We start from the raw sequence: 55269 nt of genomic DNA, 5'->3' as shown, positions 1-55269 counted from the left end.
CCCCGGTCGGCCTGGCGTTGCGCGGCCTGGACGCCACCGCCGTCGACGAGCTGGTCGAGGACTGGGCGCTCACCCCCGTCGACCGCCGCACCCGCGCCGCGATCACCGTCCGCGCCGACGGGAACCCGTTCTACGTCCGGGAGCTGCTCCGGCTGGTCGACTCCGGCGCCGACGTCGACGCCGTCCCCGGCACGGTCCGCGACGTCGTCCGCCACCGGCTGGCCGGCCTGCCCGCGCGCACCGGCACCCTGCTGCGGCTGGCCGCCGTCCTGGGCCGCGAGGTCGACGCCGAGGTGCTGCTCGCCGCCGCCGTCCCGGCCGGCGGCGGCACCGACGAGGACGAGGAGGCCCTGGTCGAGGCGCTGGAGACGGCGCTGGTCAGCGGCCTGCTGGTCGAGCCGGGTCCGGGGCGGCTGCGGTTCGTGCACGCGCTGGTGCGCGACACCCTCTACGAGGACCTGTCCTCGCTGCGCCGCACGCGGCTGCACGGCCGGGTGACCGCCGTCCTCGAGCGGCTGCGCCCGGACGACGTCACCGCGCTCGCCCACCACGCCGCCGCGGCGGGACCCGGCTCCGCCGCCGTGGCCGCGCGCTGGGCGCAGTCGGCCGCCGAGCTCGCCGAGCGGCGGTTCGCGTACGCCGACGCCGCGGTCATGTGGGGCCGGGCGGCCGAGGCGGCGACGACGGCGCAGCCGGGCGACGCGGTCGGTCTGGCGCGGCTGCTCGCCGCGCAGGCGCACGCCACGGCGCTGGCCGGCGCCGTCGGCGACGCCCGCGCGCTGCGCACCCGCGCGCTGGCGGTCCTGCCCGACGACGCCCCGGCGGAGCTGACCGCGGCGGTGCTCCTGTCCTCGGACGTCCCGACCTTCTGGAACTCCTGGGTGGACCCGGTGGACGACCGGTTCGTGGCCCGCACCCGGCGCGTGGTCGCCGCCCTGCCGCCCGGCGACCCGCAGCGCGCCCGGCTGCTGGCGATGCTGGCCGTCGAGCTCGAGGAGCGGAACGACCCGCAGGCGGTCGAGGCCTCCGCCCGGGCGCTCGCCGAGGCCCGCCTCGCCGGGGACCCGCTCGCGCTGGCCCACGCGCTGACGGTCCGGCAGTTCCACGCCACGCGCGGGCCGGACCGCAGCGAGGCCACGGCCCTGGGCACCGAGCTGCTCACCCTCGCCCAGCAGGAGGGCTTCGGCCTCTTCGAGGCGGTGGCGCGGCTGGTGCTGCTCCAGTCGACCTGCACCGTGCTCGACCTCGAGGCCGCCGACCGGCACGCCGCGGAGGCCGAGCGCCTGTCCGCGGCCTACGGGCTGCCGCTGCTGCACGGCATCGCCCGCTGCTACGCCGGCCTGCGCGCCGCCGTCGCGGGGCGGGTCGCCGAGGCCCAGGCGGCGTACGACGTGGCCGAGCAGGCCCTGCTCGACGCCGGCTACTACCCCGCGGTGGCGCGGGCGCTCCGGCTGACCACCCAGCTCTCCCTGCGGCTCGCCGACCCCGGCGCCCGGCCGGTGGACCCCGAGGAGATGGCCGCCCTGGCGCCGATCTCCCCCGAGCTGGCGACCGAGACCCGCGCCCTGGCCCTGGTGCTGGCCGGGCGGGCGGAGGAGGCGCGGTCCGTGGGCCCGCCGCGGCTCCAGGCGGTCCGGGACCTGTTCACGCCGTTCCTCCAGTACTGCCGGGGCCTCGTGGGGCTGGCCCTCGGGGACCGCGGGCGGATGGCGGAGGCCGAGGCGGAGCTGCTCCCCTACCGCGACACGGTGTGCGGGACGCACACCGCGCAGCTGGCCTTCGGCCCGACGGCGACGCTGCTCGCCCGGCTGGCCGCCGCGCGCGGCGACCGGGAGGCGGCCGAGGCGCACCGCGCGGTCGCGATCGCCGTCGCCGAGCGGACCGGCCACCCCGGGTGGATCGCGGAGGCCCGCGCGGCGCTGGACTAGCGGCCGGCGACCACGTCGCGGCGGCGGCGCCAGCCCGGCTCGGCCGCACGCAGCAGCAGCCGCAGCAGCAGCGACGTCGCGCCGAGCAGCCCGGCCCGCTCGTCCGGGGTGCGGCAGGCGTCGGCGACCCACGGCAGCGCGAACGCCGCGGACCGGGGCCCCGAGCCGCGCGCGCAGACGCCCTCGTAGCGGGCCAGGTCGCGCACCGACACGCACCGGCGGATCACCGGGAACACCTCCCGCTCCTCCTCCTCGACGTGCTCGTCCAGCGCGTCCGCCAGCTCCGCGAGGACGGCGGCCAGCGGCGCCGCGGCGCCGGGACCGGCGGCGGCGGCGGCGGCGAAGGCGGTCAGCGCCGCGTCGGCCCGGCCGAGCACCGCCCACAGGACGGCGTGGTCCTCGACCAGCGGCTCGAGGTCGGCGGCGTGCGTCCCGGCGGAGGCGGCCACCACCGGCCACAGGACGGCGTCCTCCCGGGCGGTGTGCGCGCGCACCTCCCGCAGCACGCACCGGCCGAAGGCGACCACCGCCCGCCGCCGCTCCACCGGCCACACGGCACCGGCGGCGGCCTCCGCGGCGACGCCGGCCAGCAGCCGGCAGCCGCCGCACAGCGCGCGGTGCGCCAGCGCCAGGCGGGTCACGTCGGCCTCCGGGTCGCCGGGCCGGCGGGGCGTGACGGGGAACGGCAGCGGTGCGGTCGCGGTCACGGTGCCACGGTCGCCCGGCCCGGTTGCCGGTGACTTGCGTCCGACTACCGCCGCGGCGGAAGCCCCCGGGACCGCCCGGTGTTGCAGCGGGCAACGAACCTCGTCGTCCCAGGAGCTGTCCCATGCGCATCCCGCTGTCCGTGCTCGACCTCGCCCCCGTCGCCCCCGGGGAGACCTACGGCAGCAGCATCGCCGCGAGCGTCGCACTGGCGCAGCGGGCGGAGGAGGCCGGCTACCGCCGGGTCTGGTACGCCGAGCACCACAACATGCCGACGATCGCGTCGTCGGCCACCAGCGTGCTGATCGCCCACGTCGGCGCGCACACCTCCACCATCCGGCTCGGCGCCGGCGGCGTCATGCTGCCCAACCACTCGCCGCTCACGATCGCCGAGCAGTTCGGCACGCTCGAGGCGATGTACCCCGGGCGCATCGACCTCGGCCTGGGCCGCGCGCCCGGCTCGGACCAGAACACGACCTACGCCCTGCGCCGCGACCCCGCCTCCGCCGAGCGCTTCCCCCAGGACGTGCTCGAGCTGCAGGGCTACCTGACCGGCGAGTCGCGGGTGCCCGGCGTGCAGGCCGTCCCCGGCCGCGGGTCGGACGTGCCGCTGTACGTCCTGGGCTCGTCGATGTTCGGCGCCGGCCTGGCCGCCGCGCTCGGGCTGCCCTACGCCTTCGCCTCGCACTTCGCGCCGCAGCTGCTGGAGCCCGCGGTGGCCGCCTACCGGCGCGACTTCCGCCCGTCCGCGCAGCTCGACGCCCCGTACGTCATCGCCGGCGTCAACGCGATCGCCGCCGACACCACCGAGGCGGCCCGGGAGATGCTGCGGGCCACCCGCCGCCGGCTCGCCGTCGGGCTGTTCGGCCAGGGCCGCGAGCTCGACGACGACGCCGCGGAGCTGCTGCTGTCCTCGGGCGCGGGCCGGCACGTGGACTCGATGCTCACCCACACCGCCGCCGGCACCCCGGCCGAGGTCCGCGAGCGGCTCACGGAGTTCGCGCGGCTGGCCGACGCCGACGAGCTGATCGTCGCCCACCAGGCGCCCGGCACCGAGGCCCGGCTGCGCTCGGTCACGCTGACCGCCGAGGCCATGGAGTCCGTCGCCGCGTAGGACGGGGTGGCGGGGACGGCCGTTCCCGCCACCCCGGGCGCCCGGGGCGTCGGGGTGAGCCGGGGACGGCGCTCGGCGAGGATGACCCGGTGCACGCCGAGACCGTCCTCCTGCTCGTCCTGGCCGCGATCGCGGTGATCGTGGCGGCCCGCTGGCTGGCCGGCCGCACCGGCGTCCCGGCGGCCGCGCTGCTCACCGTGACCGGACTGGTCTACGCGCTGCTGCCCGGTCCGAACCTCACGCTCGACCCCGAGATCGTCCTCACCGTCCTGCTCCCGCCGCTGCTCTACAGCGCCGCGCTGGACTCCTCGCTGATCGCCATCCGCGCCAACATGCGGACCGTCGTCGGCCTGTCGGTGCTGCTCGTCCTGGTCACCGCCCTGGTCATCGGCGCCGGGTTCGCGCTGTGGGTCCCCGGGGCGACGCTCGCCGCCGGCATCGCCCTGGGCGCCGCCGTCGCCCCGCCGGACCCGGTGGCCGCGCTCGCCGTCGGCCGCCGGGTCGGGCTGCCCCCGCGGCTGGTCACGCTCATCCAGGGCGAGGGGCTGCTCAACGACGCGACCGCGCTGACCCTGCTCAGCGTCGCCGTCGCGGCCGCGGTGGGCGACGGCTTCTCCACCTGGTCGGCGCTGGGCCAGTTCGCGCTCGCCGCCGCCGGGGGCGTCGCCGCCGGGCTGGTCGTCGCCCACGGCGTCCGGCCGCTGCGCCGGCTGCGCCGCGACCCGCTGGCGTCCAACGCGATCTCCCTGGCGACGCCGTTCGTCGCCTACCTGCTGGCCGAGTCGGTGCACGTGTCCGGCGTGCTGGCCGTCGTCGTCGCCGGGCTGGTGATCGCGCACAACGCGCCGTACTGGCAGTCGGGGGCCACGCGGCTGCAGACCGACGCGGTGTGGAGGCTGGTCGACTTCCTGCTCGAGGGCGTCGTCTTCCTGCTCATCGGCCAGCAGCTGCCCGCCGTCATCCGCGGCCTGGGCCAGTACGCGCCCTCGACCGTCGTCGTCGCCTCGCTGATCACCGTGGGCGCGGTGCTGCTGGTCCGGCCGCTGTGGCTGTGGCTCACCGAGCACGCGCCGCAGGCGCTGCACATGCGGCTCAGCGGCGCGCCCGCCGCCGACGAGGACGACGACCCCACGACCCCGCCGCGGCAGCTGTCCGGCCGGGAGATCGCCGTGCTGAGCTGGGCCGGCACCCGCGGCGTCATCAGCCTCGCCGCCGTCTTCACCATCCCGCTGACCACCGACGCCGGCGACCCGTTCCCCGACCGCGACCTGCTGCTGTTCTGCGCCTTCCTCGCCGTGCTGGTCACGCTCGTCGGCCAGGGCGCGACCTTCGCGCCCCTGGTGCGCCGGCTGCGCCTGCGCGCCGACGCCGCCGACGCCGCCCGGCTGCGCAACCAGGCGCGGGTCGCCGCGGTCGACGCGGGGCTCGCCCGGCTCGACGAGCTGCAGGCCGAGCAGCACGACCACCTCGACGACGCCGCGATCGAGTCGATCCGCGCCGCGCTGCGCACCCGGCGGACCCGGTACGAGCGGCGGCTGGAGGTCCTCGTGGACGCCGAGGGCGAGGTGCCGATGTCGCCGGAGTACGAGGCGGCGCTGCGGGTGCGCCGGGCGGTCATCGACGCCGAGCGCGAGGAGCTGCTGCGCTGGCGGGACCTCGGCCGGCTGCCCGACGAGGGGCTGCGCACGCTGGAGCGGGAGCTGGACCACCAGGAGCACCTGCTCCCGGCCCGCCCCGCCTGAGCGCTCCCGCTAGGGGCGCCCGGCGCGGGGCACGTCGACCCGGGCGGCCTCCACCCGGCCGGCGCGCGGGCCGCCCTCGGTCCAGGTGGGCGCGGTGCAGACGAACAGCGTCCGCCCGTCGTCGCCGCCGAGCGTGCAGGCGTAGGACAGCGAGCCCGACCCGACGGGCACCCGGCCGGTCACCTCGCCGCCCTCCCGCACGCGCAGCACCTCCGCGGTGCGGGCGGTGGCGAACCAGACGTGCCCCTCGGCGTCGAGGCAGATGCCGTCGGGCGCCAGGCCCGGCGTCTCCGCGAACACCCGGCGGCCGGACAGCGAGCCGTCGTCCGCGACGTCGAAGGCGGTGAGCCGGGCGCCGTACGTCTCGGCGACCACCAGCGTCCGGCCGTCGCCGGTGAGCGCCATGCCGTTGGGGAAGCGCAGGTCCTCGGCGACGACGGACGCGGCGCCGTCGGGGTCCACCCGCACCAGCCCGGTCGGCTCCACCGGCGCGCCCCCGACCAGGTCGAACCCGAAGCTGCTGACGTAGGCCCGTCCGGCGGCGTCGACGACCAGGTCGTTGGCGCGGGAGCGGGTCAGGCCGGTGAGGTCGGCGCGCACGACCGGGCGCCCGCCGGCGACCTCCAGCAGCGCCCGCCGGGTCATCGCGACGACGAGCAGCGTCCCCTCCGGCGTCCAGCCCAGCCCCGACGGCGCGTCGTCCAGGTCGAGGACCGTCGTCAGGACGCCGTCCGGGGTGAGCGTGCGCACCCGCCGGTCGTGGAAGTCGGAGAACCACAGCCGGCCGTCGTGCCAGCGCGGGCCCTCGGGGAAGCCGAGGTCGCCGGCCAGCGTCGTCGTCGCGTCCACGGCGGGCAGCGTAGGAGTGCGGCGCCCCGGCCGTGGCGGCTCAGGGGCGGTACCGGGTCTGGCCGTGCGGCCCGCCGAACAGCAGCACCTTGTCCGGCGGGACGCGGTAGACCCGCGCGCCGCCCCCGGTGGCCCCGCCGGAGGAGCTCAGCTCGACGAACTCGTCCCCGCGCACCGCGAAGTGCCAGTCCTCGCCGTACTTCGCGTACCAGGCGTCGGCCAGCACCTGCAGCTCCCCGGGGTCGGTGACGCGCACCGCGACGCCCTCGACGACGACGTCGCGCCCGCTGTCCCAGCCGTGCGCGCCGGTGCTGCCGGTGGTCACCGCCACGTGCGGGTTGCCGTCGAGGTTGCGCGCCTTCTGCTCGTCGGCGCCGGTGCAGAAGGCGAACGCGCCGTCGTGCCAGACGCCGACGAGCGGGACGGCGTGCGGCCGGCCGTCCGCGCGGACGGTGGTGATCCAGTAGAGCTGGGCGTCGGTGAGCAGCCGCTCGACGTCGGCCCAGGGCGGTGCGGTCGCCGTGGCGTCGCCGTACCGGGGGTCGATCTGTCCGGTCGTCATGCCCTGTGAGACCGCCGCGGGGCCGGCGGCTCATCGCCGCCGGATCGGTCCCTGGCGCCGGTGCAGGCGAAGAGGAACGCGGGCGGCACGTTCCACGGCGTCACCCGCGTGCGGACGTCGGCGAACCGGCGGCGCAGCTCGCCGAGCACCAGCGGCGAGTACTGGATCACGACCGCGGTGCCGCCCGGGCGCAGCGCACGGGGCAACTGGTCGAGCAGCCGGCGGCGCAGGCCCGCCTCGAGCGAGGTGAACGGCAGCATGGAGACGACGACGTCGGCGCGCTCGCCGTCGAGGAGGCCGTCGAGGTCCTCCGCGGAGCCGCACACGACCTGCAGCCGGGGGTCGTCGAGGCGCTCGGAGAGCCTGCGGGCCAGCTGCGGGTCGATCTCCAGCGCGACCAGCCGGGCGCCCGCGCCGAGCCGGGCGAGGATCTCCCGGGTGGCCACCCCCGTGCCGGCCCCGAGCTCGACGACCAGGCCGGCGGCCGGGACGTCGGCGAGGTCGAGCATGGCGCGCACCGCCGTCCGGGACGTCGGGAGCACCGCCCCCACCCGGCGCGGGTTGGTGACGAAGGCACGCAGCAGCCGCACGCCGTCGCCGAGGGTCTGCGGCACGGCTCCCCCCTCCGCCGCCCCGGGCGGCGCGGCTGCCCGGACCCTGTCACGGATCGCGGCGCCGGACGACCGCTCAGCCGGCCCGGCGGGCGTCGAGCCAGGCGACGACGTCGTCGAGGACCTGCTCCTTCTCCGGCTCGTTGTGCGGCTCGTGGAACAGCCCGTCGTAGACGCGGTGGGTGAGGTCGGGCGAGCCCGCGTGCTCGCGGACCACCTCGCCGGCCGCCGGCGCCACCAGCCGGTCGGCGCTGCCGTGGACCACCAGCAGCGGGAGCCGGAGCCCGCGCAGCCGGCCGGGCATCGCCGCGGCGGTCCGCATGAGCTCGGCGCCGGTGCGGGCGACCATCCTGCCGTTGTGGTTGAGCGGGTCGGCCCGGTAGGCGGCCACCACCTCGGGGTCGCGGCTGACCGCCTCGACGTCGAGGGTGAGCACGCCCAGACCCGGGGCCAGCCGGGCCAGCAGCGGCGCCACCGCCCGCTGCACCGGGGTGGCGGCGCTGGTGTCGAGCGCGGGCGCCGAGATCACGGCGCCGACGACGCGCGCGTCCGGGTCGCCGGTCAGGTACTGCAGCGCGATGAGCCCGCCGAGGCTGTGGCCGTAGACGAACACCGGGACGCCGGGGTGCCGGTCGGCGGCGGCGCGGACGGTCTGCGCCACGCCCTCGACGGTGCCCGCCATGCTCACGACGTCGCCGCGCCGGCCGGGCGACCGGCCGTGGCCCGGGTGGTCGGGCGCGTAGGAGGCGTAGCCGGCGCGGCCGAGCCGCTCGGCCACGTGCGCGTACCGGCCGCCGGGGGGGGGGGGGGCGGGGCCGCCCCCCCCCCCCCGCCCCCCCCCCCCCCGCCCCCCCCCCCCCCCCCCCCCCCCCCCCCCCCCCCCCCCCCCCCCCCCCCCCCCCCCCCCCACGACACCGACCGGGTCGGGGACGCTCCAGCCCTGCCAGAACTGCCCCGAGGGCAGCGTGCCCTCCCCGTGCCGCACCGCTGTCGTCACGCGTCCTCCCGGTCCGTCGACGTCCGTCCTCAGCACCGTCGCGCACCGTAGCCCCCGCGGCCGCGAGGGGGTCGACCGCTAGCGTCCGCCCGGTGACCGCCCGCTCCCGCCGCCTGCCGCGCCTCGCCGCGCTCGGCCTCGCCGCCGCCCTCGCCCGCCGCGCCCGCACGGTCGCCGCCGTGCCTCCCGAGCTGCGCCGCCCGGACCTGTGGCTGCCGCTGTCGATCGGGTCCCGGCTCGAGCTGCGGATCGGCCGCCGGCTGTTCGGGTCCCGGGTCACCGAGCCGGTGGCAGGGGTGACCGTCACGCGGCACGACGTCCCCGGCGGGCAGGACGGGTTCGTGTACGAGCCGGCGCGCCGCACCGGCGGCGCGCTGCTGTGGGTGCACGGCGGCGGCACGGTCATCGGGCAGCCCGAGGGCGACCACGACCTGTGCAGCCGGATGGCCCGCGACCTCGGCGTCGTCGTGGTCGGCGCCCGCTACCGGCTGGCGCCCGAGCACCCGTTCCCCGCGGCGCTCGACGACCTGCTGGCCGCGCTGTGCGACCTGCACCGGCGGGCCGGGGAGCTCGGCGTGGACCCGGCGCGCGTCGCCGTCGGCGGGGCCAGCGCGGGCGGCGGGCTGGCCGCCGCGCTGGCGCAGCGGGCGCACGACGAGGGCGTGCCGGTCGCCTTCCAGCTGCTGGTCTACCCCATGCTCGACGACCGCACCGTGCTGCGCCGGAGCACCGCCGGCCGCGGGAGGCTGGTCTGGACGCCGCGGTCCAACCGGTGGGCCTGGACCGCCTACCTGGGACACGCGCCGCGCGCCGACGAGCCGCGTCCCTACGCCGCGCCGGCCCGCCGGCTGGACCTCTCCGGCCTGCCGCCGGCGTGGATCGGCGTGGGGGCCCTCGACCTGTTCCACGACGAGGACGTCGCCTACGCCCGGCGCCTGGAGGCGGCCGGCGTGCCGGTGCGGCTGCACGTCGAGCCGGGGATGTACCACGCGGCGGAGCTGGAGCTGCAGACGACGGTCGCGACGATGCGGGACTTCCAGCAGGCCGCGTTCGACGCCCTCGGCGCCGCGGTCGGCGCCGCGTGACGCAGCAGGACACGGCACCGCGCTTCGCGGCACCCGCGGGGACGGTCACCGCCCGGCGGTCCGACGGCGTCGTGCGGGCCACCGGCATCCGGTACGCCCGGGCGGAGCGGTTCCGCCCGCCGGTGCCCGAGCCCCCCGCGGCCGGCGTCGTCGACGCGACGGCGTGGTCACCGGCGTGCCCGCAGCCGCCGGCGCCGGAGCTCGAGCTCATGGTCACCGACCCCATGGGTGAGCTCGTCGCCGACGAGGACTGCCTGCGGCTGTCGGTGACCGTGCCGGAGGACTCCTCCCCCGGCGACCGGCTGCCGGTGATGGTGTGGGTGCACGGCGGCTCCTACGTCAGCGGCGCCGGCGACGCCCCCGCCTACGACCCGGCCGCGCTGGTGCGCGAGCAGCGGGTGGTCGTCGTCGGCGTCACCTACCGGCTCGGGCTGCTCGGCTTCCTCGGCGACGGGGACGGCCGGCCGGCCAACCTCGGCCTGCTCGACCTCGTCGAGGCGCTGCGCTGGGTGCGCGGGAACGTCGCGGCCTTCGGCGGCGACCCGGACGCGGTGACGCTGTTCGGCGAGTCCGCCGGCGGCGACGCCGTCGCCCACCTGCTGGCGGCCGACGGCGCCCGCGGCCTGTTCCGCCGCGCGGTCGTGTCCAGCGCCCCGCTGGGGCTGTCCCGCGGCCGGGCGCGGATGAGCGCCGCGATGGCCGCCGAGGCGCGGTCACTGTCCGCCGCCGCGCCGGTCGCGGAGGTCGTGGCCGCGCAGGCGCGGGTGGCGGCGCGCGCCCGCCGGTACGGGCTGGTCGCCGCCATGCCGTTCGGCACCCAGTACGGCCTCCCGCCGCTGCCGGCCGAGGAGGCGGTCGAGGACGCGTGGGCGGAGGCGGCGCCGGAGGTCGACCTGCTCGTGGGCACCAACAGCCGCGAGGTGGCGCTATTCGCCGCGCTGCTGCCGCCGGCCGCACGGCTGGCCCGCGTCCCCGTCGTCGGCCGGCCGCTGGTGGAGGCGGTCGTGCGGGTGCTCACCCGCCGCATCTACGCCCGCGACGCCGCACGGGCCGCCCGCAGGCACCGCGCGGCCGGCGGGCGCGCGGTGCACTACACGCTCTCCTACGGCACCGGCGCGCTCACCGGGGCGCACGCGATCGACCTGCCGCTGCTGTTCCCGCACCGGCACACGTGGGAGGCCTCGCCGCTGCTGGCCGGCCTCCCGTGGGCGGACGTCGTCGCGGCCGGCCGGGAGGTCCGCCGGGTGTGGGCGCACTTCGCCCGCACCGGGGACGTGCCCGCCGACCCGCCGCCGTTCCTGCGGGTCGACCGCGGCTGAGGCCTCAGGGGACGACGGGGTCGACGTCGCGCGTGCAGAACATGCACACCGACGCGTCGACCGGGATGAAGCTCCTGCAGTGGTCGCACTCGCGGTTGCCCTGGGCGCCCGCGGTCTCCCGGCCGGTGGCCCGGCGGATCGCCTGGACGAGGAACATGATCGTCAGCGCGAGCAGCAGGAACGACACCAGCGAGGTCAGGAACGACCCGTAGCGGATCCGCGCGCCGTTCACCGTGAGCACGAGGCCGGTGAAGTCGGGCTGGCCGAAGACCGCGGCCACCAGCGGCAGGATCACGTCGCCGACCAGCGACTCGACCACCGTGGCGAAGGCGGCCCCGATGGCCACGCCCACGGCCAGGTCCACGAGGCTGCCCGAGAAGGCGAAGTTCCTGAAGTTCGTCAGCAGCGTGCGCACGGTGTCCCTCCCCGTCAGGTCCCGACGGCCGGAGGGTAGGGCCCGCGGCGCCTCAGCGCGGCTCGGACGACGGGCCGTCGTCGCCGGGACCGGGGCCCAGGTCGCGCTGCAGCCAGGCGACGTCGTGCCAGGCACCGTCCTTCCAGCCCACCCGCCGGTAGGTCCCCACCGGCTCGAAGCCCAGCGCCCGGTGCAGGCCGAGGCTCGCGTCGTTCGGCAGCGTGACGCCGGCCAGTGCCCGCCGGTACCCGCGGGCGGCCAGCCGGTCGAGCAGCGCCGTGCACAGCAGCCGGCCCGCGCCGGTGCGCCGCCGGCCGGGCTCGAGGTAGACGCTCACCGCGCACGACCAGCGGTAGGCCTCGCGGGCCATGAACGGCCCGCCGTAGGCGTAGCCGCGCACCGCGCCGTCCGCCTCGAGCACCAGCCACGCGTGCCGCTCCTGGGCGGCGGCGATCCGGCGGGCCATCTCCCCCGCCGTCGGGGGATCGGTCTCGAAGGAGATCGCGGTGCCGGTGACGTAGGGGGCGTAGACGTCCCGGCAGGCGGCGGCGTCGTCCGGGCCGGCGTCGCGGACGGAGGTCACGCCGCGACGCTACGGCTGCCGGCCCTCAGGCCGGGGCCGGGACCGGCTCCTCCCGCCACAGCACCGGCTCGCCGCGGCGGTCCTGCTTGGACAGGTACATCGCCTGGTCGGCACGCTTGGTCAGCGCCGCGGCGTCGAGCCCGGGCTCCCCGCAGGCCACGCCCAGGCTGGCCCGCAGCGGCACGGTGCCCGCGGTGATCTCGGCCGGCACCGCCAGCGCCGCCTGGATCCGGGCACCGAGCGAGGCGGCCGCCGCCGGGCCGTCGACCCGGCGGCTGACGACGAGGAACTCGTCCCCGCCGATCCGCCCGACGACGTCGTCGCGGCGCAGCACGCCGGCCAGCCGCGCGGCCGTGGTCACCAGCAGCTCGTCGCCGGCGTCGTGGCCGAGGGTGTCGTTGACCGGCTTGAAGTCGTCGAGGTCGACGAAGACCACCGCCGTCGACGCCGCGTCCGGCCCGGCCAGCGCGGCCTCCAGGACGGCGATGGTGGAGGCGCGGTTGTGGCAGCCGGTCAGGGCGTCGAAGGTCGCCCGGGCGGTGAGCTCCTCGCGCATGCGGGCGCTGTCGGTGACGTCGGAGACGCACACCAGCGCGCCGGGGGCGCCCTCGCGGTCGCCGAGCGCGACCAGGCTCACCGCGCACACCCGGGCCTCCCCGGCCGGCGTGCGGATGCCGACCTCCACCACGGCGTCCACGCCGTCGCCGAGGACCCGCGCGAGCGCCGCCTCCAGCGCCGCCCGGCCGGCCCCGTCGGCCCGCGCCGCGACGTCGTCCCAGCCGGTCACCGCGGGCACGCCCAGCAGCACCGGCAGGCGGGAGTTGGTGTGCACGACCTCCCGCTCGCGGGTCAGCTGCGCGATGCCCTGCGGCAGCGCCTCGGTCAGCCGGCGCAGCAGCCGCTCCTGCTGCTGCAGGGCCTCGTGCGCGGCCATCTCGTCGGAGACGTCGCTCATCTGCGTCACGACGACGGCGTCGGCGGGGTCGTCGGCCGCGACGTACTGGTTCTCCAGCTCCAGCCACGCCCACGTGCCGTCGGCGCGGCGGTGCCGCAGCCGCACCCGCTGGGCCTCCTGGCGGGACAGCAGCTCCAGCCAGTTGGCGATCGCCCGCTCCTGGTCGTCGGGGTGGACGAACTCCGAGGAGCGCTGGCCGACCATCTGCGCCGGCGTCCAGCCGAGCATCCGGGTGGTGCGCTCGTCGATGTCGGTGATCACCGCCAGCGACGTCTTGCGGACCGTCGCCGTGCGCGGCCGCCGCGACACCTCCAGCCCCGCCAGCGGCGCGGGCCCGCGGTCGCCGGCGGCCGCGTCGAGCACGTCGAGGGCGCCGAGCAGGACGCCGTGCTCCTCGCGGAGGTCGACGAAGGTGAGCGACAGCGGGACACCGGGCTCGCGCCGGCCGTGGACCGTGGCCAGGCCGACGCCGTGGGTTCGGGCCCGCTCGAAGGCAGTGACGACGAACATCGCGTCGGCGGGGACGATCGCGTCGAGGAACGTGGCGCGCTCGGCCGGCGGGGTCATCACCCGCTCCGGCGGGACGCCGAGCGAGGCCGGCACCGGGACGAACACGCCGTCGGAGGCGATCGCGGCCAGCACGGCGCCGGGCAGCCGGAGCAGCGAGGACAGGACGTCCGCGCGCTCGGCCGGCGTCCTCGGGGTGGTGGTCACGCCGTCGGCATCGGCGGGCCGCGGCCGGTCCTTGAGCGGCCGGTGTGGCCCGCCTCACCCTCCGGGGTCGGCCCTCGGCGTGTCACCGGACCGGGTGGCAGGATGACGGGACGGAGACGTCCGCTCCAACTGCCGGGCGAGACGTCACGCCCACCCCGGGTCACCCGGCTGGAGGTGTCGCGGTGCAGTCTGCGGCCATCCCGACGACCATGCTCACCACCTCGCCCCCGCACCCCGCCCCGGGCGGCACGGGGTGGCTGCTCGGCGCTGCTCGCGGCTGGCACGCCCGCGACGACGCCGACGCGGCGGCGCGCGCCGTCGCCCACGACCCGGCCGCCGTCCTGCCCGAGCGGTGCGGCGTCGCGGTCACCGCCCGGGTGCAGCGGGCCACCTGCCTGCCGCTGGACACCGGCAGCGAGGTCGTCGGAGCGCTCTCGGTGTACGTGGCCGGCCCCGGGCCGGGGCCCGACCGCGCGACCCCCACCGCGGTGGCCGGGCACGCCGCCCTGGCGCTGCTCTCCGCGCCGCGGACCGCGCACCTGGGCGTCGCGCCGGACAGCCGGGACGTCATCGGCCAGGCCGAGGGCGTGCTCATGGAGCGCCACCGGATCACCGCCGACACCGCGTTCGGCATCCTCGTCCGCGCCTCGCAGGACACCGGCCGCGAGGTGCGCGACGTCGCGCGGCTGGTCACCGAGACCGGGGAGGCCCCGGCCGGCACGCCCGCGGACGGCCCGCGGTGACCGGCGGCGCGCACGACTTCGTCCTCCTCGACAGCGAGGAGGCGCACGCGCAGGTGGTCGGCGACTTCGTCGCGGAGGGTGTGACGCGCGGCGAGTGCGTCCTGGTCACCGCCCTCGGCGACCGGGAGGAGCGGCTGTGGGCCCGGCTGCGCCGCGCGGGCGTCGTCGACGAGGCCTGGGAGCCGGCCGCCACGACGGCGGTCCGCGTCGTGCCGCCGGACCCGGCGGAGTTGCCCGCGGCGGTCACCGGGGCGCTGTCCGAGGGGTGGCCCGCCGTCCGGTTCACCGGCGCGATCACCACCCCGGGCGTCAACGCGTTCGAGGCCGTCGTCGGCGAGCTGACCGCCGGGCACCCGCTCACCGTGCTGTGCCCCTACTTCCGCGACCTGCTGGTGCCCGGCCAGCACGCGGACCTCACCGCGCTGCACCGCGCGCAGGTGGACGCGACCGCGGAGTACGACGACGGCGTCTTCCGGCTGACCCGGCGCGGGGACCGGCTGCACCTCGCGGGCGAGCTGGACTCGGGCAACGCGGACGCGCTGCGCGCGGTGCTGCAGGCGACGCTGGCCGGGAGCAGCGCCTGGGACCTCAGCGACCTGCGCTTCCTCGACGTCGGCGCGGCCGACTCCCTGGTCGCGGCGGCCGCCGGGCCGCCCGGGCTGACCGTCGTCGGCGCCTCGCGGCTGACCGCCCGGCTGGTCCGCCTGCTGACCGACCGCTACCCCGACCGCGCGGTGGAGCTGGTGGACGCCGCCTCCGAGGGTGCCCCTCCGTGACGGAGCCGGACGCCGCCCCGGTGCACCGGGGCGCGTCCCACGCGGGACGGGCGTAGGCCGCGCGATCGCCGCGGACCTGTGCCGCCGCGCGCCGGCGGCCGGGCGGCCCGTGGTCGCCCACGTCGACGACGACCTCCGGCGGGAGGTGGAGGCGCGGCTGCCCGCCGCCACGGTCGTGGTCGCGCCGGATTCCGACGCCGCCCGACGCCGTCCCGGCGTGTCGCGCACCCCGCCCACCGGGGCCTCGTTGGTCAGCGGGGTGGTGGACCGATGACCGACAGCGGGGTGGACGAGGGTGCGGTGGACCCGCGCCGGCCGGAGCAGGCGCGCGCGTGGGTGCGCGCGGCGGCCGCGGCGCGCGGCTGGCCGCCGGACGTCGTCGACGAGGTCCTGCTCCTCCTGTCGGAGGTGCTGGCCGCCGACGCAGCGGTCCCCGGCCGGCGGCCGGTGCGCCTGCTCGACGGCGGACCGGGCCTGGAGGTGCGCGTGGCCGGCCGGCCGCCCGGGCACGCCGGCCGGCTCGCCCTCGCGGCGTCCGCGGTCACCGCGGTGCGCGTCGAGGCCGGCGACGGCGGCTGGGTGCGCCTGACGGCGGGACCGGCGCGGTCTCAGCGCGGGAGCAGCCGCCCGAGGACGCCCCGGACCGTGGCGCCCACCCGGTAGGACTGCACCAGCCAGGCGTTGCAGGTGATCACCGCGCCGGCCAGGGTCGGGACGGCCGCCTGCGCGACCCGCTGCCGGGCCTGCCACTTCCGGATCTCCGGCGGCGTCCCGGCCGACGGCAGCGTGGCGTCCTTGACCTCGAGGCCGCCGTCGGAGGCGGCCTGCTCGGCGAGCCGGCCGATCTTCTGGCCGGTGTACGCCGCGTAGGCGGTGGCGCCGGCGCCCGCGACGGTGAGCGCGGCCTTGAGCGTCCCCACCGTCCCGTAGCCCTGCTGCAGGGCCAGCCGCTGGCTGTTCGACCGGGTCAGCTGCAGCCCGGTCACGAGGGTGGCCGCGATGCCGCCCCACTGTGCCGGCGCGAACCGGCCCCAGGCCGAGCTCGCCACCCGGACCTTGTCGATGCCCGCGGTCAGGTCGGCGCCGGACTTGTTCACGCCGGCGATGCCCATCACCGAGCCGCCGAACCACAGGGCGGTGCCGAGGTCGTGCACCGCCTGGGTGAGGAAGCGGTTGTCCGGGCTGGTGGTCGTCGTCACGAGTGCTCCCGTCCGGGTGCCGCGCACCCGTGTGGACCGTCCACCCGGGTCCCCGCTGCTGAGGGGGCGGACGTCCGGGCGGCTACCCGCGCCACGCCGGGGTCACTCCGACGCGCTGGCCGTGTCCCCCTGCGCCTGCTCGCTGCTGGGCGGGCCGATCCACACCGTCTTGGCGTTGGTGAACTCGTACATGCCGAGCTCGGTGAGCTCGCGGCCGTAGCCGCTCTGCTTGACCCCGCCGAAGGGCAGCTCGGGGTAGCTGGTGACCATCCCGTTGACGAACGCCATGCCGCTCTCGACGTCGCGGATGAAGGTGGCCCGCTCCTGCTCGTCCTCGCTCCACAGGTTGGCGCCGAGTCCGTAGGGGTGGCTGTTGGCGATCTCGATGGCCTCCTCGAGGCCGTCGACGGTCCACAGCGCGGCGACCGGGCCGAAGACCTCCTCGGCGTAGAGGTCCATCTCCGGCGTGATGCCGGTGAGCAGCGTCGGCTCGTAGAACCAGCCGGGGCGGTCGGGCCGCTTCCCGCCGACGACGACGGTCGCGCCCTTGTCGACGGCGTCCTGCACGTACCGCTCGACGTCCTCGCGGCCGGACTCGGTGGCCAGCGGGCCGACCTGGGTGCCGTCGTCCATCGGGTCGCCGACGACGAGGGCGGCCATCTTCTCGCCGAACAGCCGGGTGAACTCCTCGGCGACGTCGGCGTGCACGAAGAACCGCTTGGCCGCGATGCAGCTCTGCCCGTTGTTCTGGCAGCGCGCGGTGACCGCCACCTCGGCGGCGCGGTCGAGGTCGGCCGAGGGCATGACGATGAACGGGTCGCTGCCTCCGAGCTCGAGCACCGTCTTCTTCAGGACGTCCCCGGCGATCGAGGCCACCGACTGCCCGGCGGGGGCGCTGCCGGTGAGGGTCGCGGCGGCGACGCGGTCGTCGCGCAGGACCCGCTCGATGGTCGAGGAGCCGATCAGCAGGGTCTGGAAGACGTCGGCGGGGAAGCCCGCCTTGCGGAACAGCTCCTCCATGTACAGCGCGGTCTGCGGCACGTTGCTGGCGTGCTTGAGCAGCCCGACGTTGCCGGCCATGAGCGCCGGGGCGGCGAAGCGCATCGCCTGCCAGAGCGGGAAGTTCCACGGCATGATCGCGAGCACGACGCCGATCGGCTGGTGGACCAGGTAGGCCTGCTCGGCCCCGACGGCGCCGGCGTCGGCGGGCTTCGGCTCGAGCATCGCCGGGCCGTTCTGGGCGTAGTACCGCAGCGCCTTGGCACACTTGGCGACCTCGGCCTTGGCCGCGGCCAGGGTCTTGCCCATCTCGGTGACCATGAGCTCGGCGACCTGGTCGGCGTCGCCGTCGAGGACGTCGGCGGCCGCGCGCAGCCAGCCGGCCCGCTCCTCGGGACTCGTCAGCCGGTAGCTGCGGAAGGCGGCCGCGGCGCGGCCGATCCTCTCGTCGAGGGCCTCGTCCGACAGCGGCTCGTAGGTCTTGAGCGTCTCGCCGGTGGCCGGGTTGGTGGTGGCGATGGCCATGTCGGTCCCTCCCTCGTCGGCGCGCGGGGCTGCACGCCGTCCCGGGGAGAGCCCCTACCCGTCCCCGCCCCGCTCACGCTCACCCGACCGGCAGCCCGGCCAGCCCCGCGACCAGACCGAGCACGGCGCACAGGCCGAGGGTGCGCAGCACCGACCACCGCACGCGGAAGAGCAGCACCGCCGCGACGACGGCGATCGCCAGCGGCACCCACCGCAGGGTCGTGGGGTTGGGCAGCTCGAGCGCCAGCGGCCCGGCGTCGACCCCGGAGGTCCCCGAGAACAGCGTGTGGACGGCGAAGTAGACCCCGAGGTTCGCGATGACCCCCACGACGGCGGCGGTGATGCCGGTGAGCGCCGCCGACAGCGACCGGTTGCCGCGCAGCCGCTCCATGTAGGGGGCGCCGAGCAGCACGAACAGGAAGCTGGGTACGAAGGTGACCCAGGTGACCAGCAGCGAGGCGAGGACGGCCGCCACCCACGGGTCCAGGTCCCCGGACGCCCGGTACGCGCCGAGGAACGCGACGAACTGGACCACCATGATCAGCGGCCCGGGCGTGGTCTCGGCCAGCGCCAGCCCGCGCACCATCTCGCGCGGCGTCAGCCAGCCGTAGACCTCGACCGCCTGCTGGGCGACGTAGGCCAGGACCGCGTAGGCGCCGCCGAAGGTGACCACCGCGGCGCCGGAGAAGAACAGGCCCTGCTGGGTGAGGACGCTGCTCCCGCCGGTCAGCACGGCGACCGCCGCGACGGGTAGCCCCCACACGAGCAGCCCGGCCAGCAGCACCCGCACGGTGCGCCGCGCGCTGGGCGCCTCGTGGTGCAGGACGTCGTCGGAGACGACCGGCGGCGGCCCGGCGTCGGGCCCCTCGGCCGCCTTCCTCCGCGGCAGCGCCGACGGCCGCCAGCGGCCCAGGGCCCAGCCGGCGAGCCCGGCGAGGGCGACGACGACCGGGAACGGCACGCCGAAGAGGGCGAGCGCGAGGAACGCCGCGACCGCCAGGACGACGAGGGCGCGGCTGTCCAGCGCCTTCTTCCCGACGCGGATGACCGCCTGGACCACGATCGCCAGCACCGCGGCGGCCAGACCGGTGAAGACGGCGGTGATCGCGGTGGTGCTGCCGAAGGCGACGTAGACCGCCGAGAGCACCAGCAGCGCGAGCACGCCGGGCAGCACGAACAGGCCGCCGGCGACCAGGCCGCCGCGGGTGCCGTGCAGCAGCCAGCCGACGTAGGTGGCCAGCTGCTGGGCCTCGGGGCCGGGCAGCAGGGTGCAGTAGTTCAGCGCGTGCAGGAACCGGCGCTGGCCGATCCACCGGCGCTCGTCGACCAGCTCCCGCTGCATGACCGCGATCTGGCCGGCCGGGCCGCCGAAGGTCTGCAGCGAGACGAGGAACCAGGCGCGCACCGCCTCGCGGAAGGACGGGTACGCCGTGGCGGGGGCCGCCGTCGGCCCGGCGGGGGTCGGCTCGGTCATCGCGGGCTCCGTCGGGTCAGGCCGGTTCACGGCCGAGCAGCAGGCGGCGTCGGGTGTACTCGTAGAGGCCGTCGAACAGCGGGCCGGAGACGGCGAGGGTCCGCTGGTCGTCGCCGGTCATCGACAGCCCGCGCAGCAGGACGTCGAGGCCCGGCGCCTCGGGGGCGTCGAAGCGGCCGTCGTCCAGGTCGGCCTCGTGCACGATCTCGCCGATCCGCTCCAGCACGGGGTCGTCGAGCCCGTGGACGCGCAGGATCGTCTCGAACGAGCAGTCGCCGCCGACGTGACCCAGCGCGACCCCGCGCATGTCGAACGGGGTGGCGTCGGCCGGGACGTCGGCGGGGTCGGCGACGAAGACGAACTCGGCGTCCGGGTCGACGAACCGGCGGATGAGCCAGGCGCAGGCGGCGCGGTCGACGTGGATCCCGGCGCGGGTCGCCCACCTCACGAGCGGCCCCCTCGCCCGGCGGCGACCGGTTCGCCGGCCGCGGTCGCCAGGGCGCGCAGCGCGGCGCCGGCGACGTCCCGCTCGGGCGGGGGGAAGAAGTCCCGTCTCCCGACGGCCCGCCACTCCCCCCGAAGCCGCCGCAGCGCGCGGGTGCGCTCGGCCGGCGGTTCCCCGAGCGCCGCGGTGCACTGCGCGGCCAGCTCGCGGTACTCCTCCGCGCGGGCGGCGGCCATGCCCGCGGCCAGCTCGCGCTCCTGCGCGGCGGTCGCCGGGTGCGCGGTCCAGATGCCGGCGCTGCCGCCGGCGGCCAGGACGTCGTCGGCGAGCCACTCGAGCGCCTCCCGGGTGCGGGCGTCGGCCGGCAGGGCCACCACGCCGTCGGCCAGCTGCGCGACGCCGAGCCGGCGCAACCGGCGCCACAGCGTCGTCCGCGGGCCGGAGGGCTCACGGGGCAGGCGGTAGGACAGCAGCACCCACTCGCCGGTCGCCATCACGGCGCCGATGCAACCACGGTTGCACCGACCGCGTCCAGTGCACCCGCACGCCCGCGGGCGCTCACGCGGCGGGGGCGAGCAGGGGTGCCGGGGTGGTGATCTCGGTGCCGTCGGGCCGGTGGGTGCGCCATCGGCCGTCCGGTCGTCGCTCGACCCGGAACCCGTGGTGGACCTCGGTGTGGTGGCGCTCGCACAGCAGCGCTGCGTTCTCCAGCGACGTCTCACCACCGTCGATCCAGTGGACCAGGTGGTGCACGTCGCACCACCACGTCGGTGCACCGCAGCCGGTGAACACGCACCCGCCGTCGCGCAACTCGGCCGCGCGGCGGATGTGCCGGCTCATCAGCCGCTGCTCCCGGCCCAGGTCCAGCGGGGCGCCGTCGGGGCCGAACACCACCCGGGACACCGCGCCGTCGCAGGCCAGCCAGCGGGCTCTCGCGGCGGAGACGGTGGCGCCGAAGCCCATCCGCCCGGCGTCCGGACGCCCGTGCGGGTCGACCAGCTCGGCCAGGTCCACGACGACGGCGATCTGCGGCCTGTGGCCGCGCAGCTGCGGCAGCGTCCCGGACGCGAGGGCGTTGTCGGCGACCTGGACGAGGGCGTCACCGAGGCGCTGGGCGCGGGTGCGCCCGTCCCCGGCGGGCCGGTCGGCCTGCACGTGCGCCTCGAGTGCGGTCTGCAGCCTCTCCCCACCCACGGCGTCCAGATGCCCGCGGAAGGACAGCGACCCGTCGGCGTGCCGGGACAGCGTCAGCGAGCGGCCCTCGGTCGGATCCGGCTCCCGCCCGTCCGGGTCGAGGTCGTCGCAGTAGCCCTGGACCACCGCGACGAGGTCGGCGTGCTCCCTCTCGACCGCCACCCCGGTGAACACCGCGTCGACCACCGCCAGGTCCACGCCCTGCTGGGCGGCCGAGGCCAGCCGCTCCGGTGCCACCGCCTCGGCCGCCTTCGCCATCTGCTCCGAGGTCGCCAATCCGGCGTCGTGGGCCTCGGCCAGCGCCGGCAGCTGCTCCAGCGCCCGCCCGGTGCGCACCACCCGGGAGGCAGCGGCGGCCGACAGCCGGCAGTGCCCGCGCAGCCACGACGCCAACGACCTCAGCCCGTCGCGCTCCGGCGCCTGGGACAGCTCCGCCGCCCGCACCGCGCGGGCCAGCCGGGCGTCGATCCGGTTGCGCTCGGCGACCAGCGCGGCGACCTCGTCGAGGACGCCACCGCCGCCCGGCCCACCCGAACACATGATCGAAGCCTAGCCGGTCGGAATGCCGCGCGCGACGTGGATCCGCAGGTCAAACGCCTGCCCACAGATCCGGTGGACCCTTGAGGACACCGTGCCGATGAGTCGGCGACACCTCTGGGGTCGTCTGTACATGACCCTCGTCATCGGCGACATCACCGTCTCCCTCGACGGCTTCGTCAGCGGCTCCGACGAGGGCGTCGAGGCCCTCCACGTCTGGGCACTGCAGAGCGACCACCCCGTCGACCGCGGCGTCCTGGAGCGGCACACCGCCGCGAGCGGCGCCGTCGTCATGGGCCGGCGCACCTTCGACGACGTCGACCGGGGGTGGACCGACGGGATGGGCTACGGGGCCGCCGTCGACGCCCGGCCGCCGTTCTTCGTCGTCACCAGCAGCCCGCCGGAGCAGCACCGGCTCGCCACCACGCACGACTTCACCTTCGTGACCGACGGCCCGGAGGCCGCCGTGGACCGGGCGAGGGGGGCCGCCGGCGACCGCGACGTCTTCGTCATGGGCGGCGGCGCGCTGGTCGGCTCCTGCCTGCGCGACGGGCTGCTGGACGAGCTGCGCCTGCACGTGGCGCCCGAGGTGCTCGGCGCGGGCACGCCGCTGTTCGCCGGCGTCGGCCGCCACCGGCTGGCCCGGGTCGCCGTCGAGGTCTCGCCGGTGTGCACGCACCTGACCTACCGCGTGCACCGCTGACTCAGGGACGGCGGGAGCGGAAGTCGCCGCGGCCGGTGTCGCTGCGCCAGTCGTCGAAGGACTCGCCGGTGAGCTCCTCGAGCAGCGCGACGTCGGGCAGCAGCGGCGCCAGGACCTCGCGCCGCACCTCCACCGGCATCGGCGGCCGCGGCGCCCTCCGCGCGTGCAGCGCGGCCAGCAGCGGCCGGGACACCTGCCGCCACACCTGCGGCGGGGCGTACGCGCCGAGCGCCGCACCGGCCCGGGTGACCCGGGCCAGCGCCCGGTACCGCGGCGTGTCGGCCACGTACGGCTTCACGTTCTCCGGCGCCACCGTGTGCGCCACCCCCGGCTCGACGCCGAGGAACGCGCTGACCCGGTCCAGCGTCTCGCGCGGGGAGTCGACCAGCTGCCGGTACCGCAGCAGGAGCACCTGCTCCCGGGGCAGGACGGAGTACAGGTCCCGCAGCTGCTCGCCGTAGCGGCCGAGCCCGCGGTAGTGCCAGAACGGCGCCCAGCCGGCGGCGGCCCGGGACTCCTCGCGCTCCACGGCGGTGGCGAAGTCGGCCTCGGGCTCCAGCCCGTCGGCGCGCAGGTGCACCCAGTTCGACCAGGCGCGGTCCACCGGGTCCCGCACGATCGCGACGACGCGGACCCCCGGGACGTCGGCGGCCAGCCGGCGGTGCGCGGCGCGGTCGTACAGGTAGAACGGCGTGCTCTCGCCGCGGACCGTCCCGGGCGGGGCGCCGTCGAACAGCCGCAGGTAGTCCGCGCGGCGCCAGACCCACTCCCGCGCGCTGTGCGCGTCGCCCGGGCCGCGCTGGCCGCTGCGCGGGGGCGGGCCGCCGTCGGTCAGGTAGTACTTCGGCTCCTTGACCGGGGACAGGTACAGCCCCGGGTGGGTGGCCAGCGCGGCGTGCAGCGCCGTCGTCCCGGCCTTCGGCGCCCCGGCCAGCACGAACTGCGGCATCCGGTCGGCCTCGGTGCTCATCGGTCCCCTCCCTGCCCGCGGAGGGCCGCGGTGTACACACGGGGAGGCCTGCCCCCTCCCCCGAACGGAGCCGCCGCGTGACCGCGTCCGCGCCCCGCCCGCCGGCGCCCGACCGCTTCTGGTCCGACGCCGAGGTCGTCGTCGAGCCCGAGGACCCCCGCCCGGGCTCGTGGGCCGGCGGCCCGTCGGCCCAGCTCGTCGACGGCACGTGGTGGCTGGCCTACCGGCTGCGCCGCCCGGTCGGCGAGGGCCGCGGCTTCGGCAACGTGGTGGCCCGCTCCGACGACGGCGTGCGCTTCGAGCCGGTGCTCGCGATCGGCAAGGAGCGCTTCGGCGCGGAGTCGCTGGAGCGGCCGGCGCTGGTGCACACCCCCGGCGGGCGCTGGCGGCTCTACGTCAGCTGCGCGACGCCGGGTACGAAGCACTGGCGGGTCGACCTGCTGGAGGCCGACACCGTCGAGGGGCTGGCCACCGCCGAGCCCCGCACGGTGCTGCCCGGCGACGCCGCCACCGCGCCCAAGGACCCGGTGGTCCGCTGGGACGGCGACCGGTGGCACCTGTGGGCCTCGGTGCACCCGCTCGACGACCCCGAGGCCACCGACCGCATGACCACCGAGCACGCCACCAGCCCCGACGGCGTCACCTGGACCTGGCGCGGCACCGCCCTCGCCGGCAGCGAGGGCAGCTGGGACGCGCGCGGCGTGCGGTTCACCGCGGTGGTGCTCGACGGCTCGCGCACCTGGGCGCTCTACGACGGCCGGGCCACCGCGGAGGAGAACTGGGAGGAGCGGACCGGCCTCGCCGAACACGATGCGGAACACGACGGCGAGCTCGGCTTCCGCGCCGCCGCCGGCGGGCCGTACCTGCAGAGCCCGCACCCGCCGCACGGGCTGCGCTACGCCGACGTCGTCCCGTTGCCCGGCGGCGGGGCGCGCTGGTTCTACGAGGCCACCCGCGCCGACGGCGCCCACGAGCTCCGCACCGTCGTCCTCCCTGCCTGACCGGTCCGGCCGCGTCCTCGACACGCGGTATCCCTACCAGACCGATGGACTTGACAGGATTTGGCGGGCGGGGTCGGATGGTCGTCGTGGCACCCGCCCTGACGCTCACCCGCCGGTCCGCCGTGGACCTGCTGCGGGTGGCCAGCGCGCTGTGTCCGGTCGCCTGAGCGCCCGACACCCCTTCCTCCGCGCCGCCCCCGACCCGGGCCCCGGTGCGCCCTGCTCAGGAGAACTCCGTGACGCCCCTGCTGTCCCCTGCCGACCTCACCCCGCGCACCGCCACCGCCACCGCCCGCACCGCCACCGCCCGCACCACCTCCGCCGCCGCCCTGGCCGCCGCGCTGCTCGCCGTCGCCGACGAGTGGCTGCCCCGCGTCGAGTACCGCGCGGGCAGCCGCTGGACCGGCCTGCTGCCCGCCGACGACGCCGCCGGCCTGGTCGACCCCACGCTGCACGCCGACCTCGCCGACGCCCAGGTGTGGCTGCTGACCTGGCTGCCGGGCCAGGGCACCCCGCTGCACGACCACGGGGGCTCGGCGGGCGCCTTCGCCGTCGTCGGCGGGGTGCTCACCGAGGACGTCGTCGGCGGGCACCCCGGCGCCGTGCGCGAGGCGGCCACCGAGCTGTGGGCCGGCCGGGTGCGGCCGTTCGGGCCCCACCACGTGCACCGGGTGACCAACCGCGGGACGGTGCCCGCCGTGAGCGTGCACGCGTACACCCCGCGCCTGTCCCGGATGACCGGCTACCGCCTCGAGCACGGCACCCTGCTGACCACCGGCACCGAGAAGGCGGGCGTCGACTGGTGACCGGCCGTCCGCCCGGCGCGAAGAGCGTCGACCAGCTGCTGGAGGAGGCGCGCTCGCGCATCACGCGGGTGACGCCGGAGGAGGCGGCGCAGCGGGTCGCCAACGGCGCGGTGCTCGTCGACATCCGCCCGCAGTCGCAGCGCGAGGCCGACGGCGAGGTGCCCGGCGCGCTCGTCGTCGAGCGCAACCACCTGGAGTGGCGGTTCGACCCGGAGAGCGACGCCCGGGTGCCGCAGGCCACCGGGGACGACGTCGACGTCGTCGTGCTGTGCCAGGAGGGCTACACCTCCAGCCTGGCCGCCGACGCGCTCCGCTCGCTCGGACTGGCGCGGGCGAGCGACGTGATCGGCGGGCACCGCGCGTGGGTGGCCGCCGGGCTGCCCAGCACCGGCGGGGCCGCCTCCTAGACCGGTCCGGGGACGGCGGCGCGCGACGGAGGCCGCCGCCGTCCCCGGACCACCGCGGTCAGGTCTTGCTCTTCCCCTGGGCGCTGGAGTGCTCGTGGCGGTCGTCGGAGTGCCGGACGGTGCGGATCTGCTTGGAGGCACCGGTGGTGGCGCCCGCCTCGCTGGGCGAGAGCCCCTCCTTCTTGGCCTCCCGGGCGGCGGCGCGCTGGGCGTCGGGATCGGTCTTCTTGCTCATGGGGCGGCGGTACCCGGCTCCCCGTCCGCCACGCCGGAGAGCACCCGGAAGGTCCGCTCCGCCATGAGGTCGGCGCCGAGGTCCCGCTCCGCCCGCGCCCGGGCCCGCGCGCCGAGGGCGGCCCGCCGCGCCGGGTCGGTCAGCAGACCGCGCAGCGCCGCGGCCAGCGCGCCGGCGTCCTCGACCGGCACGACGACGACGTCCTCCCGCAGCGCGTGCCGCACCCGGCCGACGTCGGTGCTCACGCACGGCAGCCCCTCGGCCATCGCCTCCAGCAGCACCAGCGGTCCCGCCTCCACCCGCGAGGACACCACGAACAGGTCCACCCCGGCGAGGAAGGCGCGGGAGTCGTCCACCCAGCCCGGGAACGCGACCGGCAGGCCGTCGGCCGCGGTGCGCAGGGCGTCCCCGTCGCGGCCGGCGCCGCCGATCACCGCCTCGAACGGCACGTCGAGCCGGCGCAGCGCGGCGAGCAGGACGTCGAAGCCCTTCTGCGCGGTCAGCCGGCCGAGCGCGCCGATCCGCGGCACCGCGTTGCCGGCCGGGCCGGCGGGGTCGGGCGGCAGGTCGACGCCGTTGGGCACGACGTGCGCCCGCGCCGGGTCGACGCCGAGGTCGGTCACCACCTGCGCGCGGCCCTCCTCCGAGGGGCTGATCACCGCGCCCATCCGCCGGTAGAGGGCGGACAGCACGGCGCGCTCCTCCCCGCCGCGGGTGTCGCCGACCAGGTGCAGCACGCCGGCGGTGGGCGCCACCTGCTGCGCGGCGGCCACCGCGGCGGCGTTGGACGCGGGGTCGACGAGGTCGACCACCACGACGTCGGGGCGCTGGGCGGCCAGCGCCGCCCGCGTGTGCGGCGCCGCGGCGGTGTGCCGGGTCAGCGGGACGACGGTGCGCTCGACGTCGAGGTGCGCGAAGCCGGCCGCCACCGGCTCGGCGCACACCAGGGACGCCGTCCAGCCGTTGGCGGCCGCGCGGCGCAGGTGGTGCGTCAGCCACACCTCCGCGCCGCCCCACCCGCTGGAGTCGGCGACGAAGGAGACCCTCACGAGGCGGCCAGCTCGAGCGCGGCACCGGCCACCGCCGACGGCGAGACGGTCAGCGCGCAGCGGAACTCGATCGGGCAGGCCAGGTGCGGGCACGGCGCGCACGCCACCGTCGGGGTCAGCGCGCGGTGCCGGGGGCCGGGGTGCGCCCACCGGACCGGATCGCCGGGCAGGAAGACGGTGACGCTGCGGGCACCGACGGCCGCGGCCAGGTGCGCGGAGCCGGTGTCGTTGCCGACCAGCACCGCGCTGTCGCGCAGCAGCGCGGCCAGCCCGCCGAGGCTGGTGGCGCCGGTCAGGTCGACCGCGGGGGCGCGCATCGCCGCGGCCACCCGGGCGGAGATCTCCCGCTCGCCGGCCACCCCGGTGACGACGACGTCGAGCCCCTCGGCGGCCAGCGCGTCGCCGACCGCGGCGTAGCGCTCGACCGGCCAGCGGCGGGTGGGCGCGGACGCCCCCGGGTGCAGGACGGCGTAGCGCCCCGGCTCCAGCCCGGCGGCGGCGAGGGTGGCGGCGTGCTCGGCCTCGTCGTCGGCGGTGACCGGGAAGCCCATGCGGGCGTCCCCGCCGGCCGGCAGGCCGAGGTGCCCGAGCAGCGCGACGTGCCGCGCCGCCTCGTGCAGGTGCAGCGGGTAGCGCAGGTGCAGCGCCTCCGTGCCCGGCGGCGGGTCCCAGCCGGTGGGCGCGAACCCGCCGGTGAGCCGGGCGCCGAGGGCCGCGGCCACCCGGTTGGCGGCCGGCCGGTCGCCGTAGGCCTGCAGCGCGAGGTCGAACCCGCGCTCCCGCGCCGCGGCGGTGAACCCCGCCCACCCCGCGCGGTCGACCGGGCCGTCGGGGACGCCGTCGGCGCCCGGGAACGGCAGCAGCGCGACGGGGACGCCGAGGCGCTCGACCACCGGCGCCATGCGGCCGAAGGTCACCAGCGTGACCTCGACGTCGGGCCGGGCGGCGCGCAGCCGGCGGAGCGCGGGGACGGTGCACAGCAGGTCGCCCAGGCCCACCCGCAGCCGGACCAGGGCCAGGCGTCGGACGGCGGGGTCGGCGAGGGGCGCGGTCACCAGCGCCCACTGCCCCGGCAGGGCAACTCCATAACGCCCAACCGACGGGTGCCGCCGCTTCGTGGTGCACTACAGGCTCGCCCACCCACCCACCCACCCGCTGCCCGCCGACGCCGGAGGTCCCCTGCGTGTCCCGTCCCGCTGCCGCCCTGCACGTGCTGCGCCTGTGCAGCGTGTTCGAACCCCCGGCGGCCCGGCCGGCCACGGCGCCGGGGTCGCTGCCCGGGGAACTGGACGCCCGCGCGGCGCGGTTCGACCCGATCGGCGGGATGCAGAACCACACGGCCACGCTCACCCGGTGCCTCGACGCCGCCGGTGTCACGCAGACGGTGGTGACCGCGCGGCTGGCCGGCCCGCGCGGGACGACGCCGCTGGGCCGCGGCACCCGGGTCTCCCGCACCGGGCTGCCGGTGCCGCGGCTGCGGCAGCTGTGGGCGCTGTCCGGGCTGCCGGCGGTGCTGCACGCGGGCCGGCGGGCGCCGGTCGACGTCGTGCACGCCCACCAGGGCGAGGACCTCGCCACGCTGCCGCTGGCCCGGCTGGCCGCCCGGGTGCACCGCGCCCCGCTGGTGGTCACCGTGCACTGCAGCGTCGCGCACACGCTCACCGGCCGCGGGCCGCGGGTGCGGCTGCTGCGGGCGCTCGGCGGCTGGATCGAGCGCAGCACGTTCCGCCGCGCCGACGCCGTCGTCGTCCTCACCGGGCGGACCGCGGCGGCCCTGCGCGCGGACGGCGTGCCGGACGAGCGGCTGTCCACCATCCCCTCCGGCTTCGACCCGGCGCTGTTCTCCGGCGGCGCCCCCGACGTGTTCCCCGGGGTGGCGCGGCCGCGGATCGGCTACGTCGGCCGGCTCGCGCCGCAGAAGGACCCCGCCACGCTGGTGCGCGCGTTCGGGCGGATGCGGGAGGAGGCGTCGCTGGTCGTCGTCGGCGACGGGCCGGACCGGGCGCTGGTGCACCGGCTGGCCGCCGAGAGCCCGGCGGCCGGGCGGATCACGCTGGCCGGGTTCGTCGAGCACGCCCGGGTGCCCGCGGTGCTGGCCTCCCTCGACGTGCTCGTGCTGCCCTCGGCGTACGAGGAGATGGGCTCGGTGCTCACCGAGGCGATGGCCGCGGGCCTGCCGGTGGTCGCCAGCGACGTCGGCGGGATCCCCGAGGTGGTCCGGGACGGGCGGACCGGGCTGCTCGTCCCGCCCGGCGACGCCGACGCGCTGGCCGCCGCGCTGGACCGGGTGGCCGGCGACGACCTGCTGCGCGCCCGGCTGGCCGCCGGCGCCCGCGCCCGCTCGGCCGAGTACGGGTGGCCGGCGCTGTCGGCGCGGGTGGCCGCCGTCTACGACCGGGTGCTCGGCGTCGACTCCGACCTCGAACCCGCCGCGTGAGGCCGCGGGTCGCCGTCCTGGTCCCCGTGCACGACCAGGCGGCGTTCCTGCCCCGGGCGCTGGAGTCGCTGCTCGCCCAGGAGGAGACGGCGTGGGAGGCGGTGGTCGTCGACGACGGCTCCCGCGAGCCGGTCGCCGTCCCCGCCGACCCCCGGCTGCGGCTGGTGCGCACCGACGACAACCGCGGCCTGGGCGCGGCGCTCAACCGCGGCCTGGACGAGACCACCGCGCCGGTCGTCGCGTACCTGCCGGCCGACGACGTCTGGTTCCCCGCGCACCTCGCCGGCCTGCTCGAGTGCCTGACCGACGGCGTGGTGCTGGCCCGCGCCGACCTCGACGAGCCGGCGGGCACCTCCTACGCGCAGCTGGTGCAGGTGGCGCACCGACGCACCGGCGACCGCTGGACCGAGCGCGCGGAGCTGGAGACCGACGACCTCGACCGGCTGATGTGGTCGCGGGTGGCCGCCCGCGGGACGGCGACCGGCACCGGCCGGGTCACCTGCGCGTGGACGCGGCACCCGGGCCAGCGGTCACGCGCGATCCGCGAGTCCTCCGACGGCGGCCTCAACGTGTTCCGCGGCCGCTACCGGGTCGCCGGGCCGCTGCGGTTCGCCTCCACCGACGGCGGGGAGACCGACGAGGTCGCCCGGTACGCGCGGTTCCGCGAGCGCTCGTACCCGCCGTCGCCGGACGGGCTGCGCGTGCTGGTGGTCGGCGAGCTCGCGTTCAACCCCGAGCGGGTGCTGGCGCTGGCCGAGCGCGGCCACTCCCTGACCGGCCTGTGGACCCCCGACGGCCTCGGCGACTCCACCGTGGGGCCGCTGCCGTTCGGGCACGTCGCCGACCTCGACCGCGACCGCTGGCGGGACGGGGTGCGCGCGCTCGCCCCCGACGTCGTGTGGGCGCAGCTGAACTGGCGGGCGGTGCCGTTCGCGCACGCCGTGCGGCAGGCGTTCCCCGACCTGCCGTTCGTGTGGCACTTCAAGGAGGCGCCGCAGCGCAGCGTCGTGCGCGGGGAGTGGCCGCTGCTGGCCGACCTGGTCTGCGGCGCCGACGCCTGCCTGTTCGCCACCGAGGAGGAGCGCGACTGGTTCGCCCTCGCGCTGGCCGGCCGGGTCGACCCCGCGCGGCTCGGCGTCCTCGACGGCGACCTGCCCAAGCGCGACCGGCTCGACGCGCCGTTCTCGCCCCGGCTCTCCGACGCCGACGGGCAGCCGCACACCGTCCTCGCCGGCCGTCCCTCGGGGCTGGACCTGGACTGGGTGCTGGCGCTGGCCGACCGCGGCGTGCACACCCACCTGTACGGGCAGGTGCGGGCGCCGGGCGCGACGGGGTCGTGGACCGGCTGGCTGGACGAGGCGCTGGCCCGCGCGCCGGGTTTCGTGCACGTGCACCCCGCCGTCGGGCCGGAGGACTGGGTGCGCGAGCTGTCCCGCCACGACGCCGGGTGGCTGCACCGCTTCGACTCGGCCAACGGCGGCGACCTGCGGCGGGCCAGCTGGGACGACCTCAACTCCCCCGCCCGGCTGCCGGTGCTGCTGGCCGCGGGGCTGCCGCTGCTGCAGCAGGCCAACCCCGGCTCGCTGGTCGCGGTGGAGCGGGTGCTGCGCGCCGACGGGACGGGGCTGTTCTACCGCTCCGCCGACGACGTCGCCGCCGCGCTGCACGAGGAGCTCGGGACGCGGGCCGGGCACGCCGCCGCCGTGGCCGCGCGGGAGCGGCACGTCTTCGACGCCCACGCCGACCGCCTGGTGGACCTGTTCCGCTCGATCGCCCGTTGAACCGTCGGACCCCGGGCCTAGCGTCGGCGCCGTGACGGGCGAGCTGCGCTGGGCGGTCACCGACGGGCCGGGCGGCACCGCTGCCGTCGAGCTGCCCCGCGACGACGACGACGCGTGGCGCCTCGAGCAGCAGGCCCGCGGCGGCTTCTGGTGCGCGCGCGAGGCCGGCGGCTGCGGCGGCCGACTCGAGGTCGCGCACGGGCCGCGGCCCGCGTTCCGGCACGGGGGGTCCGCGGCCTGCGCGTTCGCCCGGCACGGCGCCGCGGCCGGCCCCGCCTACGACGCGCTGCGCTACCGCCGCCCCCTGACCGCGTGGCTCACCGGCCAGGGGCACGAGGCCCGGGTGGTGCGGGCGCCCGACCCGGGCGGGCACCCCGGCCTGCACGTCGTCGTCCCCGGCGCGGGCGTCCTCGAGGTCCAGCTCGCCCCGCTGGCCGACGACGCCTGGCGGGAGCGGGACGACGCGCTGCGGCGCACGGACGGGCGGGTCACCTGGCTGCACGGCCCCGACGCCGAGGTGTCCGCGGCCGCCGAGGCGCGGGTGCGCGGCGCCGCGCTCGTGGTGCGCCGGCACGACCGCGGCCTGATGGTCGGCGTCCGGGACGCCGGCGCGGCCGTCCGCTGGGTGCGGCTGGCCTCCTGCCGGCTGACCGCCGGCGGGCTGGACGTGCCCGGACTGGCCGAGGCCCGCACCCGGCACGCGCGACTCACCGCCGAGCGGGAGGCGGCCGCCCGCCGGGCGGGCCGGGCCGCGCGGCGCGCGGAGCGGACCGCCGCGGCACCCTGGCTGCCCGGCTTCGAGCAGCTGCCCCTGCCCGCCCCGGGGCGGGAGGCGCCGGGCCGGGAGGTGGCGGGCCGGGAGATGGCGGTCTAGGTGATGGCGGTCTAGGAGGCGCCGGCGCGCGGCGGCTCCTCCGGCTCCCGCTCGTCCCGGACGCGCCCCGGCAGGCGCAGCACCGGCACGTGCAGGTGCGGCAGGTGCCGCGGCAGCCAGTCCTGCGGGTGCGGCAGCCGGTCCACCAGGCCGGCCGGCAGGCGCACGTGCGGCAGGTGCAGGGAGCCGTGGCGCGGCTCCTCCGGCGGCTCGGGCCGGGCCCGGCGGAGGGCGGCCGTCCAGGCGCTGCGCGCCGCCGCCGCGTGCGCGCGTGCCGCGGCCTGGGCCGCGCGGTGGTCCCGCTCCCAGCGGGCGGTGTTGCTCCGTGCCATCGCGGTGACCAGCGCGGTCAGCACGACGAACCCGACGACGCTGGCGATCGCCCAGCCCATGGCGGCCCTCCCCTGGACCGCGCCGCACATCCCGGGAGCCCGGCGTCCGCGGCGGTGACCGCAGGATCCCGCCGTCCCGGTTCCGCGACAAGTCGGTCCGCGCGACCCGCCGGGCGACGCGCCGACGCGCCGCCGGGTCCGGGCGGGTCGCGTCCCGCCCCCGCCCCCGCGCGGCAGGGCGCGACCGGCGCGTCAGCTGACCAGGGCCTGGGTCGCGGACTCCTTGAGCTTGGCGTTCGCCCACCGCATCTGCCGCAGGGTGTCGGGGTGGCAGCGCCGGGCCAGCTCGAACAGCTCCCGCCGCCGGGCTCCCTGCGCGGCCTGGGCGAGCAGCTCCCAGTCCAGCGAGACCCCCGCGGCCTCCCGGTGGACGTGCCGCAGGTCGGCGAGCAGCAGCAGCCCCGGCTCGGACCGGCGCCGCAGCAGGTCGGCCGTCGTCTGCCGGAGCGTCTCCAGGACCCCCGGGTCGCCCGGCGGCTCCGGGTCGAGGTCGACGCCGAAGTCGCGGCCGACCCGTGCCAGCTCGGTGACGTGCCGCTGCGACCAGGCGGCGACGTCCCGGGCGACGTGGAAGACCTCGTGGTCGGAGGCGTGCCGGTCCGAGACGGCGAGCAGCGTGCGCGCCAGCCCGGTCTCGGACCGGTGCAGCTCCTCGATCGCCAGTCCCAGCTTCACCGGACCCCCTCCCGCTCCTCCACGAGCGCCGCGTCGCCGCCGCGGGTGGGCGGCACGTCCGCCGCGACCGGCCGCGAACCGGTGGTGGTCGGCGCCGGGGCCGGCGTGCCGTCGGAGGCGGCCAGCCGGGTCACCGCGGCGGCCGCCGTCTTGAAGATCGGCTGCTTGGACACCGGGTCCCAGTCGGTCGGGGTGAGCTGGTTGGCGGCCCGGTCCGGCTCCTCTCCGCCGGCCCGGTCCCAGTACCCGTAGTGGAACGGCAGGAACAGCACCCCCGGCCGGATGCCGCTCACCCGCAGCCGCGCCTCGACCCGGCCGCGCGGGGTGGACACCTCGAGCAGGTCGCCCTCGCCCCAGCCGCGGTCGGCGGCGTCGGAGGCCGACATCTCCACCCAGACCTCCGGCGCGGCGGCCCGCAGCTGCGGCGCCCGGCCGGTCTTGGTGCGGGTGTGGAACTGGTAGAGGGTCCGGCCGGTGACCAGCTGGAACGGGTGCTCCTGGTCGGGCAGCTCGTGGGGCGGGACGTACTCGGCCGCCTTGAGCACCGCCTTCCCCTCGGGGTTGAGCGCGCGGTACTCGGTCTCGTCGAGCGGGGCGCCGGTGACCATGTCGCGGCCGTAGCTCTCGCAGTACTCGGGGTGCGCGGAGAACCGGCCGTCGGCGTAGAGCCGCTCGGTGCCCTCGGGCGCGTCCTCGGTGACCGGCCACTGGATGCCGTTGCGTTCGCGCAGCTTCGTGTAGGACAGGCCGCTGTAGTCGCAAGGCCGGCCGCGGGAGCACTCCTTCCAGCCCTCGAAGGCGCCCTCGGGGTCGTCCCACTTCACCAGCGGGGCGCCGTCCTTGTCCCGCAGGTCCAGCCGGCGGGCGAAGTCGACGAGGACGTCCAGGTCGGGCCGGGCCTCCCCCGGCGGGTCGACCGCCTTCTCCGACAGGTGCACGGTCCGGTCGGCGTTGGTGAACGTGCCGGTCTTCTCGCCCCACAGGGCCGCGGGCAGGACGACGTCGGCCAGCTGGGCGGTCTCGGTCAGGAAGGCGTCCTGCACGACGAGGAACAGCCGCTCCTGGGCCAGGATCGAGCGGATCCGCCCCAGCTCGGGCAGCGACACCGCGGGGTTGGTCGCCTGCACCCACAGGAACCGCAGCGACCCCTCCTCGGCGTGCCGGAACACCTGCATCGCGTGCGTCGGCGGCGAGTAGGAGGGGATGTCGAACGGGTCGAGGTTCCAGACCCGGGCCAGGTCGGCGACCTGGGCGTCGTCGGACCAGTTGCGGAAGCCGGCGAGGTCGCCGTCCGCCCCGGCCTCGCGGGTGTTCTCCGCGGTGGGCTGGCCGTTCATCTGCAGGATCCCGCAGCCGGGCCTGCCGAGCATGCCTCGTACCAGGTTGAGGTTGTTGACCTGCACGGCGGCCGCGGTGGCCTGGTGCGACTGGTAGAAGCCCTGCAGCACGGTGGACAGCAGCCGCTCGGCCGTCCCGAGGACGCGGGCGGCCTCCCGGATCCGCGCGGCCGGGACGTCGCACACCTGCTCGGCCACCTCGGGCGGGTAGTCGCGGACCCGCTCCGCCAGCTCGTCGAACCCGACGGTGTGCGCCTCGACGTAGTCCCGGTCGACCCACCCGCGGGCGATGACCTCGTGCAGCAGCGCGTTCATCAGCACGACGTTGGTGCCCGGCCGCGGCGCGAGGTGCACGGTCGCCGCGCGGGCCACCGGCGTCTCCCGCGGGTCGACGCACACGATCGCCGGCGGGTGGGGGCCGGCCAGCCGGTCGAGGATCCGGGCCCACAGCACGGTCTGGGTCTCGGCGACGTTGTGCCCGAACAGCGCGATGACGTCGGCGTGGTCCACGTCGGCGTAGGAGCCGGGCTGGCCGTCGCAGGCGAAGGTCTCCTTGAGCGCCGCCGCGGCGGTGGCGGTGCACAGCCGGGTGTTGCCGTCGACGTGGTTGGTGCCGATGCCGCCGTGGGCGATGAGCCCGAGCGTGTAGTACTCCTCGAGGAACAGCTGGCCGGACGTGTAGAAGCCGATCGCGCTGGCGCCCTGCTCGTCGAGCAGGTCCCGGCACCGGCCCACGACGGCGTCCATCGCGGTGTCCCAGTCGGTCTCGACCAGGTCGCCGTCCCGCCGGACCAGCGGCCGGGTCAGCCGCTCGGGCGAGGAGTTGGCCTGCCAGCCGAACAGGTCCTTCGGGTCGAGCCGGCCGTGGTTGACCCGGTCCTCGGCACGGCCGCGGACGCCGACGACGCGGCCGTCCTTGACCGCGATGTCCAGGCCGTCCCCGTTGCTGTGCAGGACCGCCGCCGAGGGCACCCAGCGGTCGACGTCGTCCTCGGTCAGGCCGTCGGCGAGGTGGGTGTCCACCCGCACCGGCCAGGTCTCCCCCGGCCCGTACGGCGTCCTCGTCCCCCACGGCTCGGCGATCCGGTCGATGCGCGCCATGCGAGGTCCTCTCGTCGGTGCCGGGCGGTCCGCAGGGGCCATCTCCGCGGGCCGGTGCCGTCAAACGGCCTGCCGGACGGGGCACCGACCGGTTCGGCCGGATGACCGGGGGTAACCCCGCCGCGGGTCGAGCCGCGGCCCCGCAGCCCCGGCTCCCGGAGGTCCCGCAGACGTGTCCGACACGCCCACCCCCGAGCTGCAGACCATGCCGCTCGGCCTGTACGACCTGGTCACCTACTCGATCGCCGGCGCGGGCCTCGCCCTGGTCGCCTACCTCCTCTACTCGTGGACCAGCCGGGACGAGGTCGGTGCCCGCTACCGCCCCGCCGTGCTCGCCGGCCTGTGCGTCGCCGGTGTCGCCGCGCTGTCGTACCTGGTGCTGTACCTCACGTGGGACACCGGCTTCGACCTGCGGGACGGCGTCCTCGTCCCCAACGCGGAGGCGCGCGCGACGCTGTACCCGCGCTACGCCGACTGGTCGGTGACCGTCCCGCTGCTGACCGCGGAACTGCTGGCCGTCTGCTCGCTCACCGGGGCCCGGGCGCGCACCCTGCGGTTCACCACGATGGCCGCGGCCTTCCTCATGATCCTCACCGGCTTCCTGGGCAGCCAGGTGCTGGCGCAGGGCCGCGACGTCGGCGCGCTGGTGCTGTGGGGCTGCATCAGCACCGTCTTCTACGCCTACCTGTACGTCGCGCTGATCGGCGCCGTCCGCGCCTCGACCGGCTCGATGAGCGTCGAGGCCGGGACCAGCCTGCGCAACGCGGCGATCGTGCTGCTGGCCGCCTTCGGCGTCTACCCGCTGGTCTACGCCGTCCCGGTGTTCGTCGACGTCACGCCCGCCTGGCTCACCGGCATGCAGGTGGCCTACTCCGCCGCCGACGTGCTGGCCAAGGTCGGCTTCGGCGTGCTGGTGCACAAGGTGGCCAAGCTGCGCACCGCCGAGGACGTCGCCGCCGGCGTCGACACCCACCCGGAGTCGGTGTGGGTGAGCAACGTGCACCAGAGCGAGGCCGTGCTGCCGGGCACGCAGGCCGAGCACCGCAGCACCCGCTTCGAGGACAACACCGTCGACGACGCCCCGGTGTTCGCCACGCACCCGGCCTACCCGCACGAGCACCACGAGGTCGAGCACCTGCCCGAGCGGGACCCCGGCAGCCGGGTCTCCGCCGGCCGGTACGGGGGCGCCTGGACGGCCGACCGGACCTGACCGTGCCGTCGCCCGAGGGACCGCTCGCGGCTCCCGCGCGGGCCGCCACCGCCGTCTCGCTGACCGCGGTGGCGGCAGTGGTGGCCGTCGAGGTCACCGTCGGCTGGGGAGACCTGGCCTGGCTGCCGCTGGTGGCGGGCCTGCTGCTGGGCCTCCCGCACGGGGCGGTCGACCACCTGGTGCCCGGCTCCCGGCTGCCGCGGCCGGCGCTGGTCGCGCTCGGCTACGCCGCCGTGGCCGCCGCCGGGTGGCTGCTGTTCCGGGCGGCGCCGGGGCCGGGGCTGCTGGTCTTCGTGCTCGTGGCGACCTGGCACTTCGGCACCGGGGAGACCGCCTTCGCCGACCTGCGGGCGGGCCGCCCGGTGCACCGGCAGGCGACGGCGTCGGCGGTGCTGGGCGCGCTGGTGCTGCTCGTCCCCCTGGCGCGCGGGGCGCACGAGGCGGCGCCGGTCGTGGCCGCGGTCGTGCCCGGGAGCAGCGGCGTCCTGCCGGCCGCCGTCGTGGCGACGGTGCTGGTCACGGTGCTCCCGGCGGCCGCCGCGCTGGCCGCGGAGCGGCTGCTGGCCGGGCGGTGGCTGGAGGCCGCCGAGGTCGCCGCCCTGCTGGTGCTCGTCCTCGTCGTCCCGCCGTTCGCGGCCTTCGGCGCGTGGTTCGGCTGCTGGCACGCCGTCCGCCACGTCGCCCGCCTCGTCGCCGCGGACCCGGCGGACGCGGACGACCTGGCCCGCGGCCGGCTCGGCGCCCCGCTGCGCCGGTTCGCCGCCGCCGCGGCGCTGCCCACCGTCGCGGTGCTCGCGGTGCTGGCGCTGCTGTGGCCGGCCGCGGGAGGCTGGCGCGGGTCCCTGGCCACCGCCCTGCCGGTCCTGGCGGCGCTCACGCTCCCGCACGCGCTCGTCGTCGCCCGGCTCGACCGGACGGCGCGCCGGGACCCACCGCCCGGGACGGCGCCCGCCGCCCCGGCCCGACGCAGGGAACGGAGACCGACGTGACCGCCGCCGCCCAGATGCTCGACACCTACCCGGCCGACCTCGGCGGCATCGACCGCGAACGGCTGACCGCCTGCATCGAGGCGTGCGTCGAGTGCGCGCAGGCGTGCACCGCGTGCGCCGACGCCTGCCTGTCCGAGGAGATGGTCGCCGAGCTCCGGAAGTGCATCCGCACGAACCTGGACTGCGCCGACGTCTGCGAGGCCACCGGGCGGGTGCTGTCCCGGCACACCGGGTACGACGCGAACCTCACCCGCACCGTCCTCGAGGCGTGCGCCGCCGCCTGCCGCGCCTGCGGCGACGAGTGCGCCTCCCACTCCGGGATGCACGAGCACTGCCGGGTCTGCGCGGAGTCCTGCCGGCGCTGCGAGCAGGCCTGCCGCGACCTGGTCGCCACCCTCGGCTGACCGGCCCGCGGGCGCATGGCAGCGTGTGCTCCCGTGGTGAACGTCCTCTCCATCCAGTCGCACGTCGCCTACGGCCACGTGGGCAACTCCTCGGCGGTCTTCCCGCTGCAGCGCCTCGGCGTCGAGGTCTGGCCGGTGCACACCGTGCAGTTCTCCAACCACACCGGCTACGGCGCGTGGACCGGGCGGGTGTTCGACGGCCAGGCGATCGAGGAGGTCGTCGACGGCATCGCCGACCGCGGCGTGCTGGGCACCGCCGACGCCGTCCTGTCCGGTTACCTCGGCTCGGCCGACATCGGCCACGCCGTGGTCGGCACGGTGGGGCGGGTGCGCGCGGCCAACCCCGACGCCGTGTACGCCTGCGACCCGGTCATCGGCGACGTCGGCCGCGGCGTGTTCGTGCGGCCGGGCATCGAGGAGTTCATGCGCGAGGTCGCCGTCCCGGCGGCCGACGTCGTCACCCCCAACCACTACGAGCTCGACCTGCTCGCGCGGACGACGACCCGCACGCTCGCCGAGGTGCAGGACGCCGTCGCCGCGGTGCAGGCGCTGGGCCCGCGGGTGGTGCTGACGACGTCGCTGGTCGCCGACGACACCCCCGACGACGCCGTCGACCTGCTCGCCTCCGAGGGCGGCCGCCACTTCCGCGTGCGCACGCCGCGGCTGTCGGTGTCGGTCAACGGCGCCGGCGACGCGATCGCGGCGCTGTTCCTCGCGCACTGGCTGGACACCCGCTCCGCCGGCGAGGCGCTCGGCCGGGCCGCGGCCAGCGTCTGGGGGCTGCTGCGGCGCACCGAGGAGGCCGGCTCGCGGGAGATCCTGCTGGTCGCCGCCCAGGACGAGTTCGTGTCCCCGTCGCGGACCTTCCCCGTCGACGAGGTCTGACGGAGGACCACCCCTCCTCTCACCCAGCGAGCGGGCCCGCACCGACCTAGCGTCCCCCCGTGGACCTGTTCCGGACGAAGTCGGTGGAGGCCGTCCGCGCGGACGCCGGGGACGACGAGGGGGCGCCCGACGGCGGCGGGCACCTGCGCAAGCGGCTGTCCGCGAGACACCTGGTCGGGTTCGGCATCGGCATCGTCATCGGCACCGGGATCTTCACGCTCACCGGCGTGACGGCGAAGAACAGCGCCGGCCCGGCGGTGGTGGTCTCCTTCGCCGTCGCCGGGCTGGTCGCCCTGCTCGCGGCGGTCTGCTACGCCGAGCTGGCCTCGGCCGTGCCGACGGCGGGGAGCGCGTACACCTACACCTACGCCACGGTCGGCGAGGTCGTCGCCTGGATCATCGGCTGGGACCTGTTCCTCGAGTTCGCCCTCGGCGCGGCCGTGGTCGCCCGCGGCTGGTCGGGCTACGTCGGCAACCTGCTGGACCTGCCGCCGTCGCTGTTCGGCGAGACCGCCACGGTGAACCTGGGCGCGGCGGCGATCGTCGTCGTCCTGACGCTCGTGGCGGTGCTGGGCATCCGCGAGTCGGCGCGGGTCACCGGCGTGCTCGTCGTCGTCAAGGTCGCCGTCTGCCTGTTCGTCATCCTGGCCGGGGTCTGGTTCGTCCGCGGCGCCAACCTCACCCCGTTCGTGCCGCCGTCGGAGCCGGCCGAGAGCGGCAGCGGGCTGACCCGGCCGCTCATCGAGGTGATCGCCGGCCTGGAGCCGGTCGCGTTCGGCGTCGGCGGGGTGCTCACCGCCGCGGCCGTCGTCTTCTTCGCCTACACCGGCTTCGAGGCGGTGGCCAACCTGTCGGAGGAGACCCGGCGCCCGGCGCGGGACGTGCCGCTCGGCCTGCTCGGCACCCTCGGGCTGGCCACGGCGCTCTACGTGGGCGTCGCGTTCGTCGTCGTCGGGATGGTCGAGTACACCGACATCGACGAGGGCGCGCCGATCGCCGACGCGTTCGACCAGGTGGGGCTGGGCTGGGCGTCGTCGCTGGTGTCGATCGCCGCGGTGGCCGGGCTGACCTCGGTGATCCTGGTCGACCTGATCACCATCGGCCGGATCGGGTTCGCCATGGGCCGCGACGGGCTGCTGCCGCCGGCGGTGGCCCGGGTCAGCCCGCGCAGCGGCGTCCCGGCGCGGGTCACGCTGCTGTTCGCCGTCCTGGTGCTGGTGCTGGCGACGTTCGTGCCGCTCGGGACGCTGGCCGACCTGGTCAGCATCGGCACCCTGTTCGCCTTCCTGCTGGTGGCGGTCGCGGTGCCGGTGCTGCGCCGCACCCGCCCGCAGCTCGAGCGGCCCTTCCGGGTGCCCTTCTCCCCCGTGCTGCCGGCCCTCGCCGCGCTGGCCTGCCTCTACCTGATGCTCAACCTGAGCATCGAGACGTGGCTGCGGTTCCTGGCCTGGCTCGCGCTCGGGATGCTGGTGTACGTGGCCTACGGCTACCGGCACTCCCGGGTCCGTCTGGCCGCACGGGAGCGGGCCGCCGAGCGGGCGTGACCGCCCGGCGGCGTGCCCGACACGCGTGCGACGGGCGGCCCGGGCGAGGACGATGGGCTCATGACCGCTGAGGACCGGGCGCGGGAGGCCGCCGAGCGCGCGGAGGCGGCCGGCCGGCGCACCCGCGAGCTGGCCGACCGGCTGCTCCGCCTGGACTCGGGCCAGGTCCCGTCCGAGCACGACGTCCGGGCGGCGCAGGAGGCGGCCGAGGACTCCGCCGCCCGCGCGGAGGCGGCCCACCGCCGCGCCGCCGCGCGGCACGAGCACTCCTCGCAGCTGCACGAGCGCACGGCCCGGCTGCACGACGCCGCCGCCGACCGCGGCATCGGCGACGCCGCGGAGCACCGCCGCCAGGCGGCCCACCACCGCGACGAGGCCGAGGAGGACCGGCGGCAGGCGACCACCGACGCCGGGAGGGCCGGCCGGGAGTCCTCGCCGTGAGCACCGACCCGCTGCACCCGCTGCCGGCCCCGCGCGTCGTCGACGACCTCGCCGAGCTCGCCGTCGCGCACGAGGAGCTGCGGGTCGCCGAGGAGGAGCTGCGCGCGCAGCAGGAGGAGATCGCCCGGCTGGTCGAGCGCTTCGACGGCGAGCGCCGGTGGCACGAGCACGTCGCCGCGGTCCTGCCGGTCGGACTGTTCGTCACCGACGGCACGGGCAAGCTGGTGGAGGTCAACCCGGCGCTGGCCGCACTCGTCGGGGTCTCCGTCGCCCGGCTCGCCGGCAAGCCGCTGACCGTCTACCTCGAGCCCCGGGACGTGCCCGGCCTCCGGTCCGCGCTGCGCGGGCTCGGGTCGGGGCAGGCCGCCGAGTACCGCGCCCCGGTCACCGTCCGCGGTCGCAGTGGCGCGAGCGCCGCGGGGCAGCTGTTCGGCGCGCCGGACGTGGTCGACCCGGACCCGCTGCGGGCGCGGATCCGCTGGGTGCTGGTCACCGACGACAGCGGCATCCCGCTCGGCCCGCCCGAGGTCCCCGGCGGCGCGTCCGCCGCCCGCGACGCGGAGGGCACGCCGGTCACCGTGGCCGAGGCGCTCACCCAGCTGACCCGGCTGGCCGGCACCGACGGGGACCGCCGGCAGCTGCTCGGCCGGATGGCGGCGCTCGCCCGGACCGCCGTCCCGGCGGCGAACTGGGTGAGCATCACCATCGGCTCCCCCGCGGCGCCGCGGTTCCTCGGCAGCGACTCCACGGTCGCCCAGGAGGCAGACGGGCGGCAGATGCGCGCCGAGCAGGGCCCCTGCCTGGACGCCGCCGCCACCGGTGAGGTCGTCGCCACCGGTGACCTGCGCACCGACCCCCGCTGGCCGGCGCTGGCCCGGCTCGCCGCGGTCGGCCCGGTGCGCAGCGTCCTCGCCGTGCCGCTGGCGCTGACCGGCGAGCCGACCGGCGTGCTCAACGTCTACTCGCCCCGGGCCGACGCCTTCGGGTCCGCGGACCGGCGGATCGCCGAGCTGGTGGCGGTGGCGCTCGCGGCCGTGCTGCAGGAGGTCAGCGAGCGGGAGGCGCTGCACCGGCTCACCGCCAACCTCGAGCAGGCGCTGGCCTCGCGGGCGGTCATCGACCAGGCCAAGGGCGTGCTCATGGGCCGGCTCGGCGTCGGCGCCGACGACGCGTTCGCCCGGTTGGTCACCCTGAGCAACCGGCTCAACGTCAAGGTCCGCGACCTCGCCCAGCTCGTGGTCGAGGGACACGCCGACGAGGTCATCGCCGCCGCGCACTGATCAGTCGACGGGGTCCATGAGGACGACGGCGCCGCCCTGCCCGGCGCCGGGTGCGAAGGCGCTCACCGTCACCCGGACCTGCACCGGCCGCCCCCGCCGGTTGACCGCGCGCAGCTCCACGGTCTCGTGGGAGGACCCCTCGCCGGCCACCTGGCGGCGCAGCAGCGGGTGCAGGCTCGACACGGGCAGACCGATGTCCAGGTTGAGCAGGTACTGGCCGCTGACCTCGTCCTGGCGCAGGCCCCACAGGTCCTCGGCCGCGGCGTTCCACGCCAGCACCCGCAGGTCCCGGTCCACGACGACGACGCCGGCGCGGAAGCTGGAGAGCACGCCGGTCATGAACTCGTTGAGCGTGGCGACCTCGTCGGTGCTGGCGCGCAGCTCCTCGTTGGTCGTGTGGAGCTCGTCGTTCATCGACTGGAGCTCCTCGTTCATCGTCTCCAGCTCCTCGTTGGTCGACTGGAGCTCCTCGTTGGTGGTCTCCAGCTCCTCGACCGTCGACTGCAGCTCCTCGTTGGTGGTCTCCAGCTCCTCGTTGGTCGACTGCAGCTCCTCGTAGGCGGTCTCCAGCTGCCGGTTGGCGTACTCCAGCTCCCGCTGCAGCCGCCGGTAGGGGGTGACGTCCTCGAACACGACCGTGACGCCGAGCGGGCTGCCGTCCTCGCGGGACAGGGGGACCACCTGGACGTCGAAGACGAGGGCCTCCGTGCCCGCCTGGTGCCGCTCCACGCCGCGCAGCCACACGGCGCGCCGGCTGCTCACCGCCTCGGCGATCGCGCCGCGCAGCTCGACCGGGCGGTAGGACACCTCGAGGTCCTGGAACGGCCGGCCGACGTCGCGCTCGTCGACGTGGAACAGCCGCTGGGCGTGGTGGTTGACCAGGGCCAGCCGGCCGTCGGCGTCGAGGACCAGCTGCGCGCCCGGGGAGGCGAGCATCGCCTGGCGCCGCAGCCGGGACAGGTCGCCGATCCCGCCGTCGAGGTCGCTGCGCGGAACGGCCGGGACCGCCCGGCGCTCGGTCTGCCCCCCGCCGTCGCGCTTCCGGAAGAACCGGCGGGTGAGGTCGACCGGGACGAACAACTGGGCGTGGGAGAGCAGCATCTCGGCCTTGCCGAGGAAGAGCAGCCCGTGCGGGGCGAGCGCGAAGTGCAGCCGGCCGAGGATGCGGTTCTGCGTCTCCGCGTTGAAGTACATGAGCGTGTTGCGGCACAGCAGCAGGTCCACGTGCGAGATGGGCGCGTCCTGCACGAGGTCGTTGCGGCCGAAGATGACCGAGCGCCGCAGGTCCTTGCGGAAGGCGAACCGGGTGCCCTCCTGGGTGAAGTACCGCTCCACCTGCTCGGGCATCAGGCCCGCCATCTCGCGCTCGGTGAACAGCGCCTGGCGGGCCTGGGCCAGCGCCTCCTCGTCGACGTCGGTGGCGTAGATCTTCACCCGCTCGCGGAACTCGTCGATGCCGAGCGCCTCGGCCAGCAGGATCGCGAGGCTGTAGGCCTCCTGGCCCGACGCGGAGCCCGCGCTCCACACCCGGATCCGCGGGCCGGCCGAGGCCAGCAGGCCCGGCAGCAGCTGGTCGCGCAGGTGGTCCCAGGCCGGGCGGTCGCGGAAGAAGCTCGTGACGTTGATGAGGATCGTGTTGAACAGCGGCGCGAACTCGTCGGGGTGGACCTCGAGGAAGTCCTGGTACTCGGCGACCGACGTCGTGCCGACCTCGGCCATGCGCCGGCGCACCCGGCGGACCAGGCTCGGCCGCTTGTAGCCGGTGAAGTCGAAGCCGCGCCGCTCGCGCAGGTACACCAGCAGCGACTCGAAGTCGGGGTCGACGCCGGCCGCGGCGTCGACGAAGGCGTCGGGCTCGGCGTCGTCGGGCTCGGCGTCGTCGACCAGCAGGTCGTCGTCCTCCGCCGCGTCGCGGGCGGGCAGGTCGTCGGTCGTCACGTCGCCTCCGCCCGGGTCGGGGGTCGTCCCGTCGTCGGTCACCGGGTCCCCGTCCCGCCGTCTCTCCTCGGCCACGGGTCAGGCCCCCGCCGCGCCCGCAGCGGGGTCGCCGAGCCCGTCGTCGACCTGGTCCGGGACGCCCTCGCCGTTCAGCGCACCGCGCTCGAGCAGGTCCCGCAGCAGCGCGGCGGCCCCCAGCGCCTCGTCGTGCCGGCGCCGGAAGGCGAGCGCGCTGTGCCGGTGTCCGCCGTCCTCCGCGCGCAGGCCCATGCGCAGGCTCAGCGCCGCCTGCTCCTCCAGGCCGCGCAGCGCCATCCACAGCGCGCCCTCCAGCGCCTGCGCCTGCTCGGCGGCCAGCGCCTCGGGCGACCAGGCGTGGCCGACGCGGCACCGGTACCGCTCCATGCCGCCCTCGCTGATCGAGAACAGCGCGCCGTGGCAGCTGGGGCAGCCGAAGCCCGACGGCGTCCCCGGCCGCGCGTCCTCGTCCATCGCCTCGCCGTCGAGTCGGGCCATCTCCGTCTCCGTCGTCATGAGGGGGGTGGGTGCCGGGGCGACGGCGTCGACCTCCTCGCGCACCAGCCGGTCCAACAGCTGGGGCAGCTCGGCGAGTGCGGCGACGTGGTCGGCCCCGCCGACCTCCACCGCGTGCAGCGGCATGCTCGGGTAGAGGGCCTCCCCCGGGTCCTGCGCGACGGTCGCCCCGCCCCGGGCGCGGACGGCGATCGTGCCCGCGGTGCCGTCGTCGAGCGCGCCGGACAGGACGACCGAGACCACCCGGGGGCCGTGCGCGCGGGCGGCCGAGCGGAACAGGACGTCGACCGCCGGCCGGCAGCCGTTCTCGCGCGGTCCCCGGGAGAGCCGCACGTGGCCGTCGGCCACCATCAGGTGCCGGTCCGGCACGGCGACGACGACCGTGCCGGGCTCCAGCCGCATCCCGTCCTCGGCCGCGGACACCCGCAGCGCGGACACCCGCGCGAGGATGGCCGGCAGCGCGCTGCGGCCGCTGGAGGGCATGTGCAGCACCACCAGGACCGCGGCGGGCAGGTCCTGCGGGAGGCCGGCGAGCAGGTCGCGCAGCGCCTCGACGCCGCCGGCCGAGGCGCCGATCACCACCAGGTCGCGGTGCATCCGGTACCGCCTCCTCCGTGCCGGACGCCCTCCTGGCTCACGGGGGCGTCAACGGAACCGTAGTTGCCTCCCGGCCGGCTGACCGCGTGGCGTGCGCGGGTCGCCCGCGAGGATGTCGTCATGGACCTCAACGCCGACCTCGGGGAGTCCTTCGGTGCGTGGACCCTCGGCGACGACGCCGCGATGCTGCAGGTGGTGACCAGCGCGAACGTCGCCTGCGGCTTCCACGCCGGCGACCCGCTGACGCTGCGGCGGGTGTGCGCGCAGGCCGCGGACGCCGGCGTCGCGATCGGGGCGCAGGTGTCCTACCGGGACCTCGCCGGCTTCGGCCGCCGGTTCCTCGACGCCGCGCCCGACGAGCTCGCCGCCGACGTGCTCTACCAGCTCGGCGCGCTCGACGGCCTGGCGCGGGTGGCGGGGACGCGGGTGCGCTACGTCAAGCCGCACGGGGCGCTGTACAACGCGGTCGTCGCGCACGAGGAGCAGGCCGCGGCCGTGGTGTCCGCCGTCGCCGCGTACGACAGGTCGCTGCCCGTGCTGGGGCTGCCGGGCTCGGTGTTCCTGCGGCTGGCCGGCGAGGCGGGGCTGCCCACGGTGGCCGAGGCGTTCGCCGACCGCGCCTACACCCCGGCCGGCACGCTGGTCCCCCGCCGGCAGCCGGGTGCGGTGCTCACCGATGCCGGCGAGATCGCCCGGCGGTGCGTGGCGATGGCCGCCGGGGAGCCGGTGACCGACGTCGACGGCGGCCCGCTGGTGCTGGCGCCGGACTCGATCTGCGTGCACGGCGACACCCCGGGCGCGGTGGCGATCGCCCGGGAGGTGCGGGCGGCGCTCACCGGCGCCGGCGTCGCGCTGGCGCCGTTCGCCTGATGCGCGTCCTGCCGAGCGGGTCGTCCGCGCTGCTGGTGGAGCTCGACGACCTCGACGCCGTCCTCGGCTTCTGCGCCGCGCTGCGCGACCGGGCGCTGCCTGGCGTCGTCGACGTCGTCCCGGCCGCGCGGACGGTGCTGGTGGTGGCCGACGGCGACCTCGCCGACGTGCGGGCCGCGCTCGAGCGGCTGCCGTGGCGGCCCGGCCGGGCGGGCACCGGCGAGCGGGTCGAGCTGCCGGTCCGCTACGACGGCGCCGACCTCGCCGACGTCGCGGAGCTGCTCGGCACCGACCCCGACGGCGTCGTCGCGGCGCACAGCGGACGGGAGTGGACCGTGGCGTTCTGCGGCTTCTCGCCGGGGTTCGGCTACTGCGTCCCCGACGGGCCGCCCTGGGACGTGCCGCGGCTGGCCACCCCGCGCACCCGGGTGCCGGCCGGGTCGGTGGCGCTGGCCGGCGGGTTCACCGGGGTCTACCCGAGCGCGTCGCCGGGCGGGTGGCGGCTGGTCGGGCGCACCGACGTCGCGGTGTTCGACCTGGCCCGCGACCCGGCCGCGCTGCTGCGCCCGGGCGTGCGGGTGCGGTTCGTGCCGTGCTGACCGTGCTGTCCCCCGGCCCGCTGACCACGGTGCAGGACCGCGGCCGGCCCGGGCTCGGCGGGATCGGCGTGGGCCGGTCGGGGGCCGCCGACCGCGCCGCGGCCGCGCTGGCGAACCGGCTGGTGGGCAACCACCCCGCGGCCGCGGTGCTGGAGGTGACCCTCGGCGGGCTGGTCGTGCGCGCCGGGGCGGACCTGCTCGTCGTCACCACGGGCGCGCGGTGCCCGGGGTCGCCGGTGCACGCCGCGCCCGGCCTGCTCCGCGCCGGGGCGACGCTGGCGCTCGGGACGCCGGCCGCCGGGCTGCGGACCTACCTCGCCGTCCGCGGCGGGATCGCCGTCCCGCCGGTGCTGGGCTCGCGGTCCACCGACGTGCTCTCCGGCCTGGGCCCGGCGCCGCTGCGCGCCGGTGACGTCCTGCCGGTCGGGGACGACGCCGGCCCGCTGCCCGGCGTCGACCTCGCGCCGGTCGCCGACCCGCCCGCCGGGGAGGTGACCGTGCGGCTGCTGCCCGGCCCGCGCGCCGACTGGCTGACGGGGGCGGCGCTGGACGCGCTCGGGACGGCCGCGTGGACGGTCACCGCGGAGAGCAACCGGGTGGGGCTGCGGCTGGCCGGCCCGTGGCTGGACCGCGCGGTCGGGGGCGAGCTGGCCAGCGAGGGGCTGGTCCGCGGCGCGGTGCAGGTGCCGCCGTCCGGGCAGCCGGTGCTGTTCCTCGCCGACGCGCCGGTGACCGGCGGCTACCCGGTGGCCGGCTACGTCGCCGACGGCGACGTCGACCGCTGCGCGCAGCTGCGCCCGGGGCAGTCGCTGCGGCTCCGGCGCTAGGCGCGCAGCAGCGTGACGTCGACGGTCAGGGTGCGGAACGGGTTAGGCAGGCCGAGGGCGGCGGCGCGTTCGGCGTCGTCGACCTCGGGCACGTCCCGGACGAGGCTCTCCTTGACCCCGAACACCGCGTCGGAGTCGAGGTAGGGGCTGTCGGCGACGAACACGTGCGTGGTCACCGGCCGGTACCCCGGCGCCGCGGCGATGACGTGCAGGTGCGCGGGCCGGTTGGGGTGCCGACCGGTGGCGGCGAGCAGCTGCCCGACCGGTCCGTCGTCGGGGATGGGGTACCAGCGCGGGACGACCGAGCGGAACCAGAAGCGGCCGTCGTCGTCGGCGGTGAACAGCCCGCGCAGGTTGCCCGGCGGCTGGACGTCCGGCTGCTGGACGTCGTAGAAGCCGTCCGCGTTGGCCTGCCAGACGTCGACGGTGGCGCCGGCCAGCGGCTCGCCGTCCGGGCCGGTGACCCGCCCCGAGACCAGGCACGGGGTGCCCCTCCCGTCGAGGGCGATGTCGTCGCCGAGCTGCCGCTCCGGCGACTCGACCTGGTGGAAGGGGCCGAGCACGGTAGACTCGGTGCCGGTGCCGCCGCTGCGGTGGTTGATCGTCTCCACGAGCATCGAGACGCCGAGGACGTCGGAGAGCAGGACGAACTCCTGCCGCACGGCGTCGCTGGTGTGGCCGGTGCGGGTGAGGAAGTCGATCGCCGCGGCCCACTCCTCCTCGGTGAGCTCGACGTCCTTGACGAAGGCGTGCAGGTGACGGACCAGCGACGTCACCACCTGCCGCAGCCGGGGGTCCGGGGTGCCCGCGAAGCTGGCGGCGACGACGTCGGCCGAGCGCTCCTCGCTGAACAGCTCGTGCATGCCGGCCACTCTCCCGGGGCCGTGCACCTGCGCGGAAGTGCACGGCCCCGGGCGCTCAGAACGGGTAGGCGGGCAGGTCGCCGCGCAAGGTGACCCACTGGGTCTCGGTGAACGCCTCGATGTTGGCCTGCGGCCCGCCGTGCCGGGAGCCGGTGCCGGACGCGCCGACGCCGCCGAACGGGGCGACCGCCTCGTCGTTGACCGTCTGGTCGTTGATGTGCACGAGCCCGGACGGGATGCGCTCGGCGAGCTCGAGGCCGGCGTAGACGTCGCGGGTGAGGATGCCGAGGCTCAGGCCGTACTCGGTGCCGGCGGCGAGCTCGGCGACCTCGTCGAGGCTGGAGAACGGCGTCACCGGGGCGACCGGCCCGAAGATCTCCTCCTGGTAGGCCGGGTGGTCGATCGCGACGCCGCCGAGGACGGTCGGCCGGTAGAACAGCCCCTCGTAGGTGCCGCCGGTGCGCACGGTGGCGCCCCGGTCGACGCTGGCGGTGACCAGGCCGTGCACGCGGTCGCGCTGCCCGGCGTCGATGAGCGGGCCGAGCGCCACCTGCTCGCGGAACGGGTCACCGACCGGCAGCTTCTCGACCTTCTCGGTGAGGACGGCGGTGTACTCCTCGGCGATCGACTCGTGCACCAGGTGGCGGCTGGTGGCCATGCAGATCTGGCCCTGGTGGCTGAACGTGCCCCAGGCGCCGACGCCGGCCGCCGCGGTGACGTCGACGTCGGGCAGCACGATCAGCGCGGAGTTGCCGCCGAGCTCCAGGTGCGCGCGCTTGAGGTGCTGCCCGGCGAGCGCGCCGACGGCCCGGCCGGCCCTCGTCGAGCCGGTGAAGGCGATGACCCGCACCTGCGGCGCGGTGACCAGCGCCTCGCCGACGTCGGCGCCACCGGGCAGGACCTGGAAGACGCCGGCCGGCAGCCCGGCCTCCTCGAAGACGCGGGCGAAGACGGCGCCGCCGGAGATGGCCGTGCGCGGGTCGGGCTTGAGGACGACGGCGTTGCCGAGCGCCAGCGCCGGGGCGATCGCGCGAATGGCGAGGATGGTCGGCACGTTGAACGGCGCGATGACGCCGACGACGCCGGCCGGGACGCGGCGGGCGAAGCTCAGCCGCGGGGCGCCGGTGCGCAGCAGCTCCCCGTAGGGGTGGCTCGGCAGGGCGGAGGCCTCGTAGCACTCCTGGGCGCTGGTGTGGACCTGGAAGTCGCCGAACGGCTGGATCGCGCCGGACTCGCGGGCCAGCCAGCCCTTGATCTCGTCGGCGGCGTCCTCGAGCACCTGGCCGGCCCGGCGCAGGACCCGCGCGCGCTCCTCGAACGGGGCGGCGGCCCAGGCGCGCTGGGCTGCCGCCGCCCGCTCGGCTGCCGCGTGGACGTCCTCGGGGGTCGCCTTCCCCACCGGCGCGATGACGTCACCGGTGGCCGGCTCCACCGCGTCGTACGTGCCGCCGGACCCGTCGGTCCAGGCGCCGGTCCAGACCTTGCCCTGCCACGCGCCGTCGTCCAGGAGTGCCACGTCGTCCCTCTCTCGCGTCCTGCTGCTGGTCCCGCTGCTTCCCGTTGCGCCTGCGATCCTGGCGGAGGTGTCCCGTGACCGCCGCACAAGGGGTCGACGAGGTCTGTGGACGAGCCGCTGAGCTGGGGATTCGCGCTGCACGAGGCTGTTAGATCCACTGGGCTTCGATCATGTGTCCGGGTGGGCCGGGCGGCGGTGGCGTCCTCGACGAGGTCGCCGCGCTGGTCGCCGAGCGCAACCGGATCGACGCCCGGCTGGCCCGCGCGGTGCGGGCGGCGGAGCTGTCCCAGGCGCCGGAGCGCGACGGGCTGAGGTCGATGGCGTCGTGGCTGCGCGGGCACTGCCGGCTGTCGACGGCGGAGGCGTCGCGCCTGGTGCGCGCCGGGCGGGCCATGGAGCACCTGCCGGCGCTGGCCGAGGCCCACGACGCCGGACTGGTCACCGCCGAGCAGGTGGCCAGGGCTGCTGAGGCGGTGACCCCGGAGCGGCTGGCCTCCGCTGGCGAGCAGGGCGTGGACCTGACCGTGGTCGACGCGGTGTCCACCGGGGTGGCGGTCCAGCAGCCGCACGCCGACCTCGTCGCGGTGGTCCAGCACTACCTCGACGCCCTCGCCGCCGGGTCGCTGCCGCAGCTGCGCGGGCACAAGCCGCAGGTCGCCGTCGTCGTGGACCTGGCGGACCTGGTCGACCCGCACGGGCGTCCGGACGCCGGGCGGATGGGCTTCGGCGCCACCGTCTCCGCCGCCCGGGCCCGGTGGCTGGCCTGCGACGGCGCGGTGTCCCGGGTGGTGTCCGGCCCCGACGGCGCCCCGCTGGAGAACTCGGCGCTGCTGTGCGAACGCCACCACACCGAGGTCCACCACGGCTTCCGGGTCGAGCGGCGACCGGACGGCCGATGGCGCACCCACCGGCCCGACGGCACCGAGATCACCACCCCGGCACCCCTGCTCGCCCCCGCCGCCTGAGCGCGTCCCGGGGCCCGGCCCGCCCTCCCGCCGTCAGGTCTCGGACCAGACGCCGAGCCGGTTGCCGCTCGGGTCGGTGAAGGAGAACCGGCGCCCGCCGGGGAACGCGTACGGGCCGTCGACGACGCGGCCGCCGGCGCTCGTGACGGCGTCCACGGAGGCGTCCAGGTCGGCGGAGTACAGCAGCACGAGCGGGCCACCGGCGCGCACCTCGTCCTCCAGGCGCAGGCCGCCGACCTCCTCCGCCGGGTCGTCGGGGTCCTGGATGCCGGCTTAGCCGGGGCCGTAGTCGGTGAACCGCCAGCCGAAGGCGTCGGCGTAGAAGCGCCGGGTCCGGTCGAGGTCGGTCACGGCGAGCTCGACGTAGTCGATGGCGTGGTGCCGGTGCCGGTGCGAGGAGTCGGCCATGCCCGGCAGACTGCACCCGCGCAGTGACGGGACACGGCACCACCGGGAGGCGGGCGGCAACCGGAGCGCTCCTCCCCGTGACGACGCACCGCGCCCCTGGAACGCCTCCGCGGCACGCCCCCGGACGGCCCGGCACCGTCCCGTCCCCCACCTACCGTCCTGCTCATGAGGGCCGGAGGAGTGCAGGCGGGAGGGGCGTACCTGGACGGGATCCGGAGCCGGCTGCTGCTCGCGGTCCTCGTCGGCCTGGGCGCGGCGCTCCTCCACCACTGGCTCGACGACGAGGTCACCGCGACGGTCCTCGTCGGGCTCGTCACCGTCGCCGCGATCGCCCTGACGCCCAGCCCCCCGGAGCCCGCGGGAGGGGACTGAGGGCCCGGGTCAGCCGGCGCGCATCTCCTCCAGGATCGGGCCGGCGACCTTGAAGGCGTGGTTGGCGGCCGGGACGCCGGCGTAGACGGCGGCGTGCTGGACGACCTCGGCGATCTGGTCCTCGGTCAGGCCGTTGTGCACCGCGGCGCGCACGTGCAGCGCGAACTCGTCCCAGTGCCGCAGCGCGATGCAGATCGACAGCGTGGCGATGCTGCGCTCGCGCCGCTCGAGGCCCGGCCGCTGCCAGACGTCGCCCCACGCCACCCGGGTGATGAAGTCCTGGAACCCGGCGGTGAACGGCGTCGTGTTCGCGACCGCCCGGTCCACCCAGCTGTCGCCGAGCACCTCGCGCCGGGTGCGCATCCCCGCCTCGCGGCGGGCCTCGTCGGTGGTGAGGTCGTCCGGGTCGAGCGGCGCGTCGCTCACGCGTGACCCCCGGCGGCGTCGAGGTGGCCGAGCAGGGCGCCGGTGACCTCCAGCGGCTGCTCCAGGTTGGGCAGGTGCGCGCCCGGGCTGACCGACAGCAGCGAGGCGCCGGCGATCCCGTCGGCGATCAGCTGCTGGTGCGGCGGTGGCAGCGCCGGGTCCTCCGCGCCGGACACCACCAGCGTGGGCGCGGTGATCCGCGCGAGGTCCTCGCGGGCGTCGAAGTGCCCGACCGCCTCGCAGCAGCCGGCGTACCCCTCGTCGTCGGCGCCGGCGATCATCGCCTCCAGCCGCGCCACCAGGTCCGGGTGCTGCGCGGCGTAGGCCGGGGTCAGCCAGCGGCTCACGATCGCCGGCGCGAGCGGCGCGGTCCCGCCGGAGCGGGCCTGCACCGCCCGGTCGAGGAAGCCCTGCGGCTCCGGCCTCGCCGAGGTGCACAGCAGCGCCAGCCGGCCCACCCGCTCGGGCTCGCGCGCGGCCAGCCGCATCGCCGTCATCCCGCCCAGGGACAGGCCCGCCACGTGCGCGCGCCGCACCCGGAGCCGGTCCAGCAGCGCGAGGACGTCGTCGACCAGGTCGTCGACGGTGTACGGCCCGGCCGGCGCGGGCGACTCCCCGTGCCCCCGGGTGTCGTAGGTGACCACGCGGTAGCGCTCGGCCAGGGCCGGCACCTGCGGGTCCCACATCCCCCGGGTGGCGCCCAGCGAGTTGGACAGGACGACGACCGGCGCGTCGGCCGGCCCGTCCTCGGTGTAGCTGACCTCGACCGCGGTCACGGTGCCCCTTCCACCAGCTGCTCGTGCTCGGCCAGCGCGGCGTCCACCTGCGCGCCGGCCTCCCCCACGTCCGGCGCGGCCGCGGCCAGCACCGCGGCGACGTCGACGTCGGTCCGCGTGGCCACCACCTCGGCCAGCGTCCGGCCCGTCTCGCGCGCGTGCCGCGCCGCCTCCGCGGCCGCGTCGTGCGCCGCCGCCCGCCCCAGCGCCGGCGTCAGCGCCTCGGCCAGCGCGCCGGCCAGCGACCCCTCGCCGGCCGCGGACACCGCCTCGGCCATCCGGCCGACGTCGGGCCGCAGCCCGCGCAGGCTCTCCGCCAGCCAGGACGCGGCCGACCCGACGGTGACGAGCAGCTCGGTCAGCGTCGGCCACTCGCTGTGCCACGCGCCGGCGGCCCGCTCGTGCTCCTGCTCCATCGCGCCCAGCAGCGTCGCCACCAGGCCCGGGGCCCGCCGCGCGCACGCCCGCGCCGAGATCGCCGCCACCGGGTTGCGCTTGTGCGGCATCGCCGACGACCCGCCCCGCGCCTGACCAGCGGGGCCCTCGCCGATCTCCGCGACCTCGGCCACCTCCGACTGGGCCAGCAGCACCACGTCGACGGCGACCGTCGCCACCACGCCGGCGGCCGCGCCCAGCGCCCCGGCGAGGTCGGCCACCGGCAGCCGCGTGGTGAACCACGGCACGGCGGACGCGACGAGCCCCAGCTCCGCCGCCAGCGCCGCCCGCACCGCCGTCCCGGCGCCCCGCGACGCCGCCAGCGTCCCGACCGCGCCGCCGTACTGCACCGGCAGCGAGGCGACCACCTCGGCCAGCCGCAGCCGCGCGCCGTCCAGCCCGGCGAGCCACGTGGCGGCCTTGAGCCCGAACGTCGTCGGCACCGCCTGCTGCATCAGCGTCCGGCCGACGACCACGTCGTCGCGGTGCGCCCGCGCCAGCGCCGCGCAGGAGTCCGCCGCCACGGCCAGGTCGGCGTCCAGCGCCGCCACCGCCCGCCGGGCGAGCAGCAGCAGCGCGGTGTCGAGCACGTCCTGGCTGGTGGCGCCGACGTGCACGGCGACGGCGTCGCGCTCCCCCACCGCGGCCTGCAGCGCCCGCACCAGCGGCGGCACCGGGTTGCCGGCGTCGGCGGCGTGCGCGACGACGGCCGCGAGGTCCAGCTGCGAGGGGTCGGCGCAGGCGGCGGTCACGGCGTCGGCGGCCGTCGCGGGCACCAGGCCCGCCGCGGCGGCGGCGCGGGCGAGGGCGGCCTCGACCTCCAGCAGCGCGCGGAACCAGGCGTCGTCGGACACGGCCGCCGCCGCACCGCCGCGGGCGAAGGTGCCGGCGAACAGACCTGTCACGGCGTCCTTCCTACCGGCGGCCGCGGGGTCTCGCTCGGACGGCAGCGCACCTCAGAGGGCGAAGAAGACCGTCTCGCGGTCCCCCTGCAGGTGCACGTCGAAGCGGTAGCCGTCCTCGGCGGGCCGGGCGAGCAGCGTGGCCCGGCGGTCCTCCGGCAGCGCGGCCAGCACCGGGTCCGCCGCGTTGGCGTCGGCCTCGTCGGCGAAGTAGACGCGGGTGACGACGCGGTCGAGCAGGCCGCGGGCGAACACCGAGACGTCGACGTGCGGTGCCTGCAGGCCGCCCTCGCCGTCGGGCACGCGGCCGGGCTTGAGGGTGAACACCGCGAACTCGCCGGTGATCGTGGAGGCGCGCGCGTAGCCGCGGAAGCCGGGGTACGCCGAGGGCCCGCGCGGGTCCTCCGGCGAGGGGAAGCGGCCGTCGGGGTCGGCCTGCCAGGTCTCGACCAGCGCGTCGGGGACGACGTCGCCCGCGCCGTCGACCACCCGGCCGCGGATCCAGAAGCCGGCGGGCGTGCCCTCGGCGGCGGCCCACGCGCCGTCCGGCCAGGTCAGGCCGATCGCGAGGTAGGGCCCGACGGTCGCGCTGGGGGTGGTGCCGAGCCGGAACGGCTCGGTCAGGAAGCCGGTGCCGCGCTGCCCGGAGCGGGGCTGGAAGGGGACGGCCGGGTCCGGCGGGACGTCCAGCGGGTCCACGATCGGGTCCACGATCACGCCACGTCCCCGTCGTCGTCGGTCTCGAAGGGCGTCTGGTCCGTGCCGCGCAGCACGATGTCCCACTCGAAGGCCAGCGCCCAGTTGTCCCGCGTGCGCTCCAGGGAGTGGCGGCTGACCGCCCGGTGCCGGGCCGCCGCGGGGATCGCGTTGAAGATCGGGTCCTGGCCGAACAGCGGGTCGTCCGGGAAGTACATCTGGGTGACCAGGCGCTGGGTGAACGCCCGGCCGAACAGGCTGAAGTGGATGTGCGCCGGCCGCCAGGCGTTGTGGTGGTTGCCCCACGGGTAGGCGCCGGGCTTGATCGTCAGGAACTCGTAGCGGCCCAGGCCGTCGGTGACCACCCGGCCCAGCCCGTCGAAGTGCGGGTCCAGCGGCGCGGGCCAGTTGTCGACGACGTGCCGGTAGCGGCCGGCCGCGTTGGCCTGCCACACCTCGACGAGCGCGTGGGGCACCGGGCGGCCGTCGCTATCCAGGACCCGCCCGTACACGAGGATCCGCTGGCCGATCGCCTCGCCGCCGTTGCGCAGCG

The 55269-nt window shown here is 77.2% G+C and carries 58 protein-coding genes and 1 pseudogene (2 of these 59 only partly in view); 28 read left to right on the top strand and 31 right to left on the bottom strand.

The window, feature by feature from the left end; all coding sequences use genetic code 11:
- Positions 1–1928 carry the 3' portion of a BTAD domain-containing putative transcriptional regulator gene (locus ACI8AB_RS08225; protein WP_456949709.1) on the top strand. The gene continues 1393 nt to the left of window position 1, outside the view, so 1928 of the gene's 3321 nt are visible here — the last part of the coding sequence; its start codon lies beyond the left edge, outside the window; its stop codon occupies positions 1926–1928.
- Here ACI8AB_RS08225 and ACI8AB_RS08220 read toward each other — a convergent pair.
- Entirely contained in the window at positions 1925–2635 is a 711-nt protein-coding gene (locus ACI8AB_RS08220) for a hemerythrin domain-containing protein (RefSeq protein WP_456949708.1), read from the bottom strand. The two genes, ACI8AB_RS08225 and ACI8AB_RS08220, sit on opposite strands and share 4 nt — an antisense overlap.
- 122 nt (positions 2636–2757) lie before the next feature.
- Here ACI8AB_RS08220 and ACI8AB_RS08215 point away from each other — a divergent pair, with 122 nt between their 5' ends.
- Positions 2758–3747: an LLM class flavin-dependent oxidoreductase gene (locus ACI8AB_RS08215; protein WP_387993813.1), complete on the top strand. Its 990-nt coding sequence runs from the start codon at positions 2758–2760 to the stop codon at positions 3745–3747.
- Between the two features lie 89 nt (positions 3748–3836).
- Positions 3837–5489, top strand: a complete 1653-nt coding sequence (locus ACI8AB_RS08210) for a Na+/H+ antiporter (protein ID WP_456949707.1) — start codon at positions 3837–3839, stop codon at positions 5487–5489.
- Positions 5490–5498: 9 nt separating this feature from the next.
- Here the strand turns inward: ACI8AB_RS08210 and ACI8AB_RS08205 are convergent, their stop codons facing one another.
- The 4 genes from ACI8AB_RS08205 to ACI8AB_RS08190 form a co-directional block, all read right to left on the bottom strand.
- Positions 5499–6338 (bottom strand): SMP-30/gluconolactonase/LRE family protein, encoded by an 840-nt coding sequence (locus ACI8AB_RS08205; protein WP_456949706.1) that lies wholly within the window; start codon positions 6336–6338, stop codon positions 5499–5501.
- Positions 6339–6378: 40 nt separating this feature from the next.
- On the bottom strand, positions 6379–6900 hold the full coding sequence (locus tag ACI8AB_RS08200; RefSeq protein ID WP_387993804.1) for a pyridoxamine 5'-phosphate oxidase family protein: 522 nt from the start codon (positions 6898–6900) through the stop codon (positions 6379–6381).
- Positions 6897–7514 carry a class I SAM-dependent methyltransferase gene (locus ACI8AB_RS08195; protein ID WP_456949705.1) on the bottom strand — a complete coding sequence of 206 codons (618 nt, stop codon included), beginning with the start codon at positions 7512–7514 and terminating at the stop codon, positions 6897–6899. Before ACI8AB_RS08195 ends, ACI8AB_RS08200 begins: the two co-directional genes overlap by 4 nt.
- 73 nt (positions 7515–7587) lie before the next feature.
- Positions 7588–8421 carry an alpha/beta hydrolase gene (locus tag ACI8AB_RS08190; protein WP_456949718.1) on the bottom strand — a complete coding sequence of 278 codons (834 nt, stop codon included), beginning with the start codon at positions 8419–8421 and terminating at the stop codon, positions 7588–7590.
- A gap of 179 nt (positions 8422–8600) precedes the next feature.
- On the opposite strand from ACI8AB_RS08190, the gene ACI8AB_RS08185 reads away from it, so the two are divergent.
- Together ACI8AB_RS08185 and ACI8AB_RS08180 are read left to right on the top strand one after the other, a co-directional pair.
- Positions 8601–9593, top strand: coding sequence for an alpha/beta hydrolase (locus ACI8AB_RS08185; RefSeq protein WP_456949704.1), 993 nt, complete (start codon positions 8601–8603; stop codon positions 9591–9593).
- On the top strand, positions 9590–10912 hold the full coding sequence (locus ACI8AB_RS08180; RefSeq protein ID WP_456949703.1) for a carboxylesterase family protein: 1323 nt from the start codon (positions 9590–9592) through the stop codon (positions 10910–10912). Before ACI8AB_RS08185 ends, ACI8AB_RS08180 begins: the two co-directional genes overlap by 4 nt.
- 4 nt (positions 10913–10916) lie before the next feature.
- Here ACI8AB_RS08180 and mscL read toward each other — a convergent pair whose 3' ends face one another.
- The 3 genes from mscL to ACI8AB_RS08165 are packed head-to-tail and all read right to left on the bottom strand — an operon-like array spanning position 10917 to position 13579.
- Positions 10917–11327: a large conductance mechanosensitive channel protein MscL gene (mscL, locus tag ACI8AB_RS08175; protein ID WP_456949702.1), complete on the bottom strand. Its 411-nt coding sequence runs from the start codon at positions 11325–11327 to the stop codon at positions 10917–10919.
- A 52-nt stretch (positions 11328–11379) separates the two neighbouring features.
- Positions 11380–11910: an N-acetyltransferase family protein gene (locus ACI8AB_RS08170; RefSeq protein WP_456949701.1), complete on the bottom strand. Its 531-nt coding sequence runs from the start codon at positions 11908–11910 to the stop codon at positions 11380–11382.
- Positions 11911–11935: 25 nt separating this feature from the next.
- A complete protein-coding gene (locus ACI8AB_RS08165; RefSeq protein WP_456949700.1) occupies positions 11936–13579 on the bottom strand; it encodes a diguanylate cyclase domain-containing protein in 1644 nt (547 codons plus the stop codon).
- A gap of 182 nt (positions 13580–13761) precedes the next feature.
- On the opposite strand from ACI8AB_RS08165, the gene ACI8AB_RS08160 reads away from it, so the two are divergent.
- The 3 genes from ACI8AB_RS08160 (at position 13762) to ACI8AB_RS08150 (ending at position 15761) form a co-directional block, all read left to right on the top strand.
- Positions 13762–14322, top strand: coding sequence for an ANTAR domain-containing protein (locus ACI8AB_RS08160; protein WP_456949699.1), 561 nt, complete (start codon positions 13762–13764; stop codon positions 14320–14322).
- Positions 14319–15098, top strand: a complete 780-nt coding sequence (locus ACI8AB_RS08155) for an MEDS domain-containing protein (RefSeq protein WP_456949698.1) — start codon at positions 14319–14321, stop codon at positions 15096–15098. The genes ACI8AB_RS08160 and ACI8AB_RS08155 overlap by 4 nt, the downstream gene beginning before the upstream one ends.
- Positions 15099–15368: 270 nt before the next feature.
- Positions 15369–15761: a hypothetical protein gene (locus tag ACI8AB_RS08150; protein WP_456949697.1), complete on the top strand. Its 393-nt coding sequence runs from the start codon at positions 15369–15371 to the stop codon at positions 15759–15761.
- Here ACI8AB_RS08150 and ACI8AB_RS08145 read toward each other — a convergent pair.
- The 6 genes from ACI8AB_RS08145 to ACI8AB_RS08120 all read right to left on the bottom strand — a co-directional run bounded on the left by ACI8AB_RS08145 (position 15707) and on the right by ACI8AB_RS08120 (position 21474).
- The gene (locus tag ACI8AB_RS08145) at positions 15707–16297 is read right to left on the bottom strand and encodes a hypothetical protein (RefSeq protein ID WP_456949696.1); all 591 of its coding nucleotides are present in this window, start codon (positions 16295–16297) and stop codon (positions 15707–15709) included. The two genes, ACI8AB_RS08150 and ACI8AB_RS08145, sit on opposite strands and share 55 nt — an antisense overlap.
- A gap of 102 nt (positions 16298–16399) precedes the next feature.
- Positions 16400–17821 (bottom strand): NADP-dependent succinic semialdehyde dehydrogenase, encoded by a 1422-nt coding sequence (locus ACI8AB_RS08140; protein WP_456949695.1) that lies wholly within the window; start codon positions 17819–17821, stop codon positions 16400–16402.
- 79 nt (positions 17822–17900) lie between these two features.
- Positions 17901–19295 (bottom strand): chromate efflux transporter, encoded by a 1395-nt coding sequence (chrA, locus tag ACI8AB_RS08135; RefSeq protein ID WP_456949694.1) that lies wholly within the window; start codon positions 19293–19295, stop codon positions 17901–17903.
- A 16-nt stretch (positions 19296–19311) separates the two neighbouring features.
- Positions 19312–19743: a chromate resistance protein ChrB domain-containing protein gene (locus tag ACI8AB_RS08130; RefSeq protein ID WP_456949693.1), complete on the bottom strand. Its 432-nt coding sequence runs from the start codon at positions 19741–19743 to the stop codon at positions 19312–19314.
- Positions 19740–20234 (bottom strand): Chromate resistance protein ChrB, encoded by a 495-nt coding sequence (locus ACI8AB_RS08125; protein ID WP_456949717.1) that lies wholly within the window; start codon positions 20232–20234, stop codon positions 19740–19742. Before ACI8AB_RS08125 ends, ACI8AB_RS08130 begins: the two co-directional genes overlap by 4 nt.
- A 64-nt stretch (positions 20235–20298) precedes the next feature.
- Entirely contained in the window at positions 20299–21474 is a 1176-nt protein-coding gene (locus tag ACI8AB_RS08120; RefSeq protein WP_456949692.1) for a DUF222 domain-containing protein, read from the bottom strand.
- A 130-nt stretch (positions 21475–21604) separates the two neighbouring features.
- Here ACI8AB_RS08120 and ACI8AB_RS08115 point away from each other — a divergent pair, with 130 nt between their 5' ends.
- Positions 21605–22174, top strand: a complete 570-nt coding sequence (locus ACI8AB_RS08115) for a dihydrofolate reductase family protein (RefSeq protein ID WP_456949691.1) — start codon at positions 21605–21607, stop codon at positions 22172–22174.
- Position 22175: 1 nt separating this feature from the next.
- Here ACI8AB_RS08115 and ACI8AB_RS08110 read toward each other — a convergent pair whose 3' ends face one another.
- A complete protein-coding gene (locus ACI8AB_RS08110) occupies positions 22176–23144 on the bottom strand; it encodes a sulfotransferase family protein (protein ID WP_456949690.1) in 969 nt (322 codons plus the stop codon).
- Between the two features lie 77 nt (positions 23145–23221).
- Between ACI8AB_RS08110 and ACI8AB_RS08105 the strand changes: the two genes are divergently transcribed.
- From ACI8AB_RS08105 to ACI8AB_RS08090, 4 genes are all read left to right on the top strand, one after another.
- A complete protein-coding gene (locus ACI8AB_RS08105; RefSeq protein WP_456949689.1) occupies positions 23222–24145 on the top strand; it encodes a hypothetical protein in 924 nt (307 codons plus the stop codon).
- Between the two features lie 77 nt (positions 24146–24222).
- Complete coding sequence (locus ACI8AB_RS08100) at positions 24223–24312, top strand: putative leader peptide (RefSeq protein WP_387993752.1); 90 nt, start codon at positions 24223–24225, stop codon at positions 24310–24312.
- A gap of 69 nt (positions 24313–24381) precedes the next feature.
- A complete protein-coding gene (locus tag ACI8AB_RS08095) occupies positions 24382–24951 on the top strand; it encodes a cysteine dioxygenase (protein WP_456949688.1) in 570 nt (189 codons plus the stop codon).
- Positions 24948–25358 (top strand): rhodanese-like domain-containing protein, encoded by a 411-nt coding sequence (locus tag ACI8AB_RS08090; RefSeq protein ID WP_456949687.1) that lies wholly within the window; start codon positions 24948–24950, stop codon positions 25356–25358. Before ACI8AB_RS08095 ends, ACI8AB_RS08090 begins: the two co-directional genes overlap by 4 nt.
- A 58-nt stretch (positions 25359–25416) precedes the next feature.
- Here ACI8AB_RS08090 and ACI8AB_RS08085 read toward each other — a convergent pair whose 3' ends face one another.
- Genes ACI8AB_RS08085 through ACI8AB_RS08075 form a run of 3 tightly spaced genes read right to left on the bottom strand, consistent with a single transcriptional unit; the run spans position 25417 to position 27697 of the window.
- Positions 25417–25593, bottom strand: coding sequence for a hypothetical protein (locus ACI8AB_RS08085; RefSeq protein WP_387993745.1), 177 nt, complete (start codon positions 25591–25593; stop codon positions 25417–25419).
- The gene (locus ACI8AB_RS08080) at positions 25590–26642 is read right to left on the bottom strand and encodes a glycosyltransferase (protein WP_456949686.1); all 1053 of its coding nucleotides are present in this window, start codon (positions 26640–26642) and stop codon (positions 25590–25592) included. Before ACI8AB_RS08080 ends, ACI8AB_RS08085 begins: the two co-directional genes overlap by 4 nt.
- Positions 26639–27697: a glycosyltransferase family 9 protein gene (locus tag ACI8AB_RS08075; RefSeq protein WP_456949685.1), complete on the bottom strand. Its 1059-nt coding sequence runs from the start codon at positions 27695–27697 to the stop codon at positions 26639–26641. The genes ACI8AB_RS08080 and ACI8AB_RS08075 overlap by 4 nt, the downstream gene beginning before the upstream one ends.
- Before the next feature lie 128 nt (positions 27698–27825).
- On the opposite strand from ACI8AB_RS08075, the gene ACI8AB_RS08070 reads away from it, so the two are divergent.
- Genes ACI8AB_RS08070 through ACI8AB_RS08060 form a run of 3 tightly spaced genes read left to right on the top strand, consistent with a single transcriptional unit; the run spans position 27826 to position 31734 of the window.
- Positions 27826–29079, top strand: a complete 1254-nt coding sequence (locus ACI8AB_RS08070; protein WP_456949684.1) for a glycosyltransferase — start codon at positions 27826–27828, stop codon at positions 29077–29079.
- Positions 29076–30860 carry a glycosyltransferase gene (locus ACI8AB_RS08065; RefSeq protein ID WP_456949683.1) on the top strand — a complete coding sequence of 595 codons (1785 nt, stop codon included), beginning with the start codon at positions 29076–29078 and terminating at the stop codon, positions 30858–30860. Before ACI8AB_RS08070 ends, ACI8AB_RS08065 begins: the two co-directional genes overlap by 4 nt.
- 31 nt (positions 30861–30891) lie before the next feature.
- A complete protein-coding gene (locus tag ACI8AB_RS08060) occupies positions 30892–31734 on the top strand; it encodes a hypothetical protein (protein WP_456949682.1) in 843 nt (280 codons plus the stop codon).
- A gap of 11 nt (positions 31735–31745) precedes the next feature.
- Here ACI8AB_RS08060 and ACI8AB_RS08055 read toward each other — a convergent pair whose 3' ends face one another.
- The 3 genes from ACI8AB_RS08055 to ACI8AB_RS08045 all read right to left on the bottom strand — a co-directional run bounded on the left by ACI8AB_RS08055 (position 31746) and on the right by ACI8AB_RS08045 (position 35239).
- A complete protein-coding gene (locus tag ACI8AB_RS08055; protein WP_456949681.1) occupies positions 31746–32126 on the bottom strand; it encodes a hypothetical protein in 381 nt (126 codons plus the stop codon).
- Positions 32127–32318: 192 nt separating this feature from the next.
- Positions 32319–32801, bottom strand: a complete 483-nt coding sequence (locus ACI8AB_RS08050) for a hypothetical protein (protein ID WP_387990053.1) — start codon at positions 32799–32801, stop codon at positions 32319–32321.
- Positions 32798–35239 carry a molybdopterin oxidoreductase family protein gene (locus tag ACI8AB_RS08045; protein WP_456949680.1) on the bottom strand — a complete coding sequence of 814 codons (2442 nt, stop codon included), beginning with the start codon at positions 35237–35239 and terminating at the stop codon, positions 32798–32800. Before ACI8AB_RS08045 ends, ACI8AB_RS08050 begins: the two co-directional genes overlap by 4 nt.
- Before the next feature lie 172 nt (positions 35240–35411).
- Between ACI8AB_RS08045 and ACI8AB_RS08040 the strand changes: the two genes are divergently transcribed.
- The 7 genes from ACI8AB_RS08040 to ACI8AB_RS08010 are packed head-to-tail and all read left to right on the top strand — an operon-like array spanning position 35412 to position 41992.
- Complete coding sequence (locus tag ACI8AB_RS08040) at positions 35412–36449, top strand: bacteriorhodopsin (RefSeq protein WP_456949679.1); 1038 nt, start codon at positions 35412–35414, stop codon at positions 36447–36449.
- Between the two features lie 2 nt (positions 36450–36451).
- Positions 36452–37438 (top strand): beta-carotene 15,15'-dioxygenase, Brp/Blh family, encoded by a 987-nt coding sequence (locus tag ACI8AB_RS08035; protein ID WP_456949678.1) that lies wholly within the window; start codon positions 36452–36454, stop codon positions 37436–37438.
- Positions 37435–37842, top strand: a complete 408-nt coding sequence (locus tag ACI8AB_RS08030; RefSeq protein ID WP_456949677.1) for a four-helix bundle copper-binding protein — start codon at positions 37435–37437, stop codon at positions 37840–37842. The genes ACI8AB_RS08035 and ACI8AB_RS08030 overlap by 4 nt, the downstream gene beginning before the upstream one ends.
- Before the next feature lie 36 nt (positions 37843–37878).
- Positions 37879–38727, top strand: a complete 849-nt coding sequence (pdxY, locus tag ACI8AB_RS08025) for a pyridoxal kinase PdxY (protein ID WP_456903069.1) — start codon at positions 37879–37881, stop codon at positions 38725–38727.
- Between the two features lie 59 nt (positions 38728–38786).
- Positions 38787–40271, top strand: coding sequence for an amino acid permease (locus ACI8AB_RS08020; protein ID WP_456949676.1), 1485 nt, complete (start codon positions 38787–38789; stop codon positions 40269–40271).
- A gap of 60 nt (positions 40272–40331) precedes the next feature.
- Positions 40332–40712 (top strand): hypothetical protein, encoded by a 381-nt coding sequence (locus tag ACI8AB_RS08015; protein ID WP_456949675.1) that lies wholly within the window; start codon positions 40332–40334, stop codon positions 40710–40712.
- Positions 40709–41992, top strand: coding sequence for an ANTAR domain-containing protein (locus ACI8AB_RS08010; RefSeq protein WP_456949674.1), 1284 nt, complete (start codon positions 40709–40711; stop codon positions 41990–41992). The genes ACI8AB_RS08015 and ACI8AB_RS08010 overlap by 4 nt, the downstream gene beginning before the upstream one ends.
- Here ACI8AB_RS08010 and ACI8AB_RS08005 read toward each other — a convergent pair whose 3' ends face one another.
- Together ACI8AB_RS08005 and ACI8AB_RS08000 are read right to left on the bottom strand one after the other, a co-directional pair.
- A complete protein-coding gene (locus tag ACI8AB_RS08005) occupies positions 41993–43930 on the bottom strand; it encodes a CheR family methyltransferase (RefSeq protein ID WP_456949673.1) in 1938 nt (645 codons plus the stop codon).
- A 78-nt stretch (positions 43931–44008) separates the two neighbouring features.
- Positions 44009–45061: a chemotaxis protein CheB gene (locus ACI8AB_RS08000; protein WP_456949672.1), complete on the bottom strand. Its 1053-nt coding sequence runs from the start codon at positions 45059–45061 to the stop codon at positions 44009–44011.
- 120 nt (positions 45062–45181) lie between these two features.
- Between ACI8AB_RS08000 and ACI8AB_RS07995 the strand changes: the two genes are divergently transcribed.
- The 3 genes from ACI8AB_RS07995 to ACI8AB_RS07985 are packed head-to-tail and all read left to right on the top strand — an operon-like array spanning position 45182 to position 47357.
- Complete coding sequence (locus tag ACI8AB_RS07995) at positions 45182–45931, top strand: LamB/YcsF family protein (protein ID WP_456949671.1); 750 nt, start codon at positions 45182–45184, stop codon at positions 45929–45931.
- A complete protein-coding gene (locus ACI8AB_RS07990; RefSeq protein ID WP_456949670.1) occupies positions 45931–46530 on the top strand; it encodes a 5-oxoprolinase subunit B family protein in 600 nt (199 codons plus the stop codon). Before ACI8AB_RS07995 ends, ACI8AB_RS07990 begins: the two co-directional genes overlap by 1 nt.
- Entirely contained in the window at positions 46524–47357 is an 834-nt protein-coding gene (locus ACI8AB_RS07985; protein ID WP_456949669.1) for a 5-oxoprolinase subunit C family protein, read from the top strand. Before ACI8AB_RS07990 ends, ACI8AB_RS07985 begins: the two co-directional genes overlap by 7 nt.
- Here the strand turns inward: ACI8AB_RS07985 and ACI8AB_RS07980 are convergent.
- Together ACI8AB_RS07980 and ACI8AB_RS07975 are read right to left on the bottom strand one after the other, a co-directional pair.
- Complete coding sequence (locus tag ACI8AB_RS07980; RefSeq protein ID WP_456949668.1) at positions 47354–48220, bottom strand: intradiol ring-cleavage dioxygenase; 867 nt, start codon at positions 48218–48220, stop codon at positions 47354–47356. The genes ACI8AB_RS07985 and ACI8AB_RS07980 overlap by 4 nt on opposite strands.
- A 55-nt stretch (positions 48221–48275) precedes the next feature.
- Positions 48276–49736 carry a benzaldehyde dehydrogenase gene (locus ACI8AB_RS07975; RefSeq protein ID WP_456949667.1) on the bottom strand — a complete coding sequence of 487 codons (1461 nt, stop codon included), beginning with the start codon at positions 49734–49736 and terminating at the stop codon, positions 48276–48278.
- Positions 49737–49906: 170 nt separating this feature from the next.
- Between ACI8AB_RS07975 and ACI8AB_RS07970 the strand changes: the two genes are divergently transcribed.
- Entirely contained in the window at positions 49907–50701 is a 795-nt protein-coding gene (locus tag ACI8AB_RS07970; protein ID WP_456949666.1) for a DUF222 domain-containing protein, read from the top strand.
- 33 nt (positions 50702–50734) lie between these two features.
- Here ACI8AB_RS07970 and ACI8AB_RS07965 read toward each other — a convergent pair.
- Positions 50735–51109, bottom strand: a pseudogene (locus ACI8AB_RS07965) (VOC family protein).
- 165 nt (positions 51110–51274) lie between these two features.
- Between ACI8AB_RS07965 and ACI8AB_RS07960 the strand changes: the two are divergent.
- Positions 51275–51481, top strand: a complete 207-nt coding sequence (locus ACI8AB_RS07960; RefSeq protein ID WP_387990002.1) for a hypothetical protein — start codon at positions 51275–51277, stop codon at positions 51479–51481.
- A 9-nt stretch (positions 51482–51490) separates the two neighbouring features.
- On the opposite strand, the gene pcaC is transcribed toward ACI8AB_RS07960, so the two are convergent.
- The 5 genes in view from pcaC to pcaH are tightly spaced (at most 51 nt apart) and all read right to left on the bottom strand, a layout consistent with a single transcriptional unit that may run on beyond the window.
- Positions 51491–51907: a 4-carboxymuconolactone decarboxylase gene (gene pcaC, locus ACI8AB_RS07955; RefSeq protein ID WP_456949665.1), complete on the bottom strand. Its 417-nt coding sequence runs from the start codon at positions 51905–51907 to the stop codon at positions 51491–51493.
- Complete coding sequence (gene pcaD, locus ACI8AB_RS07950; RefSeq protein ID WP_387989996.1) at positions 51904–52683, bottom strand: 3-oxoadipate enol-lactonase; 780 nt, start codon at positions 52681–52683, stop codon at positions 51904–51906. The genes pcaC and pcaD overlap by 4 nt, the downstream gene beginning before the upstream one ends.
- The gene (pcaB, locus tag ACI8AB_RS07945) at positions 52680–54023 is read right to left on the bottom strand and encodes a 3-carboxy-cis,cis-muconate cycloisomerase (RefSeq protein WP_456949664.1); all 1344 of its coding nucleotides are present in this window, start codon (positions 54021–54023) and stop codon (positions 52680–52682) included. The genes pcaD and pcaB overlap by 4 nt, the downstream gene beginning before the upstream one ends.
- A 51-nt stretch (positions 54024–54074) precedes the next feature.
- Entirely contained in the window at positions 54075–54737 is a 663-nt protein-coding gene (gene pcaG / locus ACI8AB_RS07940; protein ID WP_456949663.1) for a protocatechuate 3,4-dioxygenase subunit alpha, read from the bottom strand.
- Positions 54734–55269, bottom strand: partial view of a protocatechuate 3,4-dioxygenase subunit beta gene (gene pcaH, locus ACI8AB_RS07935; protein ID WP_456949662.1) — the 3' portion only. Its footprint extends 211 nt past the window's final position; only the last 536 of its 747 coding nucleotides appear in the window; its start codon lies beyond the right edge, outside the window; the stop codon is at positions 54734–54736. Before pcaH ends, pcaG begins: the two co-directional genes overlap by 4 nt.

Source organism: Geodermatophilus sp. SYSU D00698, assembly GCF_054050335.1.
Note: the sequence above shows the minus strand (reverse complement) of the source record. Positions and strands in the feature narration are given on the sequence as shown.

Coding starts and splice junctions, on each gene's coding strand:
- ACI8AB_RS08215 (WP_387993813.1), top strand. CDS start 2,758: ATGCGCATCCCGCTGTCCGTGCTCGACCTCGCCCCCGTCGCCCCCGGG.
- ACI8AB_RS08200 (WP_387993804.1), bottom strand. CDS start 6,900: ATGACGACCGGACAGATCGACCCCCGGTACGGCGACGCCACGGCGACC.
- ACI8AB_RS08150 (WP_456949697.1), top strand. CDS start 15,369: ATGACCGACAGCGGGGTGGACGAGGGTGCGGTGGACCCGCGCCGGCCG.
- ACI8AB_RS08140 (WP_456949695.1), bottom strand. CDS start 17,821: ATGGCCATCGCCACCACCAACCCGGCCACCGGCGAGACGCTCAAGACC.
- chrA (WP_456949694.1), bottom strand. CDS start 19,295: ATGACCGAGCCGACCCCCGCCGGGCCGACGGCGGCCCCCGCCACGGCG.
- ACI8AB_RS08125 (WP_456949717.1), bottom strand. CDS start 20,234: ATGGCGACCGGCGAGTGGGTGCTGCTGTCCTACCGCCTGCCCCGTGAG.
- ACI8AB_RS08120 (WP_456949692.1), bottom strand. CDS start 21,474: ATGTGTTCGGGTGGGCCGGGCGGCGGTGGCGTCCTCGACGAGGTCGCC.
- ACI8AB_RS08115 (WP_456949691.1), top strand. CDS start 21,605: ATGACCCTCGTCATCGGCGACATCACCGTCTCCCTCGACGGCTTCGTC.
- ACI8AB_RS08110 (WP_456949690.1), bottom strand. CDS start 23,144: ATGAGCACCGAGGCCGACCGGATGCCGCAGTTCGTGCTGGCCGGGGCG.
- ACI8AB_RS08100 (WP_387993752.1), top strand. CDS start 24,223: ATGGTCGTCGTGGCACCCGCCCTGACGCTCACCCGCCGGTCCGCCGTG.
- ACI8AB_RS08085 (WP_387993745.1), bottom strand. CDS start 25,593: ATGAGCAAGAAGACCGATCCCGACGCCCAGCGCGCCGCCGCCCGGGAG.
- ACI8AB_RS08055 (WP_456949681.1), bottom strand. CDS start 32,126: ATGGGCTGGGCGATCGCCAGCGTCGTCGGGTTCGTCGTGCTGACCGCG.
- ACI8AB_RS08045 (WP_456949680.1), bottom strand. CDS start 35,239: ATGGCGCGCATCGACCGGATCGCCGAGCCGTGGGGGACGAGGACGCCG.
- ACI8AB_RS08015 (WP_456949675.1), top strand. CDS start 40,332: ATGACCGCTGAGGACCGGGCGCGGGAGGCCGCCGAGCGCGCGGAGGCG.
- ACI8AB_RS08000 (WP_456949672.1), bottom strand. CDS start 45,061: ATGCACCGCGACCTGGTGGTGATCGGCGCCTCGGCCGGCGGCGTCGAG.
- ACI8AB_RS07995 (WP_456949671.1), top strand. CDS start 45,182: ATGGACCTCAACGCCGACCTCGGGGAGTCCTTCGGTGCGTGGACCCTC.
- ACI8AB_RS07990 (WP_456949670.1), top strand. CDS start 45,931: ATGCGCGTCCTGCCGAGCGGGTCGTCCGCGCTGCTGGTGGAGCTCGAC.
- ACI8AB_RS07980 (WP_456949668.1), bottom strand. CDS start 48,220: ATGCACGAGCTGTTCAGCGAGGAGCGCTCGGCCGACGTCGTCGCCGCC.
- ACI8AB_RS07970 (WP_456949666.1), top strand. CDS start 49,907: ATGTGTCCGGGTGGGCCGGGCGGCGGTGGCGTCCTCGACGAGGTCGCC.
- ACI8AB_RS07960 (WP_387990002.1), top strand. CDS start 51,275: ATGAGGGCCGGAGGAGTGCAGGCGGGAGGGGCGTACCTGGACGGGATC.